Source organism: Pseudomonas sp. m6p (assembly GCF_055760375.1).
Genome location: NZ_CM147084.1, coordinates 4713064 through 4770734 on the forward strand (window position 1 = coordinate 4713064; position 57671 = coordinate 4770734).

General features: G+C 59.1%; 46 protein-coding genes, 2 tRNA genes and 3 rRNA genes (2 of these 51 only partly in view). 26 read left to right on the forward strand and 25 right to left on the reverse strand.

Annotated elements, in window-relative coordinates; translation table 11 throughout:
* Positions 1-2151, forward strand: partial view of an Mks condensin complex protein MksF gene (mksF, locus tag ACYZUM_RS21430; protein WP_108183803.1) — the 3' portion only. 690 nt of this gene lie to the left of the window's left edge; only the last 2151 of its 2841 coding nucleotides appear in the window; its start codon lies beyond the left edge, outside the window; it ends in the stop codon at positions 2149-2151.
* A 216-nt stretch (positions 2152-2367) separates the two neighbouring features.
* Here the strand turns inward: mksF and ACYZUM_RS21435 are convergent, their stop codons facing one another.
* The 14 genes from ACYZUM_RS21435 to ACYZUM_RS21500 form a co-directional block, all read right to left on the reverse strand.
* Complete coding sequence (locus tag ACYZUM_RS21435; RefSeq protein WP_108183804.1) at positions 2368-4671, reverse strand: PqiB family protein; 2304 nt, start codon at positions 4669-4671, stop codon at positions 2368-2370.
* Positions 4664-5287: a paraquat-inducible protein A gene (locus ACYZUM_RS21440; RefSeq protein ID WP_108183805.1), complete on the reverse strand. Its 624-nt coding sequence runs from the start codon at positions 5285-5287 to the stop codon at positions 4664-4666. Before ACYZUM_RS21440 ends, ACYZUM_RS21435 begins: the two co-directional genes overlap by 8 nt.
* The gene (locus tag ACYZUM_RS21445) at positions 5274-5933 is read right to left on the reverse strand and encodes a paraquat-inducible protein A (RefSeq protein WP_041074803.1); all 660 of its coding nucleotides are present in this window, start codon (positions 5931-5933) and stop codon (positions 5274-5276) included. The genes ACYZUM_RS21440 and ACYZUM_RS21445 overlap by 14 nt, the downstream gene beginning before the upstream one ends.
* A 149-nt stretch (positions 5934-6082) precedes the next feature.
* A 5S ribosomal RNA gene (gene rrf / locus ACYZUM_RS21450) occupies positions 6083-6198 on the reverse strand.
* Between the two features lie 154 nt (positions 6199-6352).
* A 23S ribosomal RNA gene (locus ACYZUM_RS21455) occupies positions 6353-9244 on the reverse strand.
* Between the two features lie 247 nt (positions 9245-9491).
* Positions 9492-9567, reverse strand: a tRNA-Ala gene (locus ACYZUM_RS21460).
* A 28-nt stretch (positions 9568-9595) separates the two neighbouring features.
* Positions 9596-9672 (reverse strand) — tRNA-Ile (locus ACYZUM_RS21465).
* An 81-nt stretch (positions 9673-9753) separates the two neighbouring features.
* Positions 9754-11290: ribosomal RNA gene (locus ACYZUM_RS21470) — 16S ribosomal RNA — on the reverse strand.
* Together the 16S, 23S and 5S rRNA genes with 2 tRNA genes alongside form the textbook arrangement of a ribosomal RNA operon.
* Before the next feature lie 553 nt (positions 11291-11843).
* A complete protein-coding gene (msrQ, locus tag ACYZUM_RS21475) occupies positions 11844-12455 on the reverse strand; it encodes a protein-methionine-sulfoxide reductase heme-binding subunit MsrQ (protein ID WP_108183806.1) in 612 nt (203 codons plus the stop codon).
* Positions 12455-13468 carry a protein-methionine-sulfoxide reductase catalytic subunit MsrP gene (msrP, locus tag ACYZUM_RS21480; RefSeq protein ID WP_041065469.1) on the reverse strand — a complete coding sequence of 338 codons (1014 nt, stop codon included), beginning with the start codon at positions 13466-13468 and terminating at the stop codon, positions 12455-12457. Before msrP ends, msrQ begins: the two co-directional genes overlap by 1 nt.
* Positions 13469-13531: 63 nt before the next feature.
* The gene (gene pssA, locus ACYZUM_RS21485) at positions 13532-14389 is read right to left on the reverse strand and encodes a CDP-diacylglycerol--serine O-phosphatidyltransferase (RefSeq protein ID WP_003228213.1); all 858 of its coding nucleotides are present in this window, start codon (positions 14387-14389) and stop codon (positions 13532-13534) included.
* A gap of 146 nt (positions 14390-14535) precedes the next feature.
* Positions 14536-15552, reverse strand: a complete 1017-nt coding sequence (ilvC, locus tag ACYZUM_RS21490; protein WP_007959661.1) for a ketol-acid reductoisomerase — start codon at positions 15550-15552, stop codon at positions 14536-14538.
* 48 nt (positions 15553-15600) lie between these two features.
* Positions 15601-16092, reverse strand: coding sequence for an acetolactate synthase small subunit (gene ilvN / locus ACYZUM_RS21495; RefSeq protein WP_003205610.1), 492 nt, complete (start codon positions 16090-16092; stop codon positions 15601-15603).
* A gap of 2 nt (positions 16093-16094) precedes the next feature.
* Complete coding sequence (locus ACYZUM_RS21500) at positions 16095-17819, reverse strand: acetolactate synthase 3 large subunit (protein WP_041065497.1); 1725 nt, start codon at positions 17817-17819, stop codon at positions 16095-16097.
* A 398-nt stretch (positions 17820-18217) separates the two neighbouring features.
* On the opposite strand from ACYZUM_RS21500, the gene ACYZUM_RS21505 reads away from it, so the two are divergent.
* The gene (locus ACYZUM_RS21505) at positions 18218-18634 is read left to right on the forward strand and encodes a DUF4124 domain-containing protein (protein WP_108183807.1); all 417 of its coding nucleotides are present in this window, start codon (positions 18218-18220) and stop codon (positions 18632-18634) included.
* Between the two features lie 94 nt (positions 18635-18728).
* On the opposite strand, the gene ACYZUM_RS21510 is transcribed toward ACYZUM_RS21505, so the two are convergent.
* From ACYZUM_RS21510 to mrcB, 3 genes are read right to left on the reverse strand one after another with little or no spacing between them, the layout of a single operon-like run.
* On the reverse strand, positions 18729-19064 hold the full coding sequence (locus tag ACYZUM_RS21510; protein ID WP_041065457.1) for a YqcC family protein: 336 nt from the start codon (positions 19062-19064) through the stop codon (positions 18729-18731).
* The gene (locus ACYZUM_RS21515; protein ID WP_108183808.1) at positions 19064-19804 is read right to left on the reverse strand and encodes a tetratricopeptide repeat protein; all 741 of its coding nucleotides are present in this window, start codon (positions 19802-19804) and stop codon (positions 19064-19066) included. The genes ACYZUM_RS21510 and ACYZUM_RS21515 overlap by 1 nt, the downstream gene beginning before the upstream one ends.
* Before the next feature lie 16 nt (positions 19805-19820).
* Positions 19821-22145: a penicillin-binding protein 1B gene (mrcB, locus tag ACYZUM_RS21520; RefSeq protein ID WP_108183809.1), complete on the reverse strand. Its 2325-nt coding sequence runs from the start codon at positions 22143-22145 to the stop codon at positions 19821-19823.
* A gap of 116 nt (positions 22146-22261) precedes the next feature.
* On the opposite strand from mrcB, the gene ACYZUM_RS21525 reads away from it, so the two are divergent.
* The 4 genes from ACYZUM_RS21525 to ACYZUM_RS21540 all read left to right on the forward strand — a co-directional run bounded on the left by ACYZUM_RS21525 (position 22262) and on the right by ACYZUM_RS21540 (position 25613).
* Positions 22262-23818 (forward strand): bifunctional aminoglycoside phosphotransferase/ATP-binding protein, encoded by a 1557-nt coding sequence (locus ACYZUM_RS21525; RefSeq protein ID WP_108183810.1) that lies wholly within the window; start codon positions 22262-22264, stop codon positions 23816-23818.
* 91 nt (positions 23819-23909) lie between these two features.
* Positions 23910-24254, forward strand: coding sequence for a pentapeptide repeat-containing protein (locus ACYZUM_RS21530; RefSeq protein WP_041065444.1), 345 nt, complete (start codon positions 23910-23912; stop codon positions 24252-24254).
* 269 nt (positions 24255-24523) lie between these two features.
* On the forward strand, positions 24524-24796 hold the full coding sequence (locus tag ACYZUM_RS21535; RefSeq protein ID WP_003228231.1) for a TfoX/Sxy family protein: 273 nt from the start codon (positions 24524-24526) through the stop codon (positions 24794-24796).
* Positions 24797-24812: 16 nt separating this feature from the next.
* The gene (locus ACYZUM_RS21540; RefSeq protein WP_108183811.1) at positions 24813-25613 is read left to right on the forward strand and encodes a Crp/Fnr family transcriptional regulator; all 801 of its coding nucleotides are present in this window, start codon (positions 24813-24815) and stop codon (positions 25611-25613) included.
* 227 nt (positions 25614-25840) lie between these two features.
* Here the strand turns inward: ACYZUM_RS21540 and ACYZUM_RS21545 are convergent, their stop codons facing one another.
* The 4 genes from ACYZUM_RS21545 to ACYZUM_RS21560 are packed head-to-tail and all read right to left on the reverse strand — an operon-like array spanning position 25841 to position 29386.
* Positions 25841-26692, reverse strand: a complete 852-nt coding sequence (locus ACYZUM_RS21545; protein ID WP_108183812.1) for a ChaN family lipoprotein — start codon at positions 26690-26692, stop codon at positions 25841-25843.
* Positions 26693-26712: 20 nt separating this feature from the next.
* Positions 26713-27480, reverse strand: coding sequence for a heme ABC transporter ATP-binding protein (locus tag ACYZUM_RS21550; RefSeq protein WP_108183813.1), 768 nt, complete (start codon positions 27478-27480; stop codon positions 26713-26715).
* Positions 27480-28463 carry a FecCD family ABC transporter permease gene (locus ACYZUM_RS21555; RefSeq protein WP_174377370.1) on the reverse strand — a complete coding sequence of 328 codons (984 nt, stop codon included), beginning with the start codon at positions 28461-28463 and terminating at the stop codon, positions 27480-27482. Before ACYZUM_RS21555 ends, ACYZUM_RS21550 begins: the two co-directional genes overlap by 1 nt.
* A 50-nt stretch (positions 28464-28513) precedes the next feature.
* Positions 28514-29386, reverse strand: coding sequence for a heme/hemin ABC transporter substrate-binding protein (locus tag ACYZUM_RS21560; RefSeq protein WP_108183815.1), 873 nt, complete (start codon positions 29384-29386; stop codon positions 28514-28516).
* A 162-nt stretch (positions 29387-29548) separates the two neighbouring features.
* Here ACYZUM_RS21560 and ACYZUM_RS21565 point away from each other — a divergent pair, with 162 nt between their 5' ends.
* Entirely contained in the window at positions 29549-29866 is a 318-nt protein-coding gene (locus tag ACYZUM_RS21565) for a Rieske (2Fe-2S) protein (protein ID WP_108183816.1), read from the forward strand.
* On the opposite strand, the gene sfsA is transcribed toward ACYZUM_RS21565, so the two are convergent.
* Positions 29863-30576, reverse strand: a complete 714-nt coding sequence (gene sfsA / locus ACYZUM_RS21570) for a DNA/RNA nuclease SfsA (protein WP_108183817.1) — start codon at positions 30574-30576, stop codon at positions 29863-29865. The two genes, ACYZUM_RS21565 and sfsA, sit on opposite strands and share 4 nt — an antisense overlap.
* Positions 30576-31748 carry a pyridoxal phosphate-dependent aminotransferase gene (locus ACYZUM_RS21575; protein ID WP_108183818.1) on the reverse strand — a complete coding sequence of 391 codons (1173 nt, stop codon included), beginning with the start codon at positions 31746-31748 and terminating at the stop codon, positions 30576-30578. Before ACYZUM_RS21575 ends, sfsA begins: the two co-directional genes overlap by 1 nt.
* Positions 31749-32082: 334 nt before the next feature.
* Between ACYZUM_RS21575 and dksA the strand changes: the two genes are divergently transcribed.
* From dksA to ACYZUM_RS21655, 16 genes are all read left to right on the forward strand, one after another.
* Positions 32083-32526 carry an RNA polymerase-binding protein DksA gene (dksA, locus tag ACYZUM_RS21580; RefSeq protein WP_108183819.1) on the forward strand — a complete coding sequence of 148 codons (444 nt, stop codon included), beginning with the start codon at positions 32083-32085 and terminating at the stop codon, positions 32524-32526.
* Between the two features lie 136 nt (positions 32527-32662).
* Entirely contained in the window at positions 32663-33559 is an 897-nt protein-coding gene (gluQRS, locus tag ACYZUM_RS21585; RefSeq protein WP_108183820.1) for a tRNA glutamyl-Q(34) synthetase GluQRS, read from the forward strand.
* A gap of 77 nt (positions 33560-33636) precedes the next feature.
* Positions 33637-33813 carry a hypothetical protein gene (locus ACYZUM_RS21590; RefSeq protein ID WP_003176118.1) on the forward strand — a complete coding sequence of 59 codons (177 nt, stop codon included), beginning with the start codon at positions 33637-33639 and terminating at the stop codon, positions 33811-33813.
* A complete protein-coding gene (locus ACYZUM_RS21595) occupies positions 33797-36751 on the forward strand; it encodes a sensor histidine kinase (RefSeq protein WP_161794896.1) in 2955 nt (984 codons plus the stop codon). Before ACYZUM_RS21590 ends, ACYZUM_RS21595 begins: the two co-directional genes overlap by 17 nt.
* A 22-nt stretch (positions 36752-36773) precedes the next feature.
* Entirely contained in the window at positions 36774-38210 is a 1437-nt protein-coding gene (locus tag ACYZUM_RS21600; protein WP_142579993.1) for a sigma-54-dependent transcriptional regulator, read from the forward strand.
* A 734-nt stretch (positions 38211-38944) separates the two neighbouring features.
* Positions 38945-40345 (forward strand): polynucleotide adenylyltransferase PcnB, encoded by a 1401-nt coding sequence (locus tag ACYZUM_RS21605; protein WP_041065404.1) that lies wholly within the window; start codon positions 38945-38947, stop codon positions 40343-40345.
* Between the two features lie 3 nt (positions 40346-40348).
* Positions 40349-40834, forward strand: a complete 486-nt coding sequence (gene folK / locus ACYZUM_RS21610) for a 2-amino-4-hydroxy-6-hydroxymethyldihydropteridine diphosphokinase (protein ID WP_108183822.1) — start codon at positions 40349-40351, stop codon at positions 40832-40834.
* Positions 40835-41292: 458 nt separating this feature from the next.
* Positions 41293-42093 carry a 3-methyl-2-oxobutanoate hydroxymethyltransferase gene (gene panB, locus ACYZUM_RS21615; protein ID WP_041065398.1) on the forward strand — a complete coding sequence of 267 codons (801 nt, stop codon included), beginning with the start codon at positions 41293-41295 and terminating at the stop codon, positions 42091-42093.
* On the forward strand, positions 42090-42950 hold the full coding sequence (panC, locus tag ACYZUM_RS21620; RefSeq protein ID WP_108183824.1) for a pantoate--beta-alanine ligase: 861 nt from the start codon (positions 42090-42092) through the stop codon (positions 42948-42950). The genes panB and panC overlap by 4 nt, the downstream gene beginning before the upstream one ends.
* Before the next feature lie 150 nt (positions 42951-43100).
* The gene (gene panD, locus ACYZUM_RS21625) at positions 43101-43481 is read left to right on the forward strand and encodes an aspartate 1-decarboxylase (protein WP_041065393.1); all 381 of its coding nucleotides are present in this window, start codon (positions 43101-43103) and stop codon (positions 43479-43481) included.
* Positions 43482-43711: 230 nt separating this feature from the next.
* Positions 43712-45376 carry a glucose-6-phosphate isomerase gene (gene pgi / locus ACYZUM_RS21630; RefSeq protein ID WP_047296605.1) on the forward strand — a complete coding sequence of 555 codons (1665 nt, stop codon included), beginning with the start codon at positions 43712-43714 and terminating at the stop codon, positions 45374-45376.
* Between the two features lie 213 nt (positions 45377-45589).
* Positions 45590-47527 (forward strand): acetate--CoA ligase, encoded by a 1938-nt coding sequence (gene acs / locus ACYZUM_RS21635; RefSeq protein WP_108183825.1) that lies wholly within the window; start codon positions 45590-45592, stop codon positions 47525-47527.
* Positions 47528-47578: 51 nt separating this feature from the next.
* Entirely contained in the window at positions 47579-48451 is an 873-nt protein-coding gene (locus ACYZUM_RS21640) for an oxygenase MpaB family protein (protein ID WP_108183826.1), read from the forward strand.
* A 191-nt stretch (positions 48452-48642) separates the two neighbouring features.
* A complete protein-coding gene (locus tag ACYZUM_RS21645) occupies positions 48643-49659 on the forward strand; it encodes a class I SAM-dependent rRNA methyltransferase (protein ID WP_108183827.1) in 1017 nt (338 codons plus the stop codon).
* 220 nt (positions 49660-49879) lie between these two features.
* Entirely contained in the window at positions 49880-52828 is a 2949-nt protein-coding gene (locus ACYZUM_RS21650; RefSeq protein ID WP_142580086.1) for a DUF748 domain-containing protein, read from the forward strand.
* Positions 52828-53124, forward strand: coding sequence for a DUF2845 domain-containing protein (locus ACYZUM_RS21655; protein WP_108183829.1), 297 nt, complete (start codon positions 52828-52830; stop codon positions 53122-53124). The genes ACYZUM_RS21650 and ACYZUM_RS21655 overlap by 1 nt, the downstream gene beginning before the upstream one ends.
* Before the next feature lie 234 nt (positions 53125-53358).
* On the opposite strand, the gene ACYZUM_RS21660 is transcribed toward ACYZUM_RS21655, so the two are convergent.
* On the reverse strand, positions 53359-53715 hold the full coding sequence (locus tag ACYZUM_RS21660) for a BON domain-containing protein (RefSeq protein ID WP_007963876.1): 357 nt from the start codon (positions 53713-53715) through the stop codon (positions 53359-53361).
* A gap of 295 nt (positions 53716-54010) precedes the next feature.
* Positions 54011-54451: a pilin gene (locus ACYZUM_RS21665; RefSeq protein WP_108183830.1), complete on the reverse strand. Its 441-nt coding sequence runs from the start codon at positions 54449-54451 to the stop codon at positions 54011-54013.
* A 228-nt stretch (positions 54452-54679) separates the two neighbouring features.
* Between ACYZUM_RS21665 and pilB the strand changes: the two genes are divergently transcribed.
* The 3 genes in view from pilB to ACYZUM_RS21680 are tightly spaced (at most 2 nt apart) and all read left to right on the forward strand, a layout consistent with a single transcriptional unit that may run on beyond the window.
* Positions 54680-56380: a type IV-A pilus assembly ATPase PilB gene (pilB, locus tag ACYZUM_RS21670; protein WP_086792840.1), complete on the forward strand. Its 1701-nt coding sequence runs from the start codon at positions 54680-54682 to the stop codon at positions 56378-56380.
* A gap of 2 nt (positions 56381-56382) precedes the next feature.
* Positions 56383-57600, forward strand: coding sequence for a type II secretion system F family protein (locus tag ACYZUM_RS21675; protein ID WP_047296619.1), 1218 nt, complete (start codon positions 56383-56385; stop codon positions 57598-57600).
* Position 57601: 1 nt separating this feature from the next.
* On the forward strand, positions 57602-57671 hold the start of the coding sequence (locus tag ACYZUM_RS21680) for a prepilin peptidase (RefSeq protein WP_473061184.1). The gene runs 803 nt beyond the window's last position; the window shows 70 of its 873 coding nt (coding positions 1-70); the start codon lies at positions 57602-57604; its stop codon lies beyond the right edge, outside the window.

Genomic DNA, 57671 nt, shown 5'->3' on the forward strand with positions numbered 1-57671 from the left:
CGCCGGATGGAGCAGGACTACAACTCGCTGGTCGCCGCCGGCCCATTGGTCGAGGCCTTGGCCAACGGCGTGAAACAGCGCGACGTGCTGCGCGGCAAACTGCATCGCCTGTCGCCGCTGCTCGACTCGTTGCTCGGCACCTGGTCGGACTACGCCAATGCACGCAAGGAAGAACTGACGATTCAGGCCGAACACTACCGTCGCGAGCAGGACGACCTGCAAAACGACCAGCGTGGCGGCACCCAGGAGCTGATGCGCCTGGAGCGGGAAATCACCGGCATTCAGCGCTGGCTCGGCGAGTTGTCGGTGCTGAAGAACCGCTTTGCGCTGGTCGATGACGTCAAAGTGCTGGAGCAACAACTGCTCGCGGCCAAGGACGCCCACGACGAACTGGCTGGTGCGCTGGCACAGTCACGACAGTTCAGCGCCGAGGATCTGGAAGAGCGTCTGCGCGACCTGGAAAAACGTCTGAAGTCGGTGAAACAGCAACTCGATCACGCCGACAACAACAGCTACGCCCGCCTGCGTGAAGAATTCTCACAACAGGACGTCGAGCGCCTGATGCGCCTGTTCAACAGCGCGCTGTTCAGCCTGCCGCTGGGCGAACATGGCATCACCCTCGACGAAGACGGCGAGTGGGTCAAATCGGTCGAGCTGATCCTCGATGGCTTCAAGGGCGAGCGTTTCGAAGTGCCGGGGCTGTCGATCGACATCTCGCACATCGAGCCGCCGGCTCTGCAAGCGCTGGCCGACCGCGCCGCGCTGCGTGACCAGAAAGAGCGTCTGGAAAAAGAGCTCAAGCAGCTCAAGACTCAGCAAGCCGTGGCCGCCGACCGCGCCGCGAGCAAGACCCAGACCGAAGCGCTGTACCAGCAAGTGCTGGATGCGCAGAAAGCCCTGGAAGATTTCCGTCGCACTCAAACGCTGAGCGCCGAAGAAGGCGACAAGCTCGAGCAACTGGCGCAGATGGAAGCCGCGCAGGACGAACTCAAGCGCTCCAGCGATGCGTTCACCGAGCGCGTCCAGCAACTGTCGGCCAAGCTGCAACTGGTCGGCCGGCAGATCGCCGACATGGAAGCCAAGCAGCGCACCCTCGACGATGCCCTGCGCCGCCGTCAGCTGCTGCCGGCGGATCTGCCATTCGGCACGCCGTTCATGGATCCGGTCGACGATTCGATGGACAACCTGTTGCCGCTGCTCAATGACTATCAGGACAGCTGGCAGGGTCTGCTGCGCGCCGACGGACAGATCGAAGCGCTGTACGCGCAAGTGCGTCTGAAAGGCGTGGCCAAGTTCGACAGCGAAGACGACATGGAGCGCCGCCTGTCGTTGCTGATCAATGCTTATGCGCACCGTACCGATGAAGCGCTGACGCTGGGCAAGGCGCGGCGTGCGGCGGTCACCGACATCGCCCGGACCCTGCGCAACATTCGCAGCGACTACGACAGCCTCGAGCACCAACTGGCGCTGTTCAACCGCGAGATCAACAAGCGTCAGGTGTCCAACCTGCAGAGCTTCCGTATCGTCCTCGCGCCGAACAAGGAAGCACTCAAGCACATCGACCAGATCATCCACAGCGCCGGTCAGTACGAAGAAGGCGAAACCCTGTCGGTATTCGATCTGAGCCAAAGCGCCGAGCAGGACAACAAGAACGAAGAGGCCAAGGAATACTTGGCACGGCTGGTGGCGGCGAACCACAACCAGCTCGGCCTCAAGGACTTGTTCGAGCTGGCGTTCGAGATCACCAAGGTCAACGGTCAGCCGGTGATCCACACCGACATCGACGGCGCGGCCTCCAACGGCACCACCATGACCATCAAGGCGCTGACCAACATGTACTTGTTGCTGCACTTGATGGATCGCGACCTGGCCGGTCGCGTGCGCCTGCCGTACTACCTCGACGAGGCGGCGGACATTGACGAGAAGAACCAGGCAGCGCTGCTGGAAACCAGCCTGCAATTGGGCTTTGTGCCGATTCTGGCGAGTGTGAAACCGCAAGTCTGCGCCAGTGTCGCCATCGACCTGGAAGGCGGCAGCGGCCCGGCGGGGATCTACATCGACGAGGCGGACTGGAAGTACATCCGCCGGCATGATGTGGTGAAGGCCACCGTCAACGTGCAAGCCGATGAGCCAGAGCTGGATGAGGTTTGATCGGCGTTAGCTGAAGGCAAAAAAAGGGCCGCGATCTGTTGGGATCGCGGCCCTTTTTTATGGCTTTGGGTTTGTGCTGAATAGGAGGACCTCATCGCTGGCAAGCCAGCTCCCACAGGTTTTTGCGTTGAACACACATTCTGTATACGACATGAAACCCTGTGGGAGCTGGCTTGCCAGCGATGGCGTCTTTGTAGACGCCACATCAACTCAGAATTATTTACCGAGCGAAATCTTCGGCGCCCAGGTCAGCCACTCATCCTCGAACTTGTCGAACAGCGGGAACGTCTGCTCAGGCCGTGCCGGGCTGCCCATGCGCTCACCGTCCGGCGTGGCGAAGGCGATGCCTCCCTGAATCGCCGTCTCCAGCGACTCTGTACGCACTGTCAGACCATTGAACAAGCCGATGTCGAAACCAACGCCGCTGGTGTTCCAGAATCGGCTACCGCTGCGCACCAACGGCGCGTATTTCGGCTCGATCAGAATGTGCACCAACACCCGGTCGGCCGTCTGGCCCAGTTCATAACCGGTGACCTTGCCCACGGTGATTTCGCGGTAGGTCACGGGCACGCCCGGTTTCAGCGAGCCACGCCGCGCGGCGCTCAACACCAGACTCAAGCCAGCCTCCTGCTTGCTCACTTCCGGCGGACTGGCCAGCGCAACGAAGTTCTTCTGCGGGCCGAGATTTTTCGCCGCCGGCTGCACTTCTACATATTGCCCGGTGACCAGGGTTTCCAGGTTCTGGGTCTTGATCAGTCCCAACTCCGGCTTGACCACCCAGAACTGACTGCCGACCCGGGCAATCTTCTCCGGCACTTCAGTGATCCGCGCAGTAATCATCACGGCTTGCAGGTCGTCGGTCAGATCGACGTCTTCAATCTTGCCGACATCCAGGCCCTTGAAACGAATCGGTGTGCCCGGGCGCAAACCATCGGCGCGGTCGACCTTGATCGTTACCAGCGTGCCTTTCTGGTTGGCCTCGTCATGGTTGGCGAACAGACGGAAGCGTGGAATACGCTTCTGCAGCGGCGCCTTGGCTTGCGGGGTTTCGAAAGCGATACCGCCGGCCATCAATGTCTGCAACGACTCGCTCTTCACTTGAATCCCGCCCGTCAGACCACCGGTGAGGGTGATGCCGCTGACATTCCAGAAGCGTGTCGACGCGTTGACCAGATTTTCGTACTCCTTCTCGATATGCACGCCAATGACGATTTGTTTTTTGGTCTTGGAGAACTGATAGCTCTGGACCGAGCCAACCTTGACCTGTTTGTACAGAATCGGACTGCCGACTTCGATCGAACCGAGAACATCGGTGAACAGCACCAGGTGCAGGCCCGGGGCGCGCAGATCCAGTGGCGGTGCTTTTGGCCGTGCCTCGAATTCGCGTTTCGGCGCAGCACCCTTGTCGCCCGGGCGCACGGCGATGTAGTTGCCTTTTACCAACGCTTCGAGCCCGGTAATACCGGCCAGGGAAATCGACGGTTTGACCACCCAGAACTGCGTGCCTTCGACCAGGTAGTCTTCGGCCAGAGGATCCAGCGTCAGTTCGGCCGTGGCGCTGTTGAGATCCGGATCGATTTTCAACGCTTTCAGGTTGCCGACCTGAATGCCCTTGTACATCACCGGCGTGCGGCCGGCCTGCAGGCCTTCAAAGTCACTGAGTTTGACCTTGACCCGAATGCCGGCAGCGGCGGCGTCGAAGTCCTCATACAAACGGAACGGCAGGCTTGGATCGGTAGGCGGACTGTCCTTGCGGTTCTCCGGTGTGGCGAAGGCGATACCCCCGGCGACGATGCTCGCCAGGGATTCGCTGCGCACTTTCACCCCCGACAGATTGGCGTCAATACTGATGCCGCTGGCATTCCAGAAACGTGTGTGTTTGCGCACCAGTTTGGCGTAAGTCGGTTCGATGAACACTTTGAGTTCAACGGTGCTCTGGTCTTCGGACAGCACGTAGCTTTTGATCTGACCGACTTTAATCTGCTTGTAGAACACCGGGCTGCCGCGATTCAACGAACCCAGGCGATCGGCCTTGATGGTCAGGTGCAGACCGGGCTTGGAATCCGACAATGGCGGCTCTTCAGCCAGGGCCTTGAACTTGCGGGTCGGCTCGCCTTCACCCGGGCTGATGGCCACGTAGTTCCCCGAAACCAGTGTTTCCAGTCCTGTGATGCCGGCCAGGGTGACGCTTGGTTTCACCAACCAGAAGCGGGTGCTGGTCTTGAGGTATTGTTCGACATCCTTGTTCATCTCCACAGTGGCGATCACGCCTTTGGAATTGCCTTCGTCGTCGAGCTTGAGCGTCTTCACCTTACCGACTGACATGCCTTTGTACATGACCTCGGTCTTGTTGGCCTGGATGCCTTCACCGCTTTCGAAGCGAACCTGAATCTCGATACCGGTTTCGTTATAGGCACGCCAGCCAAGCCAGCCGCCGATGATCAGGGCGATCAGGGGCAGTACCCAGATGGCAGACCAGTTGGAGGCCGGTCGGGTTTTCGCTACAGGCAAATCAGTCATGGTCGTCGTCCGACTCCGTGTTATCCCAAATCAGTCGGGGATCGAAAGTTACTGCGGCAAGCATCGTCAGAATCACCACACTGGCGAAAGCGATGGCGCCAAGATTGGCTTCGACACTGGCAAGCCGGCCGAAGTTGACGACCGCCACCAGAATGGCGATCACAAAGATGTCGAGCATCGACCAGCGACCGATGAACTCAATGAAGCGGTACATCCAGATGCGCTGCCGTGCAGACAATGGCTGGCGGCGCTGTACAGAAAACAGCAACAGCGCGATACCGACCAGTTTAAACGTCGGCACCAGAATACTGGCGATGAACACCACTGCGGCAATCGGGATCATGCCGTGTTGTACCAACTGGATCACGCCGGACATGATGGTGCTGGGGTCGCCCTGACCCAGCGAGCTGACGGTCATGATCGGCAACACATTGGCCGGAATGTAGATAATCGCAGCCGTGATTAGCAGGGCCCAGGTTCGGGCCAGACTGTTCGGACGACGAGCGTGAACCAGCGCACCGCAGCGGGTGCAGGTCTGCTCGTCGGTGTTCGCATCCTGTTTGTTCAATTCATGGCATTCGGTACAGATCAGAATGCCCGCATCAATCGCCCGCATGGGCATCCTCTCCTGATAACGCCTGCCAGATCTGATGCGGTGACATCACCACTTCCAGCCAGACCTGAACCAACAACAAACCGATGAAACACGCCAGACCGAGGCCGACGGTGATGGCCGCCATGTCCGCCAGTTTGACGATCGCCACGAGGACGCCCATGAGGTAGACCTCAAGCATGCCCCAGTCTTTGAGGTGGTGATAAATGCGGTAGAGCAATAAGCCGTAACTGCGTCCGACGTTGAATCGAATCGTCAGCAAAACGAATAACTGGCACAGCAACTTCAGCAACGGAATAGCCATACTGCACAGGAATACAACGATCGAAACGCCCTGCATGTCCGTATTGAACAAGCCAAGCACGCCGCTCCAGACCGTATCCTGCGAAGATTGTCCGAGAATATTGAGTTGCATGATGGGTAAAAAGTTTGCCGGGATGTACAGCAATAATGCTGCGATCACCAGGGCAAGGCTGCGCTGCACCACGTTATGGCGGTGGGCGTACAACTCGTAACCGCAGCGCGGGCAGAGCGCTTTCTCACCATGGGCAAGCTTGGGCTTGCGCATCAGCAGGTCGCACTCGTGACAGGCCACCAGGTCTTCCAGCGGTAAATCTGACAGCCCTGAGGCGTCAACCGGATCTGACATAAAGGCTCTGGCTCCGAAAAAGATGGGGCTATTCTAGTGTTCTGATTCGAAAATAACTGTGCAAAATTGTTCGCTGCCTAAGTAAAAATACTTTCCTGCGGACAAAACAAAACCCCAACTGCTTTCGCAATTGGGGTTTCGGAATTTAATCTTGACGATGACCTACTCTCACATGGGGAAACCCCACACTACCATCGGCGATGCATCGTTTCACTTCTGAGTTCGGGATGGGATCAGGTGGTTCCAACGCTCTATGGTCGTCAAGAAATTCGGGTACTGACTCGTGACCAACTGGCCTCGCTTCAGCAAATCGGGTATGTGATACAGGTGCTTTGTGAGCTGCGCGAACTTTCGGTTCATTGCGTCTTCACACACCGCAATCTGGTCTCTTTCGAGCATTCAGATTGCTTGGGTGTTATATGGTCAAGCCTCACGGGCAATTAGTATTGGTTAGCTCAACGCCTCACAGCGCTTACACACCCAACCTATCAACGTCGTAGTCTTCGACGGCCCTTCAGGGAACTCAAGGTTCCAGTGAGATCTCATCTTGAGGCAAGTTTCCCGCTTAGATGCTTTCAGCGGTTATCTTTCCCGAACATAGCTACCCGGCAATGCCACTGGCGTGACAACCGGAACACCAGAGGTTCGTCCACTCCGGTCCTCTCGTACTAGGAGCAGCCCCTCTCAAATCTCAAACGTCCACGGCAGATAGGGACCGAACTGTCTCACGACGTTCTAAACCCAGCTCGCGTACCACTTTAAATGGCGAACAGCCATACCCTTGGGACCGGCTTCAGCCCCAGGATGTGATGAGCCGACATCGAGGTGCCAAACACCGCCGTCGATATGAACTCTTGGGCGGTATCAGCCTGTTATCCCCGGAGTACCTTTTATCCGTTGAGCGATGGCCCTTCCATACAGAACCACCGGATCACTAAGACCTACTTTCGTACCTGCTCGACGTGTCTGTCTCGCAGTCAAGCGCGCTTTTGCCTTTATACTCTACGACCGATTTCCGACCGGTCTGAGCGCACCTTCGTACTCCTCCGTTACTCTTTAGGAGGAGACCGCCCCAGTCAAACTACCCACCATACACTGTCCTCGATCCGGATAACGGACCTGAGTTAGAACCTCAAAGTTGCCAGGGTGGTATTTCAAGGATGGCTCCACGCGAACTGGCGTCCACGCTTCAAAGCCTCCCACCTATCCTACACAAGCAAATTCAAAGTCCAGTGCAAAGCTATAGTAAAGGTTCACGGGGTCTTTCCGTCTAGCCGCGGATACACTGCATCTTCACAGCGATTTCAATTTCACTGAGTCTCGGGTGGAGACAGCGCCGCCATCGTTACGCCATTCGTGCAGGTCGGAACTTACCCGACAAGGAATTTCGCTACCTTAGGACCGTTATAGTTACGGCCGCCGTTTACCGGGGCTTCGATCAAGAGCTTCGCGTTAGCTAACCCCATCAATTAACCTTCCGGCACCGGGCAGGCGTCACACCCTATACGTCCACTTTCGTGTTTGCAGAGTGCTGTGTTTTTAATAAACAGTCGCAGCGGCCTGGTATCTTCGACCGGCATGAGCTTACGGAGCAAGTCCTTCACCCTCACCGGCGCACCTTCTCCCGAAGTTACGGTGCCATTTTGCCTAGTTCCTTCACCCGAGTTCTCTCAAGCGCCTTGGTATTCTCTACCCAACCACCTGTGTCGGTTTGGGGTACGGTTCCTGGTTATCTGAAGCTTAGAAGCTTTTCTTGGAAGCATGGCATCAACCACTTCGTCACCTGAAAGGTAACTCGTCATCAGCTCTCGGCCTTAAGATCCCGGATTTACCTAAGATCTCAGCCTACCACCTTAAACTTGGACAACCAACGCCAAGCTGGCCTAGCCTTCTCCGTCCCTCCATCGCAATAACCAGAAGTACAGGAATATTAACCTGTTTTCCATCGACTACGCTTTTCAGCCTCGCCTTAGGGACCGACTAACCCTGCGTCGATTAACGTTGCGCAGGAAACCTTGGTCTTTCGGCGTGGGTGTTTTTCACACCCATTGTCGTTACTCATGTCAGCATTCGCACTTCTGATACCTCCAGCAAGCTTCTCAACTCACCTTCACAGGCTTACAGAACGCTCCTCTACCGCATCACTTGCGTGATACCCGTAGCTTCGGTGTATGGTTTGAGCCCCGTTACATCTTCCGCGCAGGCCGACTCGACTAGTGAGCTATTACGCTTTCTTTAAAGGGTGGCTGCTTCTAAGCCAACCTCCTAGCTGTCTAAGCCTTCCCACATCGTTTCCCACTTAACCATAACTTTGGGACCTTAGCTGACGGTCTGGGTTGTTTCCCTTTTCACGACGGACGTTAGCACCCGCCGTGTGTCTCCCATGCTCGGCACTTGTAGGTATTCGGAGTTTGCATCGGTTTGGTAAGTCGGGATGACCCCCTAGCCGAAACAGTGCTCTACCCCCTACAGTGATACATGAGGCGCTACCTAAATAGCTTTCGAGGAGAACCAGCTATCTCCGAGCTTGATTAGCCTTTCACTCCGATCCACAGGTCATCCGCTAACTTTTCAACGGTAGTCGGTTCGGTCCTCCAGTCAGTGTTACCTAACCTTCAACCTGCCCATGGATAGATCGCCCGGTTTCGGGTCTATTCCCAGCGACTAGACGCCCTATTAAGACTCGCTTTCGCTACGCCTCCCCTATTCGGTTAAGCTCGCCACTGAAAATAAGTCGCTGACCCATTATACAAAAGGTACGCAGTCACAGAACAAAGTCTGCTCCCACTGCTTGTACGCATACGGTTTCAGGATCTATTTCACTCCCCTCTCCGGGGTTCTTTTCGCCTTTCCCTCACGGTACTAGTTCACTATCGGTCAGTCAGTAGTATTTAGCCTTGGAGGATGGTCCCCCCATATTCAGACAAAGTTTCTCGTGCTCCGTCCTACTCGATTTCATGACTAAGAGACTTTCGCGTACAGGGCTATCACCCACTATGGCCGCACTTTCCAGAGCGTTCCGCTAATCTCAAAGCCACTTAAGGGCTAGTCCCCGTTCGCTCGCCACTACTAAGGGAATCTCGGTTGATTTCTTTTCCTCAGGGTACTTAGATGTTTCAGTTCCCCTGGTTCGCCTCTTGCACCTATGTATTCAGTACAAGATAACCATCTTATGATGGCTGGGTTCCCCCATTCAGACATCTCCGGATCAAAGTCTGTTTGCCGACTCCCCGAAGCTTTTCGCAGGCTACCACGTCTTTCATCGCCTCTGACTGCCAAGGCATCCACCGTATGCGCTTCTTCACTTGACCATATAACCCCAAGCAATCTGGTTATACTGTGAAGACGACATTCGCCGAAAATTCGCAAAACTCTTAAGAGTCACTCACAAATTTTACCTTAGCCTGATCCGTTACCAGTGAAAGTAACGTTCAGTCTATCTTTCTATCACATACCCAAATTTTTAAAGAACGATCTAATCAAAAGACTAGAAATCAGCATTCACCATCACAGCGATGGAATGCTCATTTCTAAGCTTTCAAACTTCAGAAGCAGTGGTGGTGGAGCCAAGCGGGATCGAACCGCTGACCTCCTGCGTGCAAGGCAGGCGCTCTCCCAGCTGAGCTATGGCCCCGTATTTCTACAGGTTTCCCACACAAAATTGGTGGGTCTGGGCAGATTCGAACTGCCGACCTCACCCTTATCAGGGGTGCGCTCTAACCAACTGAGCTACAGACCCAATTTCGGGCTGCTTCTATCGTCTTCTTCAATGAATCAAGCAATTCGTGTGGGAACTTATGGAGCAGCTGATGTCGTCGATTAAGGAGGTGATCCAGCCGCAGGTTCCCCTACGGCTACCTTGTTACGACTTCACCCCAGTCATGAATCACACCGTGGTAACCGTCCTCCCGAAGGTTAGACTAGCTACTTCTGGTGCAACCCACTCCCATGGTGTGACGGGCGGTGTGTACAAGGCCCGGGAACGTATTCACCGCGACATTCTGATTCGCGATTACTAGCGATTCCGACTTCACGCAGTCGAGTTGCAGACTGCGATCCGGACTACGATCGGTTTTGTGGGATTAGCTCCACCTCGCGGCTTGGCAACCCTCTGTACCGACCATTGTAGCACGTGTGTAGCCCAGGCCGTAAGGGCCATGATGACTTGACGTCATCCCCACCTTCCTCCGGTTTGTCACCGGCAGTCTCCTTAGAGTGCCCACCATAACGTGCTGGTAACTAAGGACAAGGGTTGCGCTCGTTACGGGACTTAACCCAACATCTCACGACACGAGCTGACGACAGCCATGCAGCACCTGTCTCAATGTTCCCGAAGGCACCAATCCATCTCTGGAAAGTTCATTGGATGTCAAGGCCTGGTAAGGTTCTTCGCGTTGCTTCGAATTAAACCACATGCTCCACCGCTTGTGCGGGCCCCCGTCAATTCATTTGAGTTTTAACCTTGCGGCCGTACTCCCCAGGCGGTCAACTTAATGCGTTAGCTGCGCCACTAAGAGCTCAAGGCTCCCAACGGCTAGTTGACATCGTTTACGGCGTGGACTACCAGGGTATCTAATCCTGTTTGCTCCCCACGCTTTCGCACCTCAGTGTCAGTATTAGTCCAGGTGGTCGCCTTCGCCACTGGTGTTCCTTCCTATATCTACGCATTTCACCGCTACACAGGAAATTCCACCACCCTCTACCATACTCTAGCTTGCCAGTTTTGGATGCAGTTCCCAGGTTGAGCCCGGGGATTTCACATCCAACTTAACAAACCACCTACGCGCGCTTTACGCCCAGTAATTCCGATTAACGCTTGCACCCTCTGTATTACCGCGGCTGCTGGCACAGAGTTAGCCGGTGCTTATTCTGTCGGTAACGTCAAAATTGCAGAGTATTAATCTACAACCCTTCCTCCCAACTTAAAGTGCTTTACAATCCGAAGACCTTCTTCACACACGCGGCATGGCTGGATCAGGCTTTCGCCCATTGTCCAATATTCCCCACTGCTGCCTCCCGTAGGAGTCTGGACCGTGTCTCAGTTCCAGTGTGACTGATCATCCTCTCAGACCAGTTACGGATCGTCGCCTTGGTGAGCCATTACCTCACCAACTAGCTAATCCGACCTAGGCTCATCTGATAGCGCAAGGCCCGAAGGTCCCCTGCTTTCTCCCGTAGGACGTATGCGGTATTAGCGTTCCTTTCGAAACGTTGTCCCCCACTACCAGGCAGATTCCTAGGCATTACTCACCCGTCCGCCGCTGAATCCAGGAGCAAGCTCCTTTCATCCGCTCGACTTGCATGTGTTAGGCCTGCCGCCAGCGTTCAATCTGAGCCATGATCAAACTCTTCAGTTCAAACATCTTTGGGTTTTTAAGAAACCCTAAACTTGGCTCAGCAATCGTTGGTTACATCTTTGATTTCTCGCGGAGTAACTTGTGATGCTGATAATCTTGTTGACTATCAGTCTGACTCCACAAGCACCCACACGAATTGCTTGATTCAGTTGTTAAAGAGCGGTTGGTTAAGATCTTTCGTCTCAACCGAGGCGCGCATTCTACAGCAGCCTCATTTGCTGTCAAGTGATTATTTTCAGAAGTTTTCGAAGAATTCTTCAACAACTTCAACCACTTGCGCTTCCGATCTCTCGTTAGCGGGAGGCGAATTCTACAGCGTTACACGCTGCTGTCAACACCTCTTTTTCTCCGCTTTCGACCGAGAAGATCGAACCGTCAAAAGAGCCAAACATCACCGCTCTTTCAACTCCTTCCAGGCTTCGATGAACTGAAGCGAACCGCTGTCGAAATCTGCGTAACTCATTGAATCTCAAGGAGTTTTCCGTTTCGACTGCGCCGGAAGTGGGGCGAATTATAGACCTCCTGAATCTGCCGTCAACCGTTAATTTCAGTTTTATTGCAAAACCTGCTTTTTAGTCAGCAAGCGCGGAATTCGACGCGCAACGGCAGGCACTCGCAGCAGCAAAAGCGCTGCACCCACAAAGGCATAGATCACCCACTCCTTAAGATCAGCCCGCACAATCCATAACATGTGCAGCAATCCCAGCCCCAGAATCACGTACACCACCCGATGCAGTTTCTTCCAGCGCACACCCAAACGACGCTGACTATAACGATTGGAGGTTACTGCCAGTGCCAACAATCCTAGAAAACCCAGCGTACCCACAATAATGTACGGCCGCTTACGCAACTCCACGCCCAACTGTGACCAGTCGAAACCAAGGATGAACGCCATATAGCTGAACAGGTGCAGAACCACATAAGTAAAACACCAGAGCCCCAACTGACGGCGAACCGCAATCCAGCCCGCCCACCCCGTCAATTTCTGCAACGGCGTCATGCTCAACGTGATCAGCAGCAATACCAGCGTCCCCAGTCCCAGTCGATCAACCAGAACCTTGCCGGGATCCGGACCGAGCAAATCGGCGAACGCCTGATAAAACCAGAGCAGTGGCCAGATCGCCGCCGCAATGAAAACGCCTACACGCCAAAACGGATATCGCATCAGTAGTTCTTCCGCAGATCGAGCCCTGTATATAAAGAAGCGACTTCATCCGAGTAGCCGTTGAACATCTGGGTATCACGTACATTCGGCTTGAACAAACTGTTCGGCAGACGCCGTTCTCTTGCCTGAGTCCAGCGCGGATGATCGACCGTCGGATTCACGTTGGCATAAAATCCGTATTCATCTGCCGCGATACTCTGCCAGGTAGTCTTGGGCTGCTCGCTAACGAGACTGATCCGCACAATGGACTTCACACTCTTGAAGCCATACTTCCACGGCACCACCAGGCGCAGCGGCGCGCCATTCTGATTGGGCAATTCGCGGCCATACATGCCAACCGCCAGAATCGCCAAGGGATTCATCGCCTCATCCAGACGCAAGCCCTCTACATACGGCCAGTCGATCAACGCGAAACCCGAGCGCTGCCCAGGCATGCTCTTGGGATCCTGCAAGGTTTCAAAGCGAATGTACTTGGCGTTAGAGGTCGGTTCGACCTGCTTGAGCAGTGCGGAAATCGGAAAACCAATCCAGGGGATGACCATCGACCACGCTTCAACACAGCGAAGACGATAGATACGCTCCTCCAACTGGTACGGTTTCATGAAGTCTTCGAGTGCGTAACGCCCAGGCTTACCCACCTCCCCATCGACGACCACACTCCACGGCTCGGTTTTCAGCGAGCCGGCATTGGCTGCGGGATCGCCCTTGTCGGTGCCGAACTCATAGAAGTTGTTGTAATGGGTCGCGTCTTTATAAGGCGTGATCGCCTCATCCTTGACGTTGACTGCTCCCCACTTGGTAGAAGAGAGCTTCTCGGCAAACCAGGCAGGCGTCTTGCCTGGCTCGACATCAGCATAGCGCGCCGCGTCCTCGGCACTGGCCCAACGCGGCAGGCTGCTCACGGCGATACCGGCCGCGGTAGCTCCGAGCAGTTGGCGACGGGAGAGATAAATGGACTCAGGCGTGACATCCGACTCATGGCAGTCGGACGCTTTGGGGATTTTGATCAGCATGACAACTCCGCAGCTTTGGAGGACAGATGCACCCATAGACTGCGGAGTATGCGGGAAATTACATCACTCGGCGTTTTTGTGCCGACGAAGATGCAACAGGTATTGCACCGGGCCGGAAGCCGCGTAGGCGAGGAACACCAGCAGCAAAATACGCGGTGGATCGCTGAACACCACAGCGAACACCAGCACCACGGCGAGGATCGCCACGAACGGCACGCGCCCCTTCAGATCCAGCTCCTTGAAGCTGTTGTACTTGATGTTGCTGACCATCAGCATGCCGGCAGCCGCCACCATCAGAGCGACCAGGAACGACATCTTCGACCCCTGAATACCGTAATCGCTGAACGCCCAGACAATCCCCGCCACCACGCCTGCCGCCGCCGGACTGGCCAGACCGATGAAGTAGCGCTTGTCAGCCGTACCAACCTGAGTATTGAAACGCGCCAGACGCAGCGCTGCACCGGCTACATAGATGAAGGCCACCATCCAGCCAACCTTGCCCATGTCGCCCAGCGCCCAGCCGAACGCCAGCAGCGCCGGTGCCACACCGAAAGCGACCATGTCGGACAGCGAGTCATACTCGGCACCGAAGGCACTTTGCGTATTGGTCATGCGCGCTACACGGCCATCAAGACCATCGAGCACCATGGCCACAAAAATCGCGATCGCGGCGAAGGCGAAATACTTGCTCGCATTCGCTGAATCCCCGGCGCTCAAGGCAGCCTGGGCACTCATCGAGTTGATGATGGAATAAAACCCTGCGAACAGGTTCGCAGTGGTGAAAAGGTTCGGCAGCAGATAGATACCACGATGCCGGACTTTACGACCTTCTGCGTCGTGCCCTTCTTCGACATGTTCATCGATGGGCAGCAGGCTTTCGGCGTCAGAAGCCTGGTTCGGCTCTTCGGGACGTTCGCTCATGGACATTACCTTGCAACGGTTTGGAAAGTTTCGACAGGTGCCTGTGACGACGGTTCGGCCACAAACGATGCAGCTTTATACCAGAACCATCGGTTTCAAACGAAAAAACGCGGCCGAGGCCGCGTTTTTCGTACAAGGATGACGACTTAGTTTTTGGCTTTGTCGACGATCTTGTTGGCACCGATCCACGGCATCATGGAGCGCAGTTGCTCGCCGATGATTTCGATACCGTGAGCGGCGTTGTTACGACGCTTGGCGGTCATCGAAGGGTAGCCGGTTGCGCCTTCGCTGATGAACATTTTGGCGTATTCGCCGTCCTGAATACGTTTCAGGGCATTGCGCATGGCCTGACGGGATTCGGCGTTGATCACTTCCGGACCGGTCACGTACTCGCCGTATTCAGCGTTGTTGGAGATCGAGTAGTTCATGTTGGCGATACCGCCTTCGTACATGAGGTCAACGATCAGCTTCAGTTCGTGCAGGCACTCGAAGTAGGCCATTTCCGGCGCGTAGCCAGCTTCAACCAGCGTTTCGAAACCGGCTTTCACCAACTCAACGGTACCGCCGCACAGTACGGCTTGTTCGCCGAACAGGTCGGTTTCGGTCTCGTCCTTGAAGGTGGTTTCGATGATGCCGGTACGACCGCCACCGACGCCGGCGGCGTAGGACAGTGCAACGTTTTTGGCGTTGCCCGAAGCGTCCTGGTAGATCGCGATCAGGTCAGGGATACCGCCGCCCTTCACGAACTCGGAACGTACGGTGTGGCCCGGCGCTTTCGGCGCGATCATGATCACGTCGAGGTCGGCACGTGGAACAACCTGGTTGTAGTGGATCGCGAAGCCGTGGGAGAAGGCCAGGGTGGCGCCTTTCTTGATGTTCGGCTCGATTTCGTTCTTGTACAGCTGGGACTGGAATTCGTCCGGGGTCAGGATCATGACCAGGTCGGCGCCGGCAACAGCAGCAGCCACGTCGGTCACTTTCAGGCCATGGGCTTCGGCTTTGGCAACAGTGGCCGAACCTTTACGCAGACCGACGGTAACGTCGACACCGGAGTCTTTCAGGTTGCATGCCTGGGCGTGGCCCTGGGAACCGTAACCGATGATGGCAACTTTCTTGCCCTGGATGATCGACAGGTCGCAGTCTTTATCGTAGAAAACTTTCATGAATTTCCCCTATATATCCAGGCCGTTCAGGCCATTCGCTAATTTGGTTTAGATGCTGAGTACTTTGTCGCCGCGGGCAATGCCGGTCACGCCGCTACGGACGGTTTCCAGAATCGATGCGGTGCCGATGGACTGAATGAAGCTGTCGAGTTTGTCGCTGGTACCGGTCAATTGAACGGTATACACGCTGGCACTGACGTCGACGATCTGTCCACGGTAAATATCGGTGGTGCGTTTGATCTCGGCGCGCTGGGCGCCAGTGGCCTTGACCTTGACCAGCATCAGCTCGCGCTCGATGTGAGCGCTTTCCGACAGGTCCACCAGCTTGACCACTTCGATCAGCTTGTTCAGGTTTTTGGTGATCTGCTCGATGATTTCATCGTGGCCGACAGTGGTCAGCGTCAGACGCGACAGGGTCGGGTCTTCGGTTGGCGCCACTGTCAGGCTTTCAATGTTGTAGTTGCGCTGCGAGAACAGGCCGACTACGCGAGACAAAGCGCCGGGTTCGTTTTCCAGAAGCAGGGAAATAATGTGCCGCATGATTAAGTACGCTCCGTCTTGCTCAGCCACATATCGCGCATGGAGCCGTCTTTGATCTGCATCGGATAGACGTGCTCGCTGGTATCGACCGAAATATCGATCACCACCAGACGATCTTTCATGGCGAACGCCTCTTCCATCTTCGACTTCAAATCCTTCGAATCGGTGATGCGCACGCCGACGTGACCGTAGGCTTCAGCCAGTTTGACGAAGTCAGGCAGCGACTCCATATAAGAGTGCGAGTGACGGCTGCCATAGCTCATGTCCTGCCACTGACGAACCATCCCCAGAACACCGTTGTTCAGGATGACGATTTTCACCGGCAAGCCATATTGCAGGCAGGTCGACAGTTCCTGGATGTTCATCTGGATGCTGCCTTCGCCCGTGACACAGGCAACGTCGTCATCCGGGAAGCTCAGCTTGATGCCCATGGCCGCCGGGAAACCGAAGCCCATGGTGCCCAGGCCACCGGAGTTGATCCAGCGGTTAGGCTTGTTGAACTTGTAGTACTGCGCCGCGAACATCTGGTGCTGGCCCACGTCGGACGTGATGAAGGCATCGCCCTTGGTCACTTCGCACAGGGTCTCGATCACGGTCTGCGGCTTGATCAGGCTGCCGTCGCCCTTTTCATAAGGGAACAGGCCGCGATCACCGCGCCACTCATCGACTTGCTTCCACCAACTGGCCACGGACTCCTTGTTCGGGGTCTCGCCGATTTCCTTGAGGATCGCGACCATTTCGGTCAGGACACTCTCCACCGGACCAACGATTGGCACGTCGGCCTTGATGGTCTTGGAGATCGAAGCCGGGTCGATATCGATGTGGATGATCTTGGCGTTCGGGCAGAACTTCGCCGCGCCGTTGATCACACGGTCATCGAAACGTGCGCCAACAGCCAGGATCACGTCGGCATGGTGCATCGCCAGGTTGGCGGTGTAGCTGCCGTGCATGCCGAGCATGCCGATGAACTGACGATCAGTACCCGGGAAACCACCCAGGCCCATCAAGGTGTTGGTCACTGGCAGGTTGAGCATTTTCGCCAGTTCGGTCAGCGGTGCGGAACCGTTGCCCAGAATCACGCCGCCACCGGAATAGAGCACAGGACGCTTCGCCGCCAGGAGCATTTCTGCCGCCTTGCGGATTTGCCCGGAGTGACCGCGAACGGCCGGGCTGTAGGAGCGCAGCTTGGCTTTTTTTGGGAAAACGTATTCGAACTTCTCGGCCGGGTTGGTCATGTCTTTCGGGATATCGACCACGACCGGGCCCGGACGACCGGATTGCGCCAGGTAGAACGCCTTCTTCATGACTTCCGGGATTTCCGAGGCGTGCTTGATCATGAAGCTGTGCTTCACGATCGGCCGGGAGATACCGATCATGTCGGTTTCCTGGAACGCGTCGGTGCCGACCATGGTGCTTGGCACCTGACCGGAAATGATCACCATTGGAATCGAATCCATATAGGCGGTGGCAATACCGGTGATGGCGTTTGTGGCGCCTGGACCGGAAGTCACCAATACCACGCCGGCTTTACCGGTGGCACGGGCGTAGCCGTCAGCCATATGGGTCGCCGCTTGTTCGTGACGAACCAGGATGTGGGTCACTTCCGGTTCTTTGAACAGGGCATCGTAAACATGCAGGAGAGCACCACCCGGGTACCCGTAGATATATTTGACGCCTTCGTCACGCAAGAAGCGGACGAGCATCTCACCGCCAGATAAAAGCTCCACGTTGTTCACCTCTAAAACGCCAGAATACCGTCCACAAAAAGGGGCGGGTCTTAATAGGTTTACTTCTCGGCAGAGCATGAGCGACGGTGGTCGCCGACTACGTCAGCACTGACTGAGCAAGTATTGGGATCGTCCCAAGTGTTGCGGGCCTTTCCCACCCAGCGCGAGGTAACGCGTTGCGGGTGTAACAGGTCGACGCGGATATGCGCCTCATGATCTGCCGAGTGGGTCTGCTTCTGGCAGTCCCTCTACAGCGGACTTTGGATTCTTCTGTTTCGCCCTCTCCAAGTCAAGCCGTCAATGTGCTTAATTGTGGGTAAGCACATGAGAACGCAAGAAAAAACCTGAAAACAGCTACTCTGTTAGCGTCAATTGCGCAATTTTGCCAAGGAATCAGCATGCGAACGCTTCTGTTAACTCTGCTGATCGGCCTCAGCCCCTGGTGCTCGGCCGCTCAGATCTACAAATGGGTCGACGCCCAAGGCGTCACGCACTTCGATGCGCAGCCGCCGCAAGGGCAACCGGCCAGCACCGTGCAGACGCCCTCCTCGCCCCCAACGAAACCTGCCGCCATGCCTGGCAGTGGTGCGCTGGGCGATCAGAAAGCCATCGACGACAAGGTGAAGAAACAGGTGGCGGAGCAGCAGGCGCAGCTCAAGGCATTTTGCGAGCAGGCACGGACGAACCTGGCGCAATTGCAGAACAATCCGCGATTGAGGGAGGAAGTGGAGGGGCAGCTACGGCGGCTGGATGATGCGCAACGTCAGGAGCGCATTATCGAAGCACAGAAACAGATTGCGCAGAACTGCGAATAAGCACCTGTAGGAACTGGCGAAAGCTTCGATCTTTTGATTCTGTTTTTAAAAGCAAGATCAAAAGATCGCAGCCTGCGGCAGCTCCTACAGTGGCTTAGCGGGAGGCGGTGATCAGCAGATCGAATTCTTTGAGCAGCACCTGCAACTGGCGATCCTTGCCCTGCAGATTGCGTTGGGCAAAGACCATCTCCGCCATTTCCTGAATGCCCGAAGCGTTGGGCAACGCCAGGTCCTGCTCAAGGATCATCTTCATTCGTGGCAGGAAGATCCATTGCAGCCATTGTTCGAAATCCAGCGTATCGACCGAAAACGGCTCGACACTACTAAGGGCTTCGGCCGATGGCTGCACTTCATCCCACCAACCTTGCGCGCGCAGCTCACGCTCGATCAGCAGCAACTGGTCGGCGATTTTCGGGAAACGGGTGTCCATCAGAGCGAAACCTTGGCCTTTTGACGAGCCAGTGCAGCGCCGGCGGAGTCGCCCTGTTTCTCACGGGACTGCGCGATGATTTCCCACAGGTTGGCTTGCAGATCCGGACGGCCGTTGGCCATGGTCAGCGCGCGACGGGCGAACTGTTCCGCCTGCGGCGCATCACCTTGGGCCATGCGCACCTGCGCCAGACGGTAGAGCACTTGCGGCTCACGCGGAGCTACACGCTGAGCGCGCTCCAGACTGGAGGATGCACCGTTGAGGTCGCCGCCGGCCTGCTGCTGTTGCGCAGTGGTCAGCAAGGCGAGTACCGGACCATCCAGTTGCTCATCCGCCGACAGACCTCCGCCACTGCTGGCCGAAGGAATGCCGCTCGGCGTCGAAGGCATGCTGTAGCTGCCGGTGTTGATCGGTGCCGACTCGACCGGCGAAGGATTGTACGGACCCGCCGTAATCCCACCGGACGCCGGACCAGGAACGATCGGCGCCGATGTCACAGCACCGCCACCCGGCACCATCACCACCACACCAGTATCGCCTTGCGGAATGGCCTGGGATTGCGCCTGCCCCTGCACTGGACGTTTGACCGTCGTCTTGCGGAAACCGCCATTGGCCGACAGACGTTCGCTATTGGACACGGCTGTGCCGGAATCCACCACCGGGATCGAACCACGCTGTACGGTAGAGCAGCCGCTGAGCAAAGCCACGGCGGTCACCGCTGGAATCAACCACTTGTTCACTTGAAACCCTCTTTGCTTAATTCATCCAGCCCTTGACCCAATCCATCACCGACTCCGGCGAAGCAGGCGTTTCGCTTGCACACGCGGCACCGGGTGGCGGTTCGCTGCCGCGAATATACGGCATCTGCACGGCTCCGGGACAGTTGGCATCCGAGCCTTGTCCGGTACGCGAATCGACCCACGCCTGAACGATGTTGTCCGGCTGCGGCATATCCAGCGGCAGCGGATCGGCCTTGCGCATGAAACTGGTCCAGACCTGCAGCGCACCGGTCGCCCCGGTGAACGGGGTCTTGCCGTTGTCGTCACGACCGAGCCAGACCACCGCCAGCAGATCCTGACTGAAACCGGCGAACCAACTGTCGCGCGAGTCGTTACTGGTACCGGTCTTGCCGGCCAGCGTCAGGGTCTTGGGCAGCACGTTGTAAACCGAGCTGCCGGTACCTTCACGCATCACCCGCTGCATGGCGTTCTGGATCAGGTAGATGGACGCCGGATCGAAACGCTGCTCGATCTGGAACGGATAACGCTTGAGCGGTTCGCCCTCAGCAGTCAGCACACTGCGAATCCCGCGCATCGGCGTATTGAAACCACCGTTGGCGAGGGTCTGGTACATGGTCGCCACTTCGATCGGGGTCATGCCGCCAGCCCCGAGCAACATCGACGGGAACGCCGGGAATTCCCGGGTTACCCCCAGACGCGCAAGGGTCTTGAGCACATTCGGCACACCGACTTCCAGACCCAGACGCGAGGTCGACAGGTTGTAGGAATGCGCCAGCCCTTGATAGAGAAACACCGTGCCGTGGGAGCGACGGTCATAGTTCTGCGGTTTCCACACCTGGCCGTCCGCGCCTTTGATCGACAGCGGATCATCCGACAGCCAACTGGTCAGCGTGTAATGGCTCGGCTTCTCCAGCGCAGTCAGATAGACAGCCGGTTTTACCAGCGAACCGATTGGCCGCACGGCGTCCAGCGCCCGGTTGAAACCGGCGTAACTGGCCTGACGGCTACCAATCATCGCCTGCACTTCGCCGGTCTCCGGGTTGGTCACGACCATCGCCGCTTCCACATCATCGGAGCCCTTGCGTCCAGCCAGACGTTTAAAGGTGTCGTTAACCGACGCTTCGGCCTTCATCTGCAGAATCGGGTCGAAACTGGTGAAGATCCGCAGGCCTTCTTCGGTCAAGTCCTCGTCACGATAATCTTCACGCAACTGGCGTTTGACCAGATCGATAAAGCCCGGGAACGAGCTGTCGGCGAGCTTGCCGCGGGTGGTCACGCCCAATGGCATTTTCTTCGCCGCTTCGACCTGCTCGGCCGTCGCCACGCCTTGCTGCTCAAGCACATCAAGTACCAGATTACGGCGCTCCAGCGCGCGCTCCGGGTTGCGCCGCGGGTTGTAGTAGGACGGACCCTTGACCATGCCGACCAGCAGTGCAACCTGATGCAGCTTCAGCTCGGACAAAGGCTGACCGAAGAAGAACTGGCTGGCCAGACCGAAACCATGCACGGCACGCTGACCGTCCTGCCCGACGAAGACTTCGTTGAGGTAGGCCTCAAGAATTTCCTTCTTGTCGTAGTGCAGCTCCAGCAGCATCGCCATCATCGCTTCGGTGAGCTTGCGGCTCAGGCTGCGCTCGTTGGTGAGGTAGAAGTTCTTCACCAACTGCTGGGTCAGCGTACTGCCGCCCTGGGTCATCTTGCCGCCAGAGGTGTTGACCCAGATCGCCCGGGCAATCGATTTCGGCGACACGCCCCAGTGGCTGTAGTAGTCGCGATCTTCAACGGCGACCAAAGTATCGAGCAAATACGGCGGCACCTGATCGAGCTTGATCAGAATGCGGTCTTCAAGGTTTTTCGGGTAAATGCCGCCGATCATCAGTGGTTCGAGCCGCACCACGGACAATTTTCCACCATTGAGCCCCGAGAGTTCGGCCACATAGTCGCCGGAGAAGCGCACGCGTACTGGCTGAGGTTTCTCCAGGCCTTCATAGAACTGGAAGCCGCGGGTATTCAGATCAACGGTATTGCCGTTGACGGCGGCAGCGCCGGGGCCATTGCTCACGGCTTCGCGGCGATAGCCCAAGGCGTCGAGTTCGGTGAGGAAATCGTCCTTGCTCAGTTTTTGTCCGACGAACAGCTCGAGCGGACGCGCGTACACCTTGGCCGGGATGGTCCAGCGCTTGCCGGAGAATTTCTCCTGCACCACGGCATCGAGGTAAACGGCGAAGCCGGCCAGCACCACAAGGCCGACCAGACTGAGTTTAATGGCCCACCCCAGCCACGGCCGCAGGCCCTTGGCAGGTGGTTTTTTCTTGGTACGGGGGGATCGAGTTCGAGTCATGGCGGCGGATTATACGCACTTTATTCATCCTCAACAGGAGCGCTCCGAGGTTTGCGTCAGGCTGGCGAGCGGCCATAATGGCGACCTCGAATTTCCCAGTCTCTGAAGGATCGCCCGTGAGCCAGTCACTGATCGCTGCCCTGCAAAACCCGGCCCTCTACCCGCACCCCGTCGACGGGTTCCAGGTCATCGAAACCCATATCTCGTGGGTGATCCTCACCGGGTCGTTTGCTTATAAAGTGAAGAAGCCGGTGAATTTCGGCTTTCTCGACTTCACCAGCCTCCAAGCGCGCGAGCACTTCTGCGCTGAAGAACTGCGTTTGAATCAGCGCCTGACCGAAGATTTGTATCTGGACGTGTTGCCGGTGACCGGCAGCGTCGAAGCGCCGCAACTGGGAGGCGACGGCCCGGTGATCGAATATGTGCTGAAAATGCGTCAATTCCCGCAGACCGGCCTGCTCAGCACCCTGCAGGCCAACGGTGAGCTGACCACCCAGCACATTGATGAAATGGCCGAGCAGATCGCCAGATTCCACCTCAGCGCGCCAAAAGTCCCGGCCGAACACGAGGCGGGGACCCCGGACAGCGTAATGGCCCCGGTGCGCCAGAACTTCGAACAGATCCTGCCATTCCTCAGCGACAAAAACGATCTGCTGCAACTCGAGGCCCTGCAAGCCTGGGCCGAGAGCAGCTTCGACCGTCTCAAGGCACTGTTCAGCCAGCGCAAGGCCGAGGGTTTCACTCGCGAATGCCACGGCGACATTCACTTGGGCAACGCCACTGTGATCAATGGCAAAGTAGTGATCTTCGACTGCATCGAGTTCAACGAGCCGTTCCGCTTCACCGACGTCTGGGCCGACACCGGTTTCCTGGCGATGGACCTTGAAGACCGTGGTCTGAAATCCCTGGCCCGCCGCTTCATCAGCCAATACCTGGAATTGACCGGCGACTATCAAGGCCTGGAAGTGCTGAACTTCTACAAAGCCTACCGAGCACTGGTTCGCGCCAAAGTTGCACTGTTCAGCATGCCGGCGGACGCCACCCCGGTGCAGCGCGCCACTACCCTGCGCCAGTACCGTAACTACGCCAATCTGGCGGAAAGCTACAGCACCATCCCTTCGCGCTTCATGGCGATCACCCACGGAGTATCGGCCGTCGGCAAGAGCCACGTGGCGATGCGCCTGGTCGAAGCATTGGGCGCGATCCGCCTGCGTTCCGATGTCGAGCGCAAGCGTCTGTTCGGCGAGCAAACCGTGGCCAACGACGTGCAGGCCGGGATTTACAGCGCCGACGCCAGCGCTGCCACCTACGCCCGCTTGCATGAGATTGCCGGAGTCATTCTGCACGCCGGTTTCCCGGTCGTCATCGATGCGACCTACCTCAAGCGCGAGCAACGTGACAGCGCGGCGAAAGTCGCCGAGGCGACCGGCACGCCGTTCCTGATTCTCGACTGCAACGCTCCGCAAGCCGTGATCGAAAGCTGGCTGGCGATTCGCCAGGCCGACAAGAAGGATCCTTCCGACGCCACGCTGGCGGTCATCGAGGCCCAACAGGCCAGCCGCGAAGCGCTGACGCCAGAAGAAATTCTGCGCAGCAAACGCGTACAGACCAATGAAAGCGGGACCCTCGACACCGTCGTGGCGCAGATCCGCCAGCGTCTGCCAGGCCTGTAAGAAACTATTTCGACCGTGAAGCCCCCGCTGGCTTCACGGTCGTCAAATAGTGGCACTATACTGGCGTCATAAAACCAACAGGTGATGTGACATGAGCCAGCCGAAACTTCTCGACACCCCGCTTTATGCCCTGCTGCACAAAGACGACATCGCAGGCTTCAACAAGGAACGCCCGAACGACGGCCCGATCGACATGGTCGGTGGCGACTTCCGTGGGCTCGATCTGCGTGAACTGAACGCCGACGGCGTGGATTTCCGCGACGCCTACTTCCGCTCCGCCGATTTGCGCGGCATCGATTTCCGTAATTCCGCCCTGGAAGGCGCGAGCCTGGCCCATGCGCAGATTTCAGGTGCGTACTTCCCACCGGAACTGAGCGCCGACGAGATCCTGATGTCGATGAATTTTGGTACCCGCCTGCGCTATCGCACCCGCTGATATTTATCTTTCTCTGACCCGACGCCTTTCCCGCGTGGGAGCGGGCTTGCTCGCGAAGGCGTGGTGTCAGTCGATACATCTCGTGGCTGACAGGACGCCCTCGCGAGCAAGCTCGCTCCAACATGTGTTTCTTCTCTCCTTTCTGGGTTCGCAGCCCTTTCTTAGTAGCGTTTGCGTCTAATCCGACCAAACAACCACGCTTTTCCTACTGATGGCTACACTCCTGAGAAGATCGCCCACGCACCATTCGGCCGTCGCAAGGAGGCTTGATGAATGATGAACTGCAACACCTGAAGAATCTTGGCAAGACGTCGGCGCAATGGCTGCATGCCGTGGGCATCCACAGCGCCTCGGACTTGCGTCGCCTGGGGGCGGTGGACGCCTATCGGGCCGTGCGTACCCGCGGGTTTCGCGCATCGAAGGTGTTGTTGTACGCGATTGAAGGGGCGCTGATGGATGTGCACTGGAACGATATCCCGGCCGAACGCAAAGACGCCTTGAACAAGCAGCTCGAAGCCATCTCCTCGCGTCACAAGAACTGAACAGGCGCTGACGGCCATGTATCTGCTCGGGGAACAATCGGCACCAGTCGATAAGCTGATCAATCGTTTGCAGAGCTTGCCCGCGCACTGGCTGGAAGGGCTTGCGCCGTGCGGGCCTGCCTTTGAGCCGGAAATCTCTGATGACCTGATGGCGCAGCTCCCACACGATCAGCTGTTTCTGCTGACAGAAGGCGTGATCCACGGCTACATCGGCGGCCGCGCGTTGTTTTACTGGCAGGAAGGCGATCTGATCGGCCTGCAGCAAGGTGACGCCTGGGCCGATTGCCGACTGCGCAGCGACGGATTATTGCGCTTGTTGCCCTATCGGCGAACCGATCTGTTCCGACATTTGTACGCCGAGCCGGAACGGGCTGAGCAATGGCTGGAGTATCTGCTGGGGCAGATGGCGCTGCTGGCACACGCGGTGGCCGAACTAAAGCCACGGGAGTTTCGCAGCACCAATGGCTTTAAACGGGTCGAGAGCGGTGAAGTGTTGATCCAGCAGGGCGATGCTGCCGATCACGTCTTCGTGATCATCGATGGGCATGCCGAAGCGTTTGTTGATGGGCACAAGGTTGGCGACGTGCCCAAGGACGAGATTTTCGGCGCCATGGCAGTGTTCACAGGCGAGCCGCGAAACGCCACGGTCATTGCCCGCGAGCCAAGTACAGTGATGTTGATTCCCGGCGATCAGTTTCTGACCATGACCCGCAACAATCCGAAGATTGCCCAGAGCCTTATCGAGAGCATGGCCCGGCGCATTGGCCAGCTCAACCAGCAAATCACCCAACTGAGCGCGGTGAAAGCTGCGCGTTGAGTCCCCTGTTTCCGGGGCACTCCGGCCATTTGCACGACTAAATCACGCGAATGGAAAAACAGTGGTTGACTCGCTAATGAGAATCGCTATGATTATCACAACTGGTCGCGAGATCAGTCGATATTCTGAAAAGCCCTTGGTTCGGACTCTCAGATTATCTCCTCATCAGGCTAATCACGGTTATTTGACCCGGTTTTTACCGGGTCTTTTTTTTGCCTGTGGAAAAGTCATTGACCGAACTGTTTGCGCATCTGTGCGCAGTAATCCTGCGCAGGCGTGGCCGGGGTGTACCAGACGTAATCGGCCATCGCCGCGCTGACCTCAGCGCCCTGCTCGGCCAGCATCAGCACCGTGGGCGCCTGGGCTGCGCCAAGATCAAGCACATGCAGCGACACGCCAGCATCCTTGCGCGCATGCCAGGCGCCTGCCAACAACATGGCGGGGGTTGGTGCCGCCAGCAAACGTTCGGCCATGCGTCGATCGCGCTGTTGCTGAATCGCGAGCATCGCCGGCATCTGCGATTTGGGCAGCAGGCCGCAATGTGATGCGCTGATCTGCTCAAGCAGCGTGGCTTTTACCGCTGTCGCATTGCTGCGGATACCGCTCAGGGCTGGCGGCTGACGATAGAAAGCACGGATTTCGCTGTCGTCCAGATTGGCTGCCGACAGCGGATAGGTTTGTGTAAGGGCGAAGCGAACGATCGGCCCATAAAGCTTCCAGTCCCAGCCATCCTGCCAGTCCAGAGCAGTGGCAAGATCGGAGGGCGGCGTTGCTGCATGGCGAACCTGATCAACTTTCAGCTGTTGATCAGGCGTAAGCATCTCCAGCAGCAGACTGCCCTGAGGGCGTTGCTCACCCAGCGACTGCAACAGCCACAACTGCGCAGTGTGATGATCGGCATTGTCATGCTGCTCGCCAATGATCACGTGCTGCGCACCGGCCAGACGTGTCAGCAGTTCCTGCGCCGTCAGTACCTGACCGCTGTGCAGATCGCGTATCTCACCGCTGACCGGTGGCGGCGCAGCAACATGCTGACACCCTGCAAGCAGCAACACCGCCAACAACCAGATCCCGCGCATGCCATCACCTCGATGAGAAATCAGCGGGCGATGATCAGCGGATGCCCACGCTCCGGGTGCGGCTGCACCAATACTTCGAGTCCGAACACCGCTTTGAGCGAGTCCGGTCGCAAGACTTGCTGCGGCGTACCCAGCGCCACCGGGCGCCCGCCTTCAAGCAGCAACACCCGATCACAATAGCGCGCCGCCAGATTCAGATCATGCAGGATGACCAGCACCGCCGCGCCACGGTCGGCAAACTCACGTACTGCCTGCAGCGTGGTGTGTTGGTGCAAGGGATCGAGCATCGAGGTCGGCTCATCCAGCAACAGCGTTTGCCCGGCCTGCCCCGGCCATAACTGCGCCAGCACCCGCGCCAGATGCACGCGCTGGCGCTCGCCACCCGACAGCGCCAGATAACTGCGCCCGCTCAGGTGCCCGGCATCCGCAGCGTCCAGCGCTGCCGCGACGATCTCGTCGTCGCGCACCCGACCACTTTGATGCGGCAAGCGGCCCATGCCGACCACTTCCTCCACACGAAAGGCAAAATCCAGCGTCGAGACCTGCGGCAACACCGCCAGACGCTGGGCGCGTTGCGTACCTGTCCAGTGATTCAGTGCCTTGTCGTCGAGTAACACCTCGCCTTTACTCGCCGTCAGCTCACCGCACAAGGCACCGAGCAAGGTGCTTTTGCCGGCACCGTTTGGTCCGAGCACACCCAGCACCTCACCGGGCTCAAGTTGCAGGGTGACGTCGCTGAGGACGGTCTTGCGCCCGCGACGGATGTGCAGATTGTGCGCACGCAGCATCAGGCACGTCCTCGCAGCAGCAGATAAAGGAAGAATGGCGCGCCGATAAACGCCGTGACAATACCGATCGGCAACTCCGCCGGCGCCAGTGCCAGCCGCGCCACCAGATCCGCCAGCAACAGCAGGCTCGCCCCCGCCAGTACCGACGCTGGCAACAGCACGCGGTGATCGGGCCCGGCCAATAAACGCACCAGATGCGGCACCACCAGCCCGACGAAACCGATCATCCCCGCCGCCGCTACCGCTGCGCCAACACCCAACGCGGTGCAGAACACCAGTTCACGCTTGAGCCGTTCGACATCGATCCCCAGATGCCCTGCCTCGGACTCACCCAGCAACAACGCATTCAGCGCCTTGGCACGACGCGGCAACCACAGCGCAACACCGGCGCTGATGATCAGCAACGGCCACAAACGCGCGTAACTGGCACCATTGAGGCTGCCCAGATTCCAGAAAGTCAGCGTGCGCAGGGTCGCGTCATCCGCCAGATAGGTGAACAACCCGACTGCCGAGCTGGCCAGCGCCGTCAGGGCGATCCCAGCCAGCAGCATGGTCGCGACGTTAGTCTGGCCGTTGCGCCGTCCGAGCCGATAGACCAGCGCCGTTACCCCCAACCCGCCGAGAAACGCGCACGCCGACAACAGATACGGCCCGAACCACTCTGGCAAATCGCCAAAAAACGCACCGCCGACAATGGCTACAGCCGCACCAAGCGCCGCACCGCTGGAGACCCCGACCAACCCGGGATCGGCCAGCGGATTGCGAAACAAACCCTGCATCGCCACGCCGGACAGCGCCAGTACACCGCCGACGGCCAGGCCAAGCAAGGTACGCGGTAGCCGAATCTGCCCGAGAATCAGCTCAGCCTGCTCCAGACCGTCCGGCGCCAGCGGCACACCGAGCATGCGCAGAGCCGCGCGCAACGTATCGAACAGCGGCAGGCTCACCGGCCCCAGCGCCAACGACAGCCAGATGGCCAGCAAACACAGGAGCGTCAGCCCGATAAACAGGCTGCGTGGTTTGACCAGTGCGGTCATTGGCCGCTCGCAGTCGGGTAGAGGCCGTCAGACAAACCCTTCAACGCCGCCGGTAAACGCGGCCCGAGCCCGCCGACCAGCAGCGTCGGATCCAGCTCCAGCACCCGTCCGGCCTTGGCCGCACGGCTTGAATTGAGAATGGGGTTTTCCTTGAACAACGCCGCTTTTGCCGCCTCACCGCTCAACGCGCGATCCGCAAACACCAGCACTTCAGGATCAAGCCCGGCCAGCGACTCAACGGAGAACGGTTTGTAACCGGTATGCGTCGCCAGGTTATGTCCGCCAGCCCGTTGCAGCAGCCAGTCGGCGACAGTGTCCTTGCCGGCAATCAACGGTTTGCCGCCGGCATGCCCAATCAGCACCAGCACACCGGGCGCCTTGTGCCTGGTCTGCAATTCGGCGACTCGCGCCTTCTGCATGGCGAGCTGCTGTCGATAACTTGCCAGCAGCTGCGTCGCCTGGGCTTGCGCGCCGAGCAACTGCCCGAGATGCGTGAGGTTTTTTTCCAGCGTCGGCAGATCCGGCTGCGCCGAGAACAGTTTGACCTGCACCTTGGCGCTCCTTACTTGAGCGATCACCGGTGGCGGGCCCATTTCTTCGCTGCCGATAAGGATGTCCGGGCGCAGGCTGAGAATGCCCTCTGCCGACAGGCTGCGTTGATAGCCGATACTTGGCAGTTTCTTCAGCGACTCGGGATGCTGGCTGGTGGTGTCGACGCCGACCAGTTTCGACTCGCCGCCCAATGCACTGACCCACTCCGAAAGCGCGCCACCGGCACTGACCCAACGCTGTGGCAAGTCGGCAGCTGTCACCTGAAGGCTGGCGAACAGTCCGACACACAGCACAGCAACGTGGATAATCAGGCGCATACGCAGCTTTCCTTGAACAGTTTTCCCGGGCAGCGAACCGGCAGGCCAAGTATCCTTGGCGGCAGCCGCGCACAGTGGGCGAAGGCGGCCATTTGATAATTGTTTGCATTTAAACGTCAAGCTCGGACACTTCCTGAAACGAGCCGACAGTTGAGGATAGTCATGAAGTTTTTGTGCGCAGGTGCCGATCTCGCCGAGGCCGGCAGCCGTGGGTTCGACATCCACGGCAACAAACTGTTTGCCGTGCGCCGCAATGGACAGGCCTATGTTTATCTCAACCGTTGCCCGCATCGTGGCGTCGGCCTGGAATGGCACCCCGACCAGTTTCTCGACCCGAGCAACAGCCTGATCCAGTGCGCCACCCACGGCGCACTGTTCCTGATCGAGGACGGCGAATGCGTCGCCGGGCCCTGCGCCGGGCAATCCCTGACCGCCATCCCCTGCCGCGAAGACGCCCAAGGGGTGTGGATCGATGTTTAACCGTTGAGCAACACGTCCAGCCGCCGGTCGATCACCATTTCTTCGTTGTTCAAGCGCACGCCGTAAGCCAGCACTTCAACTCCGCATGCCACCGCCTCGCGCAGGGCATCGGCGTAGGCCGCATCGATTTCCTCGGCCGGACGCACTGCGTCAATCCCGCTGAGATTGACGCAATACAGCTGCACCGCCCGAATGCCGTCACGGGCCAGATGCGCCAGCTCACGCAGATGCTTGGCGCCGCGCTGGGTCACCGCATCGGGAAACGCCGCAACATTCGTTCCGTCGAACCCCAGCGTGACGCTTTTCACTTCCACGTAGGCCGGGCCACTCGGGTACTCGAGACGGAAATCAATGCGGCTCTTTTCCTGGCCGTACGCCACTTCACGTTTAAGCGCCGTAAAGCCGCTCAACTCGACGATGACTCCCGCCTGCAGCGCCTCTTCCACCAGTGCGTTGGCACGGCCGGTGTTCACGCAAAACAGCCGGCCCTGCGGAGTTTCGCCAATTTCCCAGGTGCCGGGCAGCTTGCGTTTCGGGTCGCTGGAGCGACTGAACCACACCTGTCCGCCCTCAACCTGGCAGTTGAGCATCGAACCGGTGTTCGGGCAGTGAAGGGTCAACAGCTCGCCATTGACCGTTTCAACATCAGCCAGAAAACGTTTATAGCGGCGAATCAGCCGCGCCTCTTCCAGAGCCGGATAAAAACGCATCAGGCTTGCCAGCTCTTCAAACCGCGAGCGATGCGTTCCACCGCTTCCTGTAAGCGAGGGAGGTTTTGCGTGTAGGCAAAACGCACATGATGGCCCGCTTGATAACGACCGAAGTCCAGCCCCGGGGTAAAGGCGACGTGCTCGGTTTCGAGGAAATGCCGGCAGAACGCGAAGGCATCGCCGCCGAACTGGCTGATATCGGCATACAAGTAGAACGCACCTTCAGGTTCGACGGCGATGTTGAAACCCAACTCGCGCAACGCCGGCAGGAGGAAGTCGCGACGGCGACCAAATTCGGCGCGGCGCTCTTCGAGAATGCTGATGGTGTCCGGCTCGAAACAGGCCAGTGCGGCGTGCTGCGCCATGCTCGGCGCGCTGATATAGAGATTCTGCGCGAGCTTTTCCAGCTCACTGACGGCCGCATCCGGTGCCACCAGCCAGCCGAGACGCCAACCGGTCATGCCGAAATATTTGGAGAAACTGTTGAGGACAAAGGCGTTGTCATCGACTTCCAGCACACTGGCGGCATCGGTGCCGTAAGTCAGGCCATGATAAATCTCGTCCACCACCAGATGGCCGTGCCGCGCCTTGATCGCTGTGGATAATCCGGCCAGTTCGTCGCGGGTCAGGAGGGTGCCGGTCGGGTTGGCCGGCGACGCCACCAACGCTCCCACGCTGTCGTGATCCCAGTGCCGCGCCACCAGATCCGGGGTCAATTGATACCGCACTTCCGGGCCGACCGGCACCAGTTGCGCCGCGCCTTCGACCAGTCGCAGAAAGTGCCGGTTGCACGGGTAGCCCGGATCCGCCAGCAGCCAGTGTTTGCCCGGATCGACCAGCAAGGCACTGGCCAGCAACAGCGCACCGGAGCCCCCCGGCGTGATCAGGATCCTTCGCGGATCAATGTTCAAACCGTAGCGCGATTGATAAAACCCGGAGATCGCTTCGCGCAACTCAGGAATGCCACGCGCCGCGGTGTAGCGAGTCTTGCCCGCCGTGAGCGCCGCTTGCCCGGCGCGGATGATCGGCTCGGCCGTGGTGAAGTCCGGCTCGCCGATTTCCAGGTGGATCACATCGTGACCTTCGGCCTGCAGTTCATTGGCCCGCGCCAGCAGCGCCATCACATGGAACGGTTCGATCGCGCGACTGCGCGCACTGTAGGGCTGAGCCATGGGTTTTCCTTCGACGGGGAAAAAGAGACGATTCTACCCATCTGCCGGAACGAGCGAGAACCCGTCGCGGTCACAGCCTCAAGAACGCTGGACTGTAACGATATGCGCGTACGCTCCAGGATTGACTAAAATCAGAGATTGATCAGGCCTCCATCACTGTCAGACATGACTTGCCAAACTTCTGCAAGCGCCACCCGCCGGGGCCTCGACATCCGGGAGTAGCGCAGGCCGAATTGATCTGGTAAGTTCGCCCGCTTGCAGCCGCAGGGCCGGCAGGTGTCGGTGATGGAGCAATCCTGCGCAATGGATTACAAGAGTAGAGGCGGTCCATTTCATGCCCACCCAAGCAAAGCAACAGCAGCAAGTGACGATCAGCGGCTTCGAACCTTACGTTCCGAAGGACGGCGAAGAGTACATGGGCGCCCCGATGCGCGCGCACTTCACCAAGATCCTGAACAAGTGGAAACAGGACTTGATGCAGGAAGTCGACCGTACTGTTGATCACATGAAAGACGAAGCGGCCAACTTCCCTGACCCGGCCGACCGTGCCAGCCAGGAAGAAGAATTCGCCCTTGAGCTGCGCGCCCGCGACCGCGAGCGCAAACTGATCAAGAAGATCGACAAGACTCTCGAACTGATCCAGGACGAAGAGTACGGCTGGTGCGAATCCTGCGGCATCGAAATCGGCGTCAAGCGCCTCGAGGCCCGTCCTACCGCCGATCTGTGCATCGACTGCAAGACCCTGGCGGAAATCAAGGAAAAGCAGGTCGGCAAGTAATCTCGACCTGAACGAAAAACGGAGCGTGCGAACGCTCCGTTTTTGTTTCTGCCTTTTGCCTTTTGCCCTTGTGGGAGCGAGCAGTCTCGATTCCACCCGTTGACCTGCGTATCGCCTGAAAAGTAGCTTCGTTTCCATGACAGCCAAAATCTCCCCCGCCTACATCGGCCGCTTCGCCCCCACCCCCAGTGGCCACCTGCACTTCGGCTCGCTGGTGGCTGCCCTCGCCTCCTACCTCGACGCGCGTGCAGTCGGTGGGCGTTGGCTGGTGCGCATGGAAGACCTCGATCCGCCCCGGGAAGAGCCCGGCGCGCAGGCGGCGATTCTCAAGGCGCTGGAAAGCTACGGCTTCGAATGGGACGGCGAGATGGTGCGCCAGAGTGAGCGCCACGCCGCCTACGCCGAAGTGCTCGACAGCCTGTTCAACCATGGTCTGGCCTACGCCTGCACCTGCTCGCGCAAGCAACTGGAGCCGTATCACGGGATTTATCCGGGCTTGTGCCGCAATGCCGGTCATGAACAGCAAGATGCGGCAATCCGCCTGCGTGTGCCGGAACTGGAATATCACTTCATCGATCGGGTGCAGGGCGAGTTCCGCCAGCATCTGGGGCGCGAGGTCGGCGATTTCGTGATTCGCCGCCGCGACGGCCTCTACGCCTATCAACTGGCGGTGGTGCTGGATGACGCCTGGCAAGGCATCACCGACATCGTGCGCGGCGCCGACCTGCTCGACTCCACGCCACGCCAGCTCTACCTGCAAGAACTGCTGGGCCTGCGTCAGCCGCGCTATCTGCACCTGCCACTGATCACGCAGCCGGACGGCAACAAGCTTGGCAAATCCTACCGTTCGCCGCCGCTTGAGGCCGATCAGGCCACGCCACTGCTACTGCGAGCCTTGCGTGCGTTGGGGCAAAACCCCGGTGCCGAACTGGCGCATGCCACCCCCGAGGAATTGCTCAAATGGGGCGCAGCCCACTGGGATGCATCGAAGATCCCGCGCACACTGACGTTGCCCGAGGCGCAACTGCAATGACGACACTTGCAGTGGCGCGCCCATCCGTTACCATCGCCGCACGTTTTCGGGCACGCGCATAAAAAAGAGAGGCCGGGATGTACATCTATCGCTTGGTCCTGCTTCTGGTCGTGGGAATCTATCTGTTTTCGCCAGCCATCATGGATTGGTGGATCGACGCCACGGGCGCCTGGTATCGGCCGTATCTGCTCTGGTTGATCCTGATTGTCGTGACCTTCATCCTGCAGAGCCAAAAAGATGCCGATGAGCTTTAGCCTGACCCAGATGATCCTGATCAGCGCCGCGTACCTGGCGGTGCTGTTCGGCGTTGCCTGGATCAGTGAACGGGGCATGATCCCGCGGGCGATCATTCGCCACCCGCTGACCTACACCTTGTCGCTGGGGGTTTACGCCAGTGCCTGGGCGTTCTACGGCACGGTGGGCCTGGCCTATCAGTATGGCTACGGCTTTCTGTCCAGTTACCTCGGGGTGTCTGGTGCTTTTCTGCTCGCACCGGTACTGCTGTATCCGATCCTGAAAATCACCCGCACCTATCAATTGTCGTCGCTGGCGGACCTGTTCGCGTTCCGCTTTCGCAGCACCTGGGCCGGCGCGCTGACCACGATCTTCATGTTGATCGGCGTGCTGCCGCTGCTGGCGCTGCAGATTCAGGCGGTGGCCGATTCCATCGGCATCCTCACTGGCGAGCCGATCCAGAGCCGCGTCGCGCTGGCGTTCTGTGCGCTGATCATTCTGTTCACGATTTTCTTCGGTTCCCGGCATATCGCCACTCGCGAGAAACATGAAGGGCTGGTGTTCGCGATTGCTTTCGAATCGGTGATCAAACTGATCGCCCTCGGCGGCGTCGGTCTGTATGCGCTGTACGGCGTTTTCGACGGCCCGCAACAACTCGAACTGTGGCTGCTGCAAAACCAGACCGCCCTCGCCGCCCTGCACACGCCCCTGCAGGAAGGACCATGGCGCACGCTGTTACTGGTGTTTTTCGCCTCGGCGATCGTGATGCCGCACATGTATCACATGACCTTCACCGAAAACCTCAACCCGCGCTCGCTGGTCAGCGCCAGCTGGGGCCTGCCGCTGTTCCTGCTGCTGATGAGCCTGGCAGTGCCGCTGATCCTCTGGGCTGGCCTGAAGCTCGGCGCCACCACCGACCCGGAATACTTCACCCTCGGCATCGGCATTGCCGCCAACAGTAAGCCGCTGGCCTTGCTGGCGTACGTCGGCGGGCTATCGGCGGCCAGTGGCCTGATCATCGTCACCACCCTGGCACTGTCGGGCATGGCGCTGAACCACCTGGTGCTGCCGCTCTATCAGCCGCCGGCCGAAGGCAACATCTATCGCTGGCTGAAGTGGACGCGTCGGGCGCTGATCGTCGCGATCATCATGGCCGGCTTCTGCTTCTACCTGATGCTCGGCGCCGGGCAGGATCTGGCCAACCTCGGCATCGTCGCTTTCGTCGCCACGCTGCAGTTCCTGCCCGGCGTGCTTTCGGTGCTGTACTGGCCGACCGCCAACCGGCGCGGCTTTATCGCCGGCCTGCTGGCGGGGATTGTGGTGTGGGTGGTGACCATGCTGTTGCCGCTGGTCGGCAATCTGCAGGGTTTTTACATCCCTCTGCTGAACATGATTTACGTGCTGGACGACACCAGTTGGCACATGGCGGCGATCGCCTCGCTGGCAGCCAACGTATTGATGTTCACCCTGATCTCGCTGTTCACCAACGCCAGCCCCGAAGAAGCCAGCGCCGCCGAAGCCTGCGCGGTGGATAACGTGCGGCGTCCGCAACGCCGTGAACTGCACGCGGCCTCGCCTCAGGAATTCGCCACGCAACTGGCCAAACCGCTGGGCGCCAAGGCGGCGCAGAAAGAAGTCGAGCAAGCCCTGCGCGACCTCTATCTGCCGTTCGACGAACGCCGTCCTTATGCCTTGCGCCGCTTGCGCGACCGCATCGAAGCCAACCTCTCCGGCCTGATGGGCCCGAGCGTGGCGCAGGACATGGTCGAAACCTTCCTGCCGTACAAGGCCGGCGGCGAAAACTATGTGACCGAAGACATCCACTTCATCGAAAGCCGTCTCGAGGATTACCACTCGCGCCTCACCGGGCTGGCCGCCGAACTCGACGCCCTGCGCCGCTACCACCGCCAGACCTTGCAGGAGCTGCCAATGGGCGTCTGCTCGCTGGCCAAGGATCAAGAGATCCTGATGTGGAACAAGGCCATGGAAGAACTCACCGGCATCGCCGCGCAACGGGTGGTCGGTTCGCGCCTGAGCACCATCGCCGATCCGTGGAAGCCATTGCTGCAAGGCTTCATCAACCTGCCCGACGAGCACTTGCACAAGCAGCACCTGGCTCTCGACGGCCAGACCCGCTGGCTCAATCTGCACAAAGCGGCGATCGACGAACCGTTGGCGCCGGGCAACAGTGGTCTGGTGCTGCTGGTGGAAGACCTGACCGAGACGCAGATGCTCGAAGACAAACTGGTGCACTCCGAGCGCCTGGCGAGTATCGGTCGACTGGCTGCGGGTGTGGCCCATGAAATCGGCAACCCGATCACTGGCATCGCCTGTCTGGCACAGAACCTGCGCGAAGAGCGCGAAGAAGACGGCGAACTGACGGAAATCAGCGGGCAGATTCTCGAACAGACCAAGCGCGTGTCGCGCATCGTGCAGTCGCTGATGAGCTTTGCCCACGCCGGCAGCCATCAGCACAGCGACGAACCGGTTTGTCTGGCCGAAGTCGCGCAGGACGCCATCGGTCTGCTGGCGCTGAACCGGCGCAACTTCGAAGTGCAGTTCTACAACCTGTGCGATCCGGATCACTGGGTCGAAGGCGATCCGCAGCGGCTCGCCCAAGTGCTGATCAATCTGCTCTCCAACGCCCGTGATGCCTCGCCTGCGGGCAGCGCCGTGCGGGTCAAGAGTGAAGCCGGCGAACACACGGTCGATCTGATCGTCGAAGACGAAGGCAGTGGTATTCCGCAGAACATCATGGACCGATTGTTCGAACCTTTCTTCACCACCAAGGACCCGGGTGAAGGTACCGGTCTGGGCCTTGCACTGGTCTATTCCATCGTTGAAGAGCATTATGGACAAATCACCATCGACAGCCCGGCTGATGTACAAAGCCAGCGCGGCACCCGTATCCGGGTGACCTTACCGCGCCATGTCGAAGCGACGTCCGCTGTGAACTGAGACCGTCGAGAGTATCGAATCAATGCCGCACATTTTGATCGTCGAAGACGAAACCATTATCCGCTCCGCCTTGCGCCGCCTGCTGGAACGCAACCAGTACCAGGTCAGCGAAGCCGGTTCAGTGCAGGAAGCACAAGAACGCTTCACTATTCCCACATTCGATCTGATCGTCAGCGACCTGCGCCTGCCTGGCGCCCCCGGCACCGAGCTGATCAAGCTCGGCCAGGGCAAGCCGGTGCTGATCATGACCAGCTACGCCAGCCTGCGCTCGGCGGTCGACTCGATGAAGATGGGCGCGGTGGACTACATCGCCAAACCTTTCGATCACGATGAAATGCTTCAGGCCGTCGCGCGGATCCTGCGTGATCACCAGTCTGCACCTGCCGCCGGCGAAGCGCTTGCCGGCAAACCGAGCAATGGTGGCGGCAAATCGTCTGTCGACAACAGCAATGGCGAGATCGGCATCATCGGCTCGTGCCCGCCGATGCAGGACCTGTACAGCAAGATCCGCAAAGTCGCGCCGACCGATTCCAATGTATTGATCCAGGGCGAGTCCGGCACCGGTAAAGAACTGGTGGCCCGCGCCCTGCACAACCTGTCCAAGCGTGCCAAGGCACCGATGATTTCGGTGAACTGCGCGGCCATCCCGGAAAGCCTGATCGAGTCCGAACTGTTCGGCCACGAAAAAGGCGCGTTCACTGGCGCCAGCGCCGGTCGCGCCGGTCTGGTGGAGGCGGCGGACGGCGGCACGCTGTTCCTCGACGAGATCGGCGAACTGCCGCTGGAAGCCCAGGCCCGTCTACTGCGCGTGCTGCAGGAAGGCGAGATTCGCCGCGTGGGTTCGGTGCAGTCGCAAAAGGTCGATGTGCGTTTGATCGCCGCGACCCACCGTGACCTCAAGAGCCTGGCGAAAATCGGCCAGTTCCGTGAAGACCTGTATTACCGTCTGCATGTGATTGCCCTGAAACTGCCGGCGTTGCGCGAACGTGGCGCCGACGTCAACGAAATCGCCACGGCGTTTCTCGCCCGCCAGAGTGCGCGCATCAACCGTACCGACCTGAAATTTGCCGCCGATGCCGAACAAGCCATCCGGCATTATTCCTGGCCGGGTAACGTGCGTGAGCTGGAAAACGCCGTGGAGCGCGCGGTGATCCTGAGCGAAAGCCCGGAAATCTCCGCCGACCTGCTGGGTATCGACATCGAGTTGAGCGACCTGGAAGACGACGAGTTCATCGGCTTGCCCGCGCAAACCGCGGGTAACACCAGCAACAGCAGCCATGAGCCGACGGAAGACCTGTCGCTGGAAGACTATTTCCAGCACTTTGTGCTTGAGCATCAGGATCACATGACCGAAACCGAACTGGCGCGCAAACTGGGCGTCAGCCGCAAGTGTCTGTGGGAACGTCGTCAGCGCCTGGGCGTTCCACGGCGCAAGACCGGGGTCACCAGCGAGAGCTGAACGTTACCTGTCGAGTGTGCGGGTAACGCTTGAAGACGTGAAAAAACTGTTACCTCAGCTTTTTCACGTAACAGAAGCCGGGGTTATCGGTAACGAAACCCCGGCTTTTTTTCGCCCCGAGAAAACGGTTATATCGACCTAACCCCTTGTTTTATTGGGCTTCGCAAAAGTTGGCACGGCACCTGCTATATGTTTGGTACAAGAACAATAACAAGCAATGCACAAGACAATAAAAATAAGACGAATCGACTCACGCACAATAAAAACAAGACGGCGAGAGGCGCAGCTAACTGATTCTTTTGGAGAGGCGTTGTATTTGGGGCTAGCCCCACGACCAGGCCGAGAACAACAAAAACTGTCCTAAGACAGAGCCTGTACTGGTTGGATCGCAAGATCACTGCAACACAGCGACCAAAGCAATCCGTTTGCTCTTGGCTCCCGATTGGGAGGGTCATGAAGGAAAAGCTTCATGGCGAGGGCACTCAACAAAAACAAGAAGCCCGAATCAATAATAAAAAGAGCACGCAACTACTTCTTGGGGAGCTTCGGCTCCCCTTGTAGTTTCTGTCTTTCGGCAAAAACCTCCGTTTCGACCCTGCCCGATGCCTGTAGCCTGCGGCTTGCAGCGCAAATCTGCTGCGTCCTACACCATCCCCCGACTAAATGCTAGAATCTGCGCCCATCATGCGGTCATTCTTTGGTATGGCCGAACATTCCTTCAAACAGTGCATCCCATGCTGAAGAAGCTGTTCCAGTCATTCCGAACACCCGTGCGTCGTACGCAACACATCCGCAGCACTCCTGAAGTGCTCAACAGCGGCCAACATTCGCTGCAAAAGGGGCAATTCAGCCGCTATGCGGTGAATATCGTCGAACGCTTGCAGGGCGCCGGTTACCAGGCCTATCTGGTCGGCGGTTGCGTGCGTGACATGCTCCTGGGCATCACGCCCAAGGATTTCGACGTCGCCACCAGCGCCACCCCCGAGCAAGTCCGAGCCGAATTCCGCAATGCGCGGATCATCGGTCGCCGCTTCAAGCTGGTGCATATCCATTTCGGTCGCGAAATCATTGAAGTCGCGACCTTCCGCGCCAATCACCCGGTCAATGAAGACGACGAAGACAGCAACCAGTCTTCGCGTAACGAGAGCGGACGGATTCTGCGCGACAACGTCTACGGCACCCTGGAAGAAGACGCGCAACGTCGCGACTTCACCATCAACGCCCTGTATTACGATCCGGTCAGTGAGCGCATTCTCGATTACGCCAACGGCGTACACGACATCCGTAATCACCTGATCCGTTTGATCGGCGATCCGAAGCAGCGTTACCAGGAAGATCCGGTACGGATGCTGCGGGCCGTGCGTTTCGCCGCCAAGTTGAATTTCGGCATCGAGAAGCACACCGTGCAGCCGATCCGCGACCTGGCGCCGATGCTGCGCGAGATCCCGTCCGCTCGCCTGTTCGAGGAAGTGCTCAAGCTGTTCCTCTCCGGCCACGGCGCGATCACCTTCGAGATGCTGGTCGATCTGCAACTGTTTGCCCCACTGTTCCCGGCCAGTGCCGACGCCCTGGAATACAACCCGGAATACACCCACACGTTGATCAGCGAAGCGCTGACCAACACCGACCTGCGCATAAAACAGAACAAACCGGTCACACCGGCGTTCCTGTTTGCCGCCCTGCTGTGGCCTGCCCTGCCGGCCCGCGTATTGCGCCTGCAAGAGCGTGGCATGCCGCCGATTCCGGCCATGCAGGAAGCCGCGCATGAGCTGATCGCCGAACAGTGTCAGCGCATCGCCATTCCAAAGCGCTTCACCATGCCGATCCGCGAGATCTGGGACATGCAGGAACGTCTGCCACGCCGCAGCGGCAAACGCGCCGACCTGTTGCTGGACAATCCACGTTTCCGCGCCGGTTACGACTTCCTGCTGCTGCGTGAAAGCGCTGGCGAGGAAACCGACGGCCTGGGCGAATGGTGGACGGATTATCAGGACGCCAACGACAGCGAACGTCGCGACATGATCCGCGATCTCAGCGGCAAAGGTGATGACGCCAGCGGTGCGCCACGCAAACGTCGCCGCAGCAGTGGTTCCAAGCGCAAGCGCGCCGGGGCTTCAAGCTCGACGGGCGAATAAGGCATGGAACGCATCTATATCGGTCTGGGCAGCAACCTCGCTGACCCGGCCGAACAATTGCGCAGCGCGCTCAATGCGCTGGGGCAATTGCCGCAGACTTCCCTTGCTGGTGTTTCGGCGTTCTATCAGAGCGATTCACTGCTGCCGGGACAACCGCGTTACACCAACGCGGTCGCTGCCCTCGACAGTGATCTCGCGCCGCTCGACCTGCTCGATGCCCTGCAAGCCATCGAAAACGATCAAGGTCGGGAGCGCCTGGAGCGCTGGGGGCCGCGCACGCTGGATCTGGATATCCTGTTGTTCGGTGATCGCCTGATCGACGAGCCGCGACTGAAAGTCCCGCACTACCAGATTCAGGAGCGGGCATTCGTGCTCTATCCTCTGGCCGAACTGGCTCCCGCCGATCTGCGCCTGGCCGATGGCCGCACGTTGGCTGACCTGCTCGCCGCCTGCCCGTTCGTCGGCCTCGAACGCCTCTCCCACGCCTGACGCAAATCTCCCCCTGTGGATGGGGCCTCTGTGGCGAGGGGATTCATCCCCGATCGGCTGCGCAGCCGTCGCAAAACCGGCTAATACGGTGTGACTGATTAATGCGTACTACCATTTAAGGGCCGCTCCGCAGCCCATCGGGGATAAATCCCCTCGCCACAAAAACGATGTTCCGTGTTCGTTTTTTGTCGGACAAAAAACCTCCCGATCAGTCCCGCCGCACCGCTGAATCGCATCAGTAACGCCGGTAACACTCCCCTCGTAACAATGCGGTAACACACGCAATTGACTTCCTAGGTTCTCCTCACGACTATAGGCGTCCCGCTGCCGCCAACACGGCACATACGGGCGCAATCCAGGCCTTATAAGCACGACAAAAGACCGTGCGCCTGAGTAGACGAAGAATCACGCGCGTTACTCGCAGTAGTTTCCAGAGCGCCTGAACGAGGATTTTTTACATGCCAGCCATCACCCTGACCACGCTCCAGAGCCTCAAGCAGAAAGGTGAAAAGATCACCATGCTGACCTGCTATGACGCGACCTTCGCCCACGCCTGCAACGAGGCCGGTGTCGAAGTGCTGCTGGTGGGCGACTCCCTCGGCATGGTTCTGCAAGGGCACGACAGCACCTTGCCGGTGACCATCGCAGAAATGGCCTATCACACCGCTTGCGTCAAACGCGGCAACACCGACGCCCTGATCCTGGCTGACCTGCCGTTCATGGCCAACGCCACGATCGAGCAAACCCTGACCAACAGCGCCACGCTGATGCAGGCCGGCGCGCACATGATCAAGGTCGAAGGTGCGCTGTGGCTGGCGGAGTCGATCCGCCTGCTGGCCGAACGCGGTGTGCCGGTCTGCGCGCACATGGGCCTGACCCCACAGGCGGTGAACATTCTTGGCGGCTATAAAGTGCAGGGCCGCAACGAGAACCAGGCGCGGCAGATGCGTGCCGATGCGATCTCGCTGGAACAGGCTGGGGCCGCCATGCTGTTGCTCGAATGCGTGCCGAGCGAACTGGCGGCGGAAATCAGCCAGGCCGTGAAGATTCCGGTCATCGGGATTGGCGCCGGTAGCGATACCGACGGTCAGGTACTGGTGCTGCACGACATGCTCGGCCTGTCGATCACCGGTCGCGTGCCGAAATTCGTCAAGAACTTCATGCAGGGTCAGGACAGCATCCAGTCCGCCCTGAAGGCCTACGTCAACGAAGTCAAAGGCGTTACGTTCCCAGGCCTCGAACACGGATTCTCTGCATGAACACTGTCAAAACCGTACGCGAATTGCGTGCCGCCGTGGCCCGCGCCCGCAGTGAAGGCAAGCGCATCGGCTTCGTGCCGACCATGGGCAACCTGCACAGCGGTCACATTGCGTTGATCACCAAAGCCACACAGCGCGTGGACTTCGTGGTTGCCAGCATCTTCGTCAACCCGCTGCAGTTCGGCGCCGGCGAAGACCTCGACAAGTACCCGCGCACCCTGGCGGCGGATCAGGAAAAGCTGCTGCAAGCCGGCTGCCATTTGCTGTTCGCCCCGACAGTCGAAGAGATGTACCCCGACGGCATGACCGGGCAGACCCGGGTCAGCGTGCCGCAACTGTCTGAAGGCCTGTGTGGCGCCAGCCGTCCGGGGCACTTCGAAGGTGTGGCGACGGTGGTCAGCAAGCTGTTCAACATGGTGCAGCCGGACTTGGCGATCTTCGGTCAGAAGGATTTCCAGCAACTGGCGGTGATCCGCGCGCTGGTGCATGACTTGAACATGCCGATCCAGATCATCGGCGAACCGACCGTACGTGCCGCCGACGGCCTGGCGCTGTCATCGCGCAACGGTTTCCTCAGCGAAGACCAACGTGCGGTGGCCCCGGTGGTTTATCGGACCCTGAGCGCAATCGCCGAGTCGATCAAACAAGGCGAGCGCGACTACCCGGCGCTGATCGCCGCTCAGGTGCAACAGCTGGAGGCCGCCGGCCTGCGCCCGGACTATCTGGAAATCCGCCACGCCCTGACCTTGCGTCCGGCGACCGCTGAAGACCGCGATCTGGTGATTCTGGTGGCCGCGTTCCTCGGCACCACGCGGTTGATCGACAACCTGCACCTGAACCTCGATACCCCCGTTTAAAGCAAGATCAAAAGATCGCAGCCTGCGGCAGCTCCTACACATGAGTCCATGTAGGAGCTGCCGCAGGCTGCGATCTTTTGCGTTGTATTGCCGCCCCCAAAGCCTTCGGGCACACTGCCAGCCGTTCGCTTCCAACCCGGGAAATCCCTCATGCAAGCCATCATGCTCAAGGCCAAGCTGCACCGCGCCGAAGTCACTCATGCGGTACTCGATTACGAAGGTTCCTGCGCCATTGATGGCGAGTGGCTGGACTTGTCCGGCATCCGTGAATACGAGCAGATCCAGATTTACAACGTCGACAATGGCGAACGCTTCACCACCTACGCGATTCGTGGCGAAGAAGGTTCACGGATGATATCGGTGAACGGCGCAGCCGCGCATAAGGCCAAGGTCGGCGACCGCGTGATCATTTGCGCCTACGCCCATTACAGCGAAGCGGAACTGGTCAATTTCAAACCGCGCATGCTGTACATGGCCCCGGGCAATGAGCTGAGCCACACCAGCAACGCGATTCCGGTTCAGCTCGCCTGAGCCGCTTCGAGACGCCACTCCCCTTCCATTGGTCGGCCCGTTCCCGGTATTGATGTTAAAAAAGTACAGGGAACAGGTCAGAAGAAGTCAAGACAGATCGCAGCGCGAGGTTTACTGTATTCGCCCTGCGTTGAAAAATCGTGTCGACGCATTTGACCCTCGCCCAACCAGGGCGTATCGGTCTGTTCTGTGTTCAAAAGGCCGTTCAAGTAAAAAGGAAAACCGCAGCGATGGCGTACTACCGCACTCCTCATGACGTTACCGCTCTGCCTGCCTGGCAGGCGTTGAAAGATCACCGCCAAGCCATGCAGGATTTCAGCATGCGCGAGGCCTTCAACGCCGATCCGCAGCGCTTCAATCAATTCACGCTCAGCAGCTGCGGCCTGTTTCTCGATTATTCGAAGAACCTGATCAACGCCGAGACCCGCAACCTGCTGGTGGGCCTGGCCAATGAAGTCGATCTGAAAGGCGCGATCAAAGCGCTGTTCGACGGCGAAATCGTCAACGCCTCCGAAGGCCGCCCGGCGCTGCATACCGCCCTGCGCCGCCCGGTGGGCGACAAGCTGTCGGTCAATGGCGTCAACGTGATGCCGGAAGTGCACAAGGTGCTGAACCAGATCACCGATCTGGTTGGCCGCATCCACGACGGTCTGTGGCGTGGTTACACCGAGAAGCCGATCACTGACGTGGTCAACATCGGCATCGGTGGCTCGTTCCTCGGCCCTGAGCTGGTTTCCGAAGCATTGCTGTCCTATGCGCAGAAAGGCGTGCGTTGCCATTACCTGGCGAACATCGACGGCAGTGAGTTCCACGAGCTGACGCAGAAGCTGCGCGCCGAAACCACGCTGTTCATCGTTTCATCGAAATCCTTCAACACCCTCGAGACCCTGAAAAACGCTCAGGCCGCCCGCGCCTGGTATCTGGCTCAGGGTGGTTCGGAAGCCGAGCTGTATCGCCACTTCATCGCGGTATCGAGCAACAACGCGGCGGCCGTTGCGTTCGGCATTCGCGAAGAAAACATCTTCCCGATGTGGGACTGGGTCGGCGGTCGTTACTCGCTGTGGTCGGCCATCGGTCTGCCGATTGCCCTGGCCATCGGCATGTCCAACTTCAAGGAACTGCTGTCCGGTGCCTTCACCATGGACCAGCATTTCCAGAGCGCACCGTTTGAACAGAACATGCCGGTGCTGCTGGCCCTGCTCGGCGTGTGGTACGGCAACTTCTGGGGCGCGCAAAGCCACGCGATCCTGCCGTACGACCACTACCTGCGCAACATCACCAAGCACTTGCAACAGTTGGACATGGAATCCAACGGCAAGAGCGTGCGTCAGGACGGCACCTCGGTGTCGACCGATACCGGCCCGGTGATCTGGGGCGGCGTCGGCTGCAACGGTCAACACGCGTATCACCAGTTGCTGCACCAGGGCACCCAACTGATTCCGGCCGACTTCATCGTGCCGATCGTCAGCTTCAACCCAGTCTCCGATCACCATCAGTGGCTGTACGCCAACTGCCTGTCGCAGAGCCAGGCGCTGATGCTCGGCAAGACCCTGCCGGAAGCCGAGGCCGAACTGCGCGAAAAAGGCATGAGCGAAGAGCAGGTGCGCAAACTCGCGCCGCACAAGGTGATTCCGGGCAACCGCCCGAGCAACACCCTTGTGGTCGAGCGCATCAGCCCGCGTCGTCTTGGCGCGCTGGTCGCCATGTACGAGCACAAAGTGTTCGTGCAGAGCGTGGTCTGGGGCATCAACGCCTTCGACCAGTGGGGCGTGGAACTGGGCAAGGAATTGGGCAAAGGCGTTTACAACCGTCTGGTCGGCAGCGATGAAACCGTTGCTGACGATGCTTCCACCCAAGGCCTGATCAACTACTTCCGCGGTCGTCACCGCGGGTGAGGTGAATGGCTTGCCCACAAATCCTGTGGGCAAGCCATTTCCAATGTGGGAGCGAGCCTGCTCGCGAATTCGGTGTGTCATTCAGCATCTTTGTGGCTGATACAGCGCATTCGCGAGCAGGCTCGCTCCCACAGTTGTTTCAGGGATGACTTGAACCTCCAGGCCGCTCGGCGCATCTTTATTCCTGTCGCACAACAAGAATAAGGAACCGTCATGTTCGATATCAGCACGTTCCCCAAAGCCGATGCCGTCCGCCGGGCTGCGCAGTTGAGTCAGGACGACTACAAGCGCCTGTACCGCGAATCGATTGAACACCCCAGCACCTTCTGGGCCGAACAGGCCACGCGCTTCCTCGACTGGAGCACACCGTGGCAGACCGTTCAGCGCTACGACCTGAAAACCGGTGAAGCTGCCTGGTTTGCTGGCGGCCAACTGAACGTCAGCTACAACTGCATCGACCGCCACCTCGCACAACGCGGCGAGCAGACCGCGATTCTCTGGGAAGGCGACGACCCTGCCGAATCGACGCAGATCACTTACAAAAAACTCCACCATCATGTCTGCCGCCTGGCCAATGTGCTGAAAAGCCGTGGCGTGAAAAAAGGCGACCGGGTGTGCATCTACATGCCGATGATCCCCGAGGCGGCCTACGCGATGCTCGCCTGCGCGCGGATCGGCGCGATTCACTCGGTGGTGTTCGGTGGCTTCTCCCCGGACTCCTTGCGCGACCGCATCCTCGATGCCGACTGCCGCACGGTGATCACCGCCGACGAAGGCGTGCGCGGCGGCAAATTCGTACCGCTCAAGCAAAATGTCGACAAGGCCCTGCACAGTTGCCCGGACGTCAGCACCGTGGTCGTGGTCGAACGCACTCAAGGCAAGGTCGATTGGGTCGAGGGCCGTGACCTCTGGTATCACCAAGCCGTGCGTGACGTCAGCGACGACTGCCCGCCGGAGCCGATGGACGCCGAGGATCCGCTGTTCATCCTTTACACCTCCGGCAGCACCGGCAAACCCAAAGGTGTGCTGCACACCACCGGCGGCTACCTGCTGCAAGCGGCGATGACCTTCAAGTACGTGCTCGATTACCGCGAGGGCGAAGTGTTCTGGTGCACCGCCGACGTCGGCTGGGTCACCGGCCACAGCTACATCGTCTACGGCCCGCTGGCCAATGGCGCGACCACGCTGATTTTCGAAGGCGTGCCGAGCTACCCGAGCACTTCACGCTTCTGGCAGGTGATCGACAAACACCACGTCAACATCTTCTACACCGCGCCGACTGCCCTGCGCGCGTTGATGCGCGAAGGTGCCGGGCCATTGCAGGAAACGTCGCGCCAAAGCCTCAGACTGCTCGGCAGTGTCGGTGAGCCGATCAACCCGGAGGCGTGGGAATGGTACTTCAACGTGGTCGGCGAGCAGCGCTGCCCGATTGTCGATACCTGGTGGCAGACCGAAACCGGCGGCATCATGCTCAGCCCGTTGGTGAGTGCCCAGCGGATCAAACCGGGTTGCGCCACGCAGCCGATGTTCGGCGTGCAACCGGTGCTGCTCGACGAGCACGGCAAGGAAATCAAAGGCGCCGGCAGCGGCGTGCTGGCGATCAAGTCGAGTTGGCCGGCGCAGATCCGCAGCGTCTACGGCGACCCGCAACGGATGGTCGACACTTACTTCAAGCCCTACCCCGGCTATTATTTCACCGGCGATGGCGCACGCCGCGACGAGGACGGCGATTACTGGATCACCGGGCGCATCGATGACGTGATCAATGTCTCCGGCCACCGCATCGGCACCGCCGAAGTGGAAAGTGCGCTGGTGCTGCACGACAGCATCGCCGAGGCCGCCGTGGTCGGTTACCCGCACGACGTCAAAGGCCAGGGCATCTACGCCTTCGTCACCCCCATGAACGGCTTCGAGCCGAGCGATGAGCTGAAGAAAGAGTTGCTCGCCCACGTCAGCAATGAAATCGGCAGCTTCGCCAAACCGGACCTGATCCAGTGGGCGCCGGCCTTGCCGAAAACCCGCTCGGGCAAGATCATGCGGCGCATCTTGCGCAAGATCGCCTGCAACGAACTCGACAGCCTCGGTGACACCTCGACCCTGGCCGATCCGAGCGTGGTGCAAGGTTTGATCGACAAGCGCCTCAATCAGTAACATCCGTGGCGCGGTCACCCGGCCGCGCCCGTTCATCACCTATGAGTTGTCATGGAATTCCTTCGCAGCCGTATCGAAAACCAACTCATGAGCCTGACCGGGCTGTCCCTCGGTCAGCTTGATCTGGAAAACCCCAAGGGCGATCCCGGGCTGTTCGGGCCGGACTCGATCAGTTGGCAGGTACACGGCGATTTCAGCAGCATGCTGATCGGCGGCATCAGCGCGTTGTTGCTGCAAGCCCTGCATCCGCTGGCGCTGGCCGGGGTCTGGGATCATTCCAACTTTCGCCAGGACATGCTCGGGCGTTTGCGCCGCACCAGTCAGTTTGTCTCCGGCACCACGTTCGGCTCGCGCCGCGACGCCGAATGGCTGATCGACAAAGTGCGCACCATTCACCTGCAAGTGGTCGGTACCGCGCCGGACGGCCGGCCGTATGCGGCCAGCGATCCGGACCTGCTGACGTGGGTGCATGTGGCCGAGGTCAGCCATTTTCTTGCCGCGCATTTGCGTTACCGCAACCCGCAATTGTCGGGGGCGGATCAGGATCGCTACTACGCAGAAATCGCCGTGGTCGCCGAGCGCCTGGGTGCGCGGGACGTGCCGAAGTCGCGGCAGGCCGTGGCCGACTATCTGCAACACATGCGCTCGCAACTGCTCTGTGATGAGCGCAGCCGCGAAGTCCTGCGCCTGCTGCTCGACGCCCCGGCCCCAAGCGTGCTGGCCCGACCTTTTGGCGACCTGATGATGAAGGCCGGCATCGATCTGCTGCCGGACTGGGCCAGCGCCATGTTCGGCATACGGCAGAATCCGCTGCAACGCCAGCTGATCCGCGCCAGCGTCAAGCGCAGTGCACCGATGCTGCGCTGGGCGATGCGCAATGGTTCGGTGCAGCGAGCCAAACGACGGATGGGTTTGTTGATCTGATCTATACACAGAACCTGTGGCGAGGGAGCTTGCTCCCGCTGGGTTGCGCAGCGACTCTCGAAATGTTGCGAGCGCTTCGCACTCGAGCGGGAGCAAGCTCCCTCGCCACAGGTCTGAGCAATGGCTCAGGGCATCTGTAGCTGCACAATGCTAAACTCCCGCGCCCACATTCTCACCAGCAAGGCGCACGCATGTCTTCCTTGAATCAGGCGCTGCGCGCCGCCCTCGATAAACGCCAGGACCTGCTCGCTGAGCTGCACAGCCAGGGCACCGATTGCTATCGGCTGTTCCACGGCAGCCAGGAAGGCGCCGGTGGCCTGACCGTCGACCGCTACGGTCCGCAATTGCTGGTGCAGAGCTTTCACCAGACGCTGGAACGCGACGACCTGCTGCAACTGCACGCCATGGCCAACCAGACGCTGGGGTTTGACACCCTGCTGGTCTACAACGACCGCTCCCGCGGCAACTCGCGGATCGACCGCGAAGACAATGTCTACAAAGCCGATGACGCCGCGCTGGCGGATCTGGTCGGTCACGAATGGGGCCTGAACTATCGCGTGCGCGGGCGGCATGCCGGCCAGGATCCGCTGCTGTTCCTCGACCTGCGCAACACTCGCGGCTGGGTCAAGGATCACGCCAAGGGTAAAAGTGTGCTCAACCTCTTTGCCTACACCTGTGGCGTTGGCCTGAGTGCCGCTGCAGGTGGTGCGCGCGAGGTGTGCAATCTGGATTTCGCCGAAGGTAATCTGGCGGTCGGCCGTGAGAACGGCCTGCTCAACCCGCAATTGCCCGAGATGCAATTTATCCAGTCCGATTATTTCCCGGCGATCCGTCAGCTCGCCGGGCTGCCGATCAGCCAGCGGCGCGGGCAGAAACTGCCGAGCTATCAGCGCCTCGAACAGCGCCAATACGATCTGGTGCTGCTCGATCCTCCGGCCTGGGCCAAGAGCGCATTCGGCACCGTCGACCTGCTGCGCGACTATCAAAGCCTGCTCAAACCGGCGCTACTGACCACCGCCGACAACGGCGTGCTGATCTGCTGCAACAACCTGGCGAAAGTCAGCATGGACGACTGGCGCGAACAGGTCCTGCGTTGTGCAGAGAAGGCCGGGCGACCGGTGCGCGAATGGAGCGTGATGACCCCGGGCGCGGACTTCCCGTCGCTGGACCAACAGCCACCGCTGAAAACCCTGATCCTGCAGCTCTGAACCGCTCGCGCGGCGGATACCTATCCAAGGTGGGAGCGAGCCTGCTCGCGAAAGCGGTGTATCAGCCACCAGACAGGGTGACTGATAGAACGCCTTCGCGAGCAGGCTCGCTCCCACACGGGATGTGTTCCTACAGAACAATCTGAACAATCCTGCACCCCACGATGTACTTCGGAACCAGAATCGCGTGCCATACTCCAAGGCACTCCGATTCAGACAGATGAAGCCGCACATGCCCAAAGGATTGATTCGCGCGATTGGCGCCTTGTTGACTGCTCTGGCCCTCTACAGCCTGCTGGGGTTTCTGATTTTGCCGGGCGTCGCCCTGCGCATTGCCAACCAGCAACTGGCGAACTACGCCACTGTGCCTGCGCACATCCAGCGCATCGAGCTCAATCCGTTCAGCCTTGAAGTCACCCTGTGGGGCCTGGTCGTCGGTGAGCCGGGCAAGGAGCAGGTCGGCTTCGAGCGGCTGTACGCCAACCTGCAACTCGACAGCCTGTGGACCAAGGCGCTGCACCTGGCCGATATCGAGCTGGACAAGCCCAAGACCGAAATCCTCTTCGCCAAGGACGGCCAGCTCAATCTGCTGGGCCTGTTCAAGATTCCCGCCAGCGAACCGACCCCGGCCGATCCGAATGCCAAACCGTTCCCGCTGCGCATCGACCGCATCCAGCTGGCCGGCGGCAACGTGCATTTCGAGGACGCGCGGCCGAGCGAGCCCATCGAGTTCCTTTACGACAAACTCGACTTCGAACTGAAAAACCTCAGCACCCTCCCCGAAGACAATGCCGACATGACCCTGGTGGCTGCCGGCCCGGCCGGTGGGCAGATCGACTGGAAAGGCAACTTCAGCCTGATCCCGTTCACCTCTGAAGGCACCTTGAAAGTCACCGACGGCAAGATGAAATCCTTCTGGCCCTATGTGCGTGACGCGCTGCCGCTGGTGCTCGAAGACGGCGTGATCAACCTCAGCACCGAGTACAAACTGAATCTGTCGAAAGAAACCGAACTGCTGCTGAACAACGTCGCGGTGAATATTGCGCCGTTCGCAATCAAGGCGCCGGACGGACGTCCGCTGGCCAGACTCGAACGCCTTGATGTCAGCGAGACCTCGCTGGACCTGGCCAAACAGCAGGTAGTGGTCGGCAAGATCCGCAGCAACAAACTGGAAACCTGGGCCGCGCTCGAAGCCGACGGCCATCTCGATTGGCAGAAACTGTTCGCCAGCCAACCCTCGAAGCCTGCCGCCAAGGCCGCCGCCGAACCCAAGACCACTCCGGCCGCCGCCGACTCGCCGAAAGAGCCGGCTGCGCCGAGCAAGCCCTGGCAGGTGCTGCTCAAGGATGTGCAACTGCGCAACTACACCGTGCATCTCGCCGACCGTTCGGCCAACCCGCCGGTGGCGCTGGATGTGACGCCGCTGAATATCGACCTGCAGGATTTCGACAGCCTCAACGGTTCGCCCTTCAAGGTCAGGCTCGACAGCGGTCTGGGCAAACAAGGCAAGATCAACGCCGACGGCGTGGTCAACCTCGCACCGGTTACCGCCCAGCTCAACGTGAAGACCCAAGACATCGACCTGCGTGTCGCGCAGTCCTACATCAATCCGTTCATTCGCCTGGAATTGCGCAGCGGTATGCTCGGCAGTGACCTCAAGGTCAACCTCAAGAGCACCGAGCCACTGGCACTCAGCGTTACCGGGCGCGCGCAGATCGATCAACTGCACACCCTCGACACCCTGAAAACCCGCGACTTCCTCAAATGGCAGCAAGTGGTGGTTGAAGGCATCAACTATCAACACGGTGACAGTGTGTCGATCGACAAGGTCAACCTGTTCCAGCCGTATGTGCGGTTCATGATCAACGATGACCGCACCACCAACATTGATGATTTGCTGATCCCGCAACCTGCCGATTCCGGGGCGAAAACGGCAGCAGCCAAACCCGCCAGTAACTCGAAACCGCTGGGCATTCACATTGGCGGTATCGCGATCAATGACGGCTCGGCCAACTTCGCCGACTTCAGCCTGACCCCTAACTTCGCCACGGCAATCCAGCAACTCAACGGCCAGATCGGCACCATCGACAGCCGTCAGGCGAAACCGGCCAGCGTCGACGTCAAGGGCAAGGTCGACCGCTATGCGCCGGTGACCATCAAAGGTGCGGTCAATCCGTTCGACCCGATGGCCAGCCTCGATATCGCTACCAGTTTCAAACGCGTCGAACTGACCACGCTCACCCCGTATTCCGGCAAATTCGCCGGCTACCGCATCCGCAAGGGTCGGCTCAATCTCGACCTGCACTACCTGATCACCAAGGGCCAGTTGAAGGCTGAAAACAAAGTGGTGGTCGAGCAGCTGCAACTCGGCGAGAAAGTCGACAGCCCGGATGCCGTGAGCCTGCCGTTGAAACTGGCTATTGCCCTGCTCAAGGACGTCGATGGCAAGATTTCCATCGAATTGCCGGTCACCGGCGACCTCAACAACCCGCAATTCAGCGTAATGCCGATCGTCTGGCAGACCCTGCGCAATCTGATCGTCAAAGCGGCTGCCGCGCCGTTCAAGCTGATTGGCGGACTGGTCAGTGGCGGCGGCTCTGAAGACCTCGGCACCGTGTCCTTTGCCCCAGGTTCGAGCGACCTGAGCAAAGACGCCGAATCAGCGCTGGACAAACTGTCCCAGGCGCTCAAGGAACGTCCGACCCTGCGCCTGGAGATCGAAGGCACCGCCGCGCAAAGCAGCGACGGTCCGCTGCTGGCCGAACAGCGTCTGGAACGCGAATACCAGTACAACTACTACAAGATGCTCCAGCGCCGTGGCGACAAGGTGCCAGCCCAGGCTTCCCTGCTGCAAGTGCCGGAGAACGAGAAAGGCCCGTTGCTCGAAGGCATCTACCGCACGCGTCTGAAAACCCAGCCGCCGGCCGAATGGAAGGATCTGGGCAAGGAAGAACGCACGGCGAAAATGCGTGACGGCGTGATCAAGTTCTGGAGCTCCAGCGATGTCCTGCTGCGGCAGTTGGGTCAGGAACGCGCCAGCAGCATCAAGGACTATCTGGTCGACAAAGGCCAGTTGGCAGATGATCGCGTGTACTTCATCGACGCTAACCTTGGCGAGGCCGAAAGCGATGGTCGGGTCGTGACGCAAATGCATCTGGACGCCGAATGATGAAGCGCAAATGGCTGGCTGCGTTGACGCTGCTGCTCGCCGGCAGCCCTGCGCTGGCCTCTGACACGCTGCGTTGCGGCAGCCAGTTGGTCAGTCTCGGCGACCGTGCCAGCGAAGTGCTGCAGAAATGCGGCGAACCGGTCAGCCGCGATGTCCTCGGCTACAAACGCAGCGCCAACCGGCGCGAAGAATTTCAGGTCGAGGAATGGACCTACGGCCCGAACAACGGCATGTATCAATACCTGCGCTTTGAAGGCAGTCGCCTGCGGCAGATCAACAGCAAGCGCGGTAACTGAAAGATCAAAAGATCGCAGCCTCCGGCAGCGCCTACAGGGAAATGCATTCCACTGTAGAAGCTGCCGGAGGCTGCGATCTTTTGCTTCTACCCAATAGAACAGGCCCCGACACAAGTGCCGGGGCCCGTAATGGTCACATCCGTGTGACCGTTCGCATGAACTCTAAAGTTGCGGCAGACGTATTGCTCGGCCCGTCTGTCGCGTCTTCTCCCGGTCCAGGCGAGAAGTCATGCCTTACTCGGCTTTCAGGCCGTCAGCGGAGACCGCTTTGACGCCTTTGATTTTCTTGGTGATGTTCACAGCGGTGGTTTTCTGAGCTTCGGTGACAGCGACGTCAGAAGACAGGGAAACCACACCTTTGTTGGTTTCGACTTTGATGTCGGTACCAGGAATGCCTTTTTCGGTTACCAGGTCGCTTTTGACTTTGGTAGTGATCCAAGTATCGGAAGTAGCTTCTTTAGCCTTGGTCATTTCACCAGCAGCCAGAGTCATTGGAGCCTGAGTAGCCTGGGTGGATTGTGCGAAAGCACCGGAAGCCATGGTCAGGGTCAGCGCGGTAGCAGCAGCGGCAGTGATAGCGAACTTCTTCATACGAGTAACTCCTGTTTTTCTGGAAAGTCTGCTGGTTGTCTTGTCAGCAGGGTTACTGGGTATATTGCGAAGGCTGTGCCAACTTTTCGAAAGACAATAAATCTTTATAAATCAATTAGTTATGAATTAGACAAATTTTCGGAATCATGCAATTTGCATGACGTGTGGATTATCGACATGCAAGTTGCGGTTTTTTGGAAAGTTCCTAAATGGCTGAAATTATTGAAGCTTTTTTTACTGCTCTGGAAATGAAAATGCCCCGAAGATCGGGGCATTTGCCATTCAGGCCCTCGCATCAAGTGCCGCTGGCAGTGCAACCTTTTGGCGAGTAGTCAGGGTTGACGGTGGTTGCGCAGGTCCACACGCCAGAGGTGCTGCCCGTTGCAGCGCCTGAACGGGTGAGCGTGATCGTCTTACCCAATACCGGACCCGGTGCGTTCACCAGTGTGCACGTGATGGTGCCGGCACCGGTCGAGGCCGTCCCAGAGGCCGCCAGTGTGCAGTTCGACGTGGTCGCGGAAGCGCCGCCCGCCACCAGTGTCAGCGTCGGATCCGTACCTTGATTGATGGTGTCTTCAAACGGCACTTTGAGCGCGCTGATTTCTGCCAGACCTGCTGTCACTTTCGAACGGGCCTGGTATTTGGAGTATTGCGGCAGGGCGATGGTCGCCAGAATGCCGATGATCGCCACCACGATCAGCAGCTCGATCAGAGTGAAACCCTTTTGTTTGTTCATAGACAGGCTCTCCATGCATGAGTCGGAATCTCATGATCTGCAAAGGGCTCAGCATAGGCCGTGCCAACCGCTTGCAGACCCCGCACGCTCGGCATAAAGGTGCCGAGTCGCGCTTTCCTACAACCCGTAACCGCACTATCTGACACTTTTTGTCACCTGCACCGAGGGTGTTTGGCGCTGTCACTTGACTAGGCTATAAGTCATGAACTGTCAGCTTCCGGAACTCCCATGAATGACATCGCTCTGAGCGGTCTGGCCAAGCAGTTGGTACAGGCCGAACTGCTCACGGAAAAAAGCGCCCAGCAGGCCTGGCAACAGGCGCAGCGCAATCGGCTGTCGCTGGTCAGCTACCTGGTACAGAACAAACTGGTGAAGAGCTCACAGGTGGCCGAGATCGCTTCAGAGCATTTCGGCATGGCCTTCATGGACCTCAATTGCCTGGACAAGGAAACCCAGCCCAAAGGCCTGGTCAGTGAAAAACTGGTGCGCCAGCACCACGCCCTGCCCTTGTGGCGCCGTGGCAATAAACTGTTCGTGGGCATTTCCGACCCGAGCAATCATCAAGCGATCAATGACATTCAGTTCAGCACCGGGCTGAGCACCGAAGCCATTCTGGTGGAGGACGACAAGCTCACCGAGGCCATCGAGAAATTCTTCGACACCCACGCCAGCGGTCTGGAGGACATGGCCGACGTCGATCTCGACGGCATGGATGTCGAGTCCGTCGACGACAGCCGCCAGGACGCCATCGGCGGGCTCGACGCCGATGACGCGCCGGTCGTGCGCTTCGTGCACAAGATGCTGCTCGACGCGATCAAGAGTGGCTCCTCCGACCTGCACTTCGAACCCTACGAGAAAAACTTCCGGGTGCGGGTGCGCACCGACGGTATCCTGCGCGAGGTGGCCAAACCGCCGATTCAACTGGCCGGGCGGATCGCCGCACGCCTGAAAGTCATGGCCAGCCTCGACATCTCGGAGCGGCGCAAACCGCAGGACGGGCGGATCAAGATGCGCCTGTCGAAGACCAAGTCGATCGACTTCCGGGTCAACACTTTGCCGACCCTGTGGGGCGAAAAAGTGGTGATCCGGATCCTCGACCCGTCCAGCGCGCAGATCGGCATCGATGCATTGGGTTACGAACCGGCGCAGAAAGACCTGTACATGGCGGCGCTCAAGCAGCCGCAGGGCATGATTCTGGTGACCGGGCCGACCGGTTCGGGGAAAACCGTGTCGCTGTACACCGGCCTGAATATTCTCAACACCGTCGACATCAACATTTCCACCGCCGAAGACCCGGTGGAAATCAACATGGAAGGCATCAACCAGGTCAACGTCAATCCGAAACAGGGTCTGGATTTTGCCCAGGCCCTGCGTTCGTTTCTGCGGCAGGACCCGGACGTGATCATGGTCGGCGAGATCCGCGACCTGGAAACTGCCGAAATCGCGATCAAGGCCGCACAGACCGGCCACCTGGTGCTGTCCACGCTGCACACCAACAGCGCCGCCGAAACCCTGACCCGCCTGCACAACATGGGTATTCCCGGGTTCAACATCGCCACCTCGGTAAGCCTGATCATCGCCCAGCGCCTGGCGCGCAAGCTGTGCAACCACTGCAAGAAACCGATCGAAATCCCCCGCGAAACGCTGGTCAAGGAAGGTTTCCCGCCGGAACAGATCGGCAATTTCACGATCTACGAGCCGGTCGGTTGCGATCACTGCAACGGCGGCTACAAGGGACGCGTGGGGATTTATGAAGTGGTGAAAAACACTTCCGAGCTGCAGCGGCTGATCATGGCCGAAGGCAACTCGCTCGAAATCGACAGCCAGATGCGTCGCGACGGCTTCGACGACCTGCGCACCTCGGGCCTGCACAAGGCCATGCAAGGCATCACCAGCCTGGAAGAAATCAACCGGGTCACCAAGGACTGAACATGGCGGTCAAGGCAGCAAAAATCAGCATCTACGCCTGGGAAGGCACTGATCGCAAAGGCAGCAAGGTCACGGGCGAGTTGAGCGGGCAGAACCCTGCGCTGATCAAGGCCCAGCTGCGCAAACAAGGCATCAACCCGGGCAAGGTGCGCAAGAAATCCACCTCCTTGCTCAGCCTCGGCAAACGCATCAAGGCCCAGGACATCGCCCTGTTCACCCGGCAGATGGCAACCATGATGAAGGCTGGCGTGCCGTTGTTGCAGTCGTTCGACATCATTGGCGAAGGCTTCGACAACCCGGCGATGCGCAAACTGGTGGACGAAGTGAAGCAAGAGGTGGCGGCCGGTAACAGCTTCGCCGCCGCCCTGCGCAAGAAGCCGCAGTATTTCGATGAGCTGTATTGCAACCTGGTGGATGCCGGCGAGCAATCCGGTGCACTCGATACGTTGCTCGAACGGGTCGCAACCTATAAGGAAAAAAGCGAAGCGCTCAAGGCCAAGATCAAGAAAGCCATGACTTACCCCACAGCCGTGGTGCTGGTGGCGATGGTGGTCACGGGGATTTTGCTGGTGAAAGTGGTGCCGCAGTTTCAGGCGGTATTTTCCGGTTTTGGCGCTGAACTGCCGGCCTTCACGCTGATGGTGATCAGCATCTCCGAGTTCATGCAGCAATGGTGGTGGGCGGTGCTCGGCGCCCTGATTGCAGCGGTGTTCGGCATCCGTCATGCGCTGAAAAAATCCCAGGCATTGCGCGACCGCAAGGACACCTGGCTGCTGAAGCTGCCGCTGGTGGGCACGCTGATGTACAAATCGGCGGTGGCGCGATTCGCCCGCACCTTGTCGACCACCTTCGCCGCTGGCGTACCGCTGGTGGAGGCACTGGATTCGGTGGCCGGCGCCACCGGCAACGTGGTGTTCAAGCGTGCCGTGCTGCGTATCCGCCAGGACGTCGCCACCGGCATGCAGCTGAATTTTTCCATGCGCAGCACCGGGGTGTTCCCGAACATGGCGGTACAGATGACCGCGATCGGTGAGGAATCGGGCGCGCTGGATGACATGCTCGACAAGGTCGCCGGTTTTTATGAGGACGAAGTGGATAACATGGTCGACAACCTCACCAGCCTGATGGAGCCGTTCATCATGGTGGTGCTCGGGGTCATCGTCGGCGGGTTGGTCGTGGCCATGTACCTGCCGATTTTCCAGCTCGGCTCAGCGATCTGACATGCCTATCGACCAACTCTTCAGTCTGTATCCGCTGGCCTTTGTGTGCACCGCCCTGCTGCTGGGTCTGG

Coding starts and splice junctions, on each gene's coding strand:
- ACYZUM_RS21435 (WP_108183804.1), bottom strand. CDS start 4,671: ATGACTGATTTGCCTGTAGCGAAAACCCGACCGGCCTCCAACTGGTCT.
- ACYZUM_RS21440 (WP_108183805.1), bottom strand. CDS start 5,287: ATGCGGGCGATTGATGCGGGCATTCTGATCTGTACCGAATGCCATGAA.
- ACYZUM_RS21445 (WP_041074803.1), bottom strand. CDS start 5,933: ATGTCAGATCCGGTTGACGCCTCAGGGCTGTCAGATTTACCGCTGGAA.
- msrQ (WP_108183806.1), bottom strand. CDS start 12,455: ATGCGATATCCGTTTTGGCGTGTAGGCGTTTTCATTGCGGCGGCGATC.
- msrP (WP_041065469.1), bottom strand. CDS start 13,468: ATGCTGATCAAAATCCCCAAAGCGTCCGACTGCCATGAGTCGGATGTC.
- pssA (WP_003228213.1), bottom strand. CDS start 14,389: ATGAGCGAACGTCCCGAAGAGCCGAACCAGGCTTCTGACGCCGAAAGC.
- ilvC (WP_007959661.1), bottom strand. CDS start 15,552: ATGAAAGTTTTCTACGATAAAGACTGCGACCTGTCGATCATCCAGGGC.
- ilvN (WP_003205610.1), bottom strand. CDS start 16,092: ATGCGGCACATTATTTCCCTGCTTCTGGAAAACGAACCCGGCGCTTTG.
- ACYZUM_RS21505 (WP_108183807.1), top strand. CDS start 18,218: ATGCGAACGCTTCTGTTAACTCTGCTGATCGGCCTCAGCCCCTGGTGC.
- ACYZUM_RS21510 (WP_041065457.1), bottom strand. CDS start 19,064: ATGGACACCCGTTTCCCGAAAATCGCCGACCAGTTGCTGCTGATCGAG.
- mrcB (WP_108183809.1), bottom strand. CDS start 22,145: ATGACTCGAACTCGATCCCCCCGTACCAAGAAAAAACCACCTGCCAAG.
- ACYZUM_RS21530 (WP_041065444.1), top strand. CDS start 23,910: ATGAGCCAGCCGAAACTTCTCGACACCCCGCTTTATGCCCTGCTGCAC.
- ACYZUM_RS21535 (WP_003228231.1), top strand. CDS start 24,524: ATGAATGATGAACTGCAACACCTGAAGAATCTTGGCAAGACGTCGGCG.
- ACYZUM_RS21540 (WP_108183811.1), top strand. CDS start 24,813: ATGTATCTGCTCGGGGAACAATCGGCACCAGTCGATAAGCTGATCAAT.
- ACYZUM_RS21545 (WP_108183812.1), bottom strand. CDS start 26,692: ATGCGCGGGATCTGGTTGTTGGCGGTGTTGCTGCTTGCAGGGTGTCAG.
- ACYZUM_RS21550 (WP_108183813.1), bottom strand. CDS start 27,480: ATGCTGCGTGCGCACAATCTGCACATCCGTCGCGGGCGCAAGACCGTC.
- ACYZUM_RS21560 (WP_108183815.1), bottom strand. CDS start 29,386: ATGCGCCTGATTATCCACGTTGCTGTGCTGTGTGTCGGACTGTTCGCC.
- ACYZUM_RS21565 (WP_108183816.1), top strand. CDS start 29,549: ATGAAGTTTTTGTGCGCAGGTGCCGATCTCGCCGAGGCCGGCAGCCGT.
- sfsA (WP_108183817.1), bottom strand. CDS start 30,576: ATGCGTTTTTATCCGGCTCTGGAAGAGGCGCGGCTGATTCGCCGCTAT.
- ACYZUM_RS21575 (WP_108183818.1), bottom strand. CDS start 31,748: ATGGCTCAGCCCTACAGTGCGCGCAGTCGCGCGATCGAACCGTTCCAT.
- dksA (WP_108183819.1), top strand. CDS start 32,083: ATGCCCACCCAAGCAAAGCAACAGCAGCAAGTGACGATCAGCGGCTTC.
- gluQRS (WP_108183820.1), top strand. CDS start 32,663: ATGACAGCCAAAATCTCCCCCGCCTACATCGGCCGCTTCGCCCCCACC.
- ACYZUM_RS21590 (WP_003176118.1), top strand. CDS start 33,637: ATGTACATCTATCGCTTGGTCCTGCTTCTGGTCGTGGGAATCTATCTG.
- ACYZUM_RS21595 (WP_161794896.1), top strand. CDS start 33,797: ATGCCGATGAGCTTTAGCCTGACCCAGATGATCCTGATCAGCGCCGCG.
- ACYZUM_RS21600 (WP_142579993.1), top strand. CDS start 36,774: ATGCCGCACATTTTGATCGTCGAAGACGAAACCATTATCCGCTCCGCC.
- ACYZUM_RS21605 (WP_041065404.1), top strand. CDS start 38,945: ATGCTGAAGAAGCTGTTCCAGTCATTCCGAACACCCGTGCGTCGTACG.
- folK (WP_108183822.1), top strand. CDS start 40,349: ATGGAACGCATCTATATCGGTCTGGGCAGCAACCTCGCTGACCCGGCC.
- panB (WP_041065398.1), top strand. CDS start 41,293: ATGCCAGCCATCACCCTGACCACGCTCCAGAGCCTCAAGCAGAAAGGT.
- panC (WP_108183824.1), top strand. CDS start 42,090: ATGAACACTGTCAAAACCGTACGCGAATTGCGTGCCGCCGTGGCCCGC.
- panD (WP_041065393.1), top strand. CDS start 43,101: ATGCAAGCCATCATGCTCAAGGCCAAGCTGCACCGCGCCGAAGTCACT.
- pgi (WP_047296605.1), top strand. CDS start 43,712: ATGGCGTACTACCGCACTCCTCATGACGTTACCGCTCTGCCTGCCTGG.
- acs (WP_108183825.1), top strand. CDS start 45,590: ATGTTCGATATCAGCACGTTCCCCAAAGCCGATGCCGTCCGCCGGGCT.
- ACYZUM_RS21640 (WP_108183826.1), top strand. CDS start 47,579: ATGGAATTCCTTCGCAGCCGTATCGAAAACCAACTCATGAGCCTGACC.
- ACYZUM_RS21645 (WP_108183827.1), top strand. CDS start 48,643: ATGTCTTCCTTGAATCAGGCGCTGCGCGCCGCCCTCGATAAACGCCAG.
- ACYZUM_RS21650 (WP_142580086.1), top strand. CDS start 49,880: ATGAAGCCGCACATGCCCAAAGGATTGATTCGCGCGATTGGCGCCTTG.
- ACYZUM_RS21655 (WP_108183829.1), top strand. CDS start 52,828: ATGAAGCGCAAATGGCTGGCTGCGTTGACGCTGCTGCTCGCCGGCAGC.
- ACYZUM_RS21660 (WP_007963876.1), bottom strand. CDS start 53,715: ATGAAGAAGTTCGCTATCACTGCCGCTGCTGCTACCGCGCTGACCCTG.
- ACYZUM_RS21665 (WP_108183830.1), bottom strand. CDS start 54,451: ATGAACAAACAAAAGGGTTTCACTCTGATCGAGCTGCTGATCGTGGTG.
- pilB (WP_086792840.1), top strand. CDS start 54,680: ATGAATGACATCGCTCTGAGCGGTCTGGCCAAGCAGTTGGTACAGGCC.
- ACYZUM_RS21675 (WP_047296619.1), top strand. CDS start 56,383: ATGGCGGTCAAGGCAGCAAAAATCAGCATCTACGCCTGGGAAGGCACT.